Source organism: Lysobacter rhizosphaerae (genome assembly GCF_054779795.1).
In genome coordinates this window covers 741208-796586 of the sequence record NZ_BAAGXO010000007.1, presented here as the reverse complement: position 1 = coordinate 796586, position 55379 = coordinate 741208, and the positions used below count along the sequence as shown (strand labels likewise).

At 67.4% G+C, this 55379-nt stretch carries 54 protein-coding genes (2 of these 54 only partly in view); 26 read left to right on the top strand and 28 right to left on the bottom strand.

The genetic code is table 11. The features are described 5' to 3' along the window. Both ACYVGE_RS12610 and hrpB read right to left on the bottom strand, forming a co-directional pair. Positions 1-311: the 5' end (the start) of a hypothetical protein gene (locus ACYVGE_RS12610; RefSeq protein WP_460730374.1), read on the bottom strand. 718 nt of this gene lie to the left of the window's left edge; 311 of the gene's 1029 nt are visible here — the first part of the coding sequence; its start codon is at positions 309-311; its stop codon lies beyond the left edge, outside the window. A gap of 30 nt (positions 312-341) precedes the next feature. Continuing rightward, positions 342-2879, bottom strand: a complete 2538-nt coding sequence (gene hrpB / locus ACYVGE_RS12605) for an ATP-dependent helicase HrpB (protein WP_460730372.1) — start codon at positions 2877-2879, stop codon at positions 342-344. A gap of 39 nt (positions 2880-2918) precedes the next feature. On the opposite strand from hrpB, the gene ACYVGE_RS12600 reads away from it, so the two are divergent. Continuing rightward, a complete protein-coding gene (locus ACYVGE_RS12600) occupies positions 2919-3722 on the top strand; it encodes a TatD family hydrolase (RefSeq protein ID WP_460730370.1) in 804 nt (267 codons plus the stop codon). 45 nt (positions 3723-3767) lie between these two features. Here ACYVGE_RS12600 and ACYVGE_RS12595 read toward each other — a convergent pair whose 3' ends face one another. From ACYVGE_RS12595 to ACYVGE_RS12575, 5 genes are all read right to left on the bottom strand, one after another. Next, positions 3768-4112 (bottom strand): hypothetical protein, encoded by a 345-nt coding sequence (locus ACYVGE_RS12595; RefSeq protein WP_460730368.1) that lies wholly within the window; start codon positions 4110-4112, stop codon positions 3768-3770. Positions 4113-4219: 107 nt separating this feature from the next. After that, on the bottom strand, positions 4220-4513 hold the full coding sequence (locus ACYVGE_RS12590; RefSeq protein ID WP_460730366.1) for a hypothetical protein: 294 nt from the start codon (positions 4511-4513) through the stop codon (positions 4220-4222). Between the two features lie 163 nt (positions 4514-4676). Continuing rightward, positions 4677-5540: a DUF2167 domain-containing protein gene (locus ACYVGE_RS12585; RefSeq protein ID WP_460730581.1), complete on the bottom strand. Its 864-nt coding sequence runs from the start codon at positions 5538-5540 to the stop codon at positions 4677-4679. 163 nt (positions 5541-5703) lie between these two features. After that, complete coding sequence (locus tag ACYVGE_RS12580; RefSeq protein ID WP_457097107.1) at positions 5704-6510, bottom strand: ABC transporter permease; 807 nt, start codon at positions 6508-6510, stop codon at positions 5704-5706. Further along, positions 6507-7502 (bottom strand): ABC transporter ATP-binding protein, encoded by a 996-nt coding sequence (locus ACYVGE_RS12575; RefSeq protein WP_460730363.1) that lies wholly within the window; start codon positions 7500-7502, stop codon positions 6507-6509. Before ACYVGE_RS12575 ends, ACYVGE_RS12580 begins: the two co-directional genes overlap by 4 nt. Positions 7503-7654: 152 nt before the next feature. On the opposite strand from ACYVGE_RS12575, the gene ACYVGE_RS12570 reads away from it, so the two are divergent. The 4 genes from ACYVGE_RS12570 (at position 7655) to ACYVGE_RS12555 (ending at position 12110) form a co-directional block, all read left to right on the top strand. Then, positions 7655-8422, top strand: a complete 768-nt coding sequence (locus ACYVGE_RS12570) for a ferredoxin--NADP reductase (protein ID WP_460730360.1) — start codon at positions 7655-7657, stop codon at positions 8420-8422. 166 nt (positions 8423-8588) lie between these two features. After that, on the top strand, positions 8589-10124 hold the full coding sequence (locus tag ACYVGE_RS12565; protein WP_460730358.1) for an alpha/beta fold hydrolase: 1536 nt from the start codon (positions 8589-8591) through the stop codon (positions 10122-10124). A gap of 43 nt (positions 10125-10167) precedes the next feature. Next, the gene (locus ACYVGE_RS12560; RefSeq protein ID WP_460730356.1) at positions 10168-10914 is read left to right on the top strand and encodes an ABC transporter ATP-binding protein; all 747 of its coding nucleotides are present in this window, start codon (positions 10168-10170) and stop codon (positions 10912-10914) included. Between the two features lie 23 nt (positions 10915-10937). Beyond that, positions 10938-12110, top strand: coding sequence for an ABC transporter permease (locus tag ACYVGE_RS12555; protein ID WP_460730580.1), 1173 nt, complete (start codon positions 10938-10940; stop codon positions 12108-12110). A 59-nt stretch (positions 12111-12169) separates the two neighbouring features. Here ACYVGE_RS12555 and ACYVGE_RS12550 read toward each other — a convergent pair whose 3' ends face one another. The 6 genes from ACYVGE_RS12550 to rpmH form a co-directional block, all read right to left on the bottom strand. Next, positions 12170-12766, bottom strand: a complete 597-nt coding sequence (locus tag ACYVGE_RS12550; protein ID WP_460730354.1) for a hypothetical protein — start codon at positions 12764-12766, stop codon at positions 12170-12172. A 156-nt stretch (positions 12767-12922) separates the two neighbouring features. After that, the gene (locus ACYVGE_RS12545; protein ID WP_460730579.1) at positions 12923-13930 is read right to left on the bottom strand and encodes an energy transducer TonB; all 1008 of its coding nucleotides are present in this window, start codon (positions 13928-13930) and stop codon (positions 12923-12925) included. A gap of 166 nt (positions 13931-14096) precedes the next feature. Continuing rightward, positions 14097-15440 (bottom strand): tRNA uridine-5-carboxymethylaminomethyl(34) synthesis GTPase MnmE, encoded by a 1344-nt coding sequence (gene mnmE / locus ACYVGE_RS12540; protein ID WP_460730352.1) that lies wholly within the window; start codon positions 15438-15440, stop codon positions 14097-14099. 122 nt (positions 15441-15562) lie between these two features. Continuing rightward, complete coding sequence (gene yidC / locus ACYVGE_RS12535) at positions 15563-17251, bottom strand: membrane protein insertase YidC (RefSeq protein ID WP_460730350.1); 1689 nt, start codon at positions 17249-17251, stop codon at positions 15563-15565. 39 nt (positions 17252-17290) lie between these two features. Continuing rightward, positions 17291-17710 carry a ribonuclease P protein component gene (rnpA, locus tag ACYVGE_RS12530; RefSeq protein ID WP_460730348.1) on the bottom strand — a complete coding sequence of 140 codons (420 nt, stop codon included), beginning with the start codon at positions 17708-17710 and terminating at the stop codon, positions 17291-17293. A 104-nt stretch (positions 17711-17814) separates the two neighbouring features. Continuing rightward, the gene (gene rpmH, locus ACYVGE_RS12525; protein ID WP_031374044.1) at positions 17815-17955 is read right to left on the bottom strand and encodes a 50S ribosomal protein L34; all 141 of its coding nucleotides are present in this window, start codon (positions 17953-17955) and stop codon (positions 17815-17817) included. Positions 17956-18247: 292 nt separating this feature from the next. On the opposite strand from rpmH, the gene dnaA reads away from it, so the two are divergent. The 11 genes from dnaA to ACYVGE_RS12470 all read left to right on the top strand — a co-directional run bounded on the left by dnaA (position 18248) and on the right by ACYVGE_RS12470 (position 30515). Continuing rightward, positions 18248-19588, top strand: coding sequence for a chromosomal replication initiator protein DnaA (gene dnaA / locus ACYVGE_RS12520; protein ID WP_460730346.1), 1341 nt, complete (start codon positions 18248-18250; stop codon positions 19586-19588). Between the two features lie 469 nt (positions 19589-20057). Then, positions 20058-21158 (top strand): DNA polymerase III subunit beta, encoded by a 1101-nt coding sequence (gene dnaN, locus ACYVGE_RS12515; RefSeq protein ID WP_310054896.1) that lies wholly within the window; start codon positions 20058-20060, stop codon positions 21156-21158. Between the two features lie 102 nt (positions 21159-21260). Then, positions 21261-22364 (top strand): DNA replication/repair protein RecF, encoded by a 1104-nt coding sequence (gene recF, locus ACYVGE_RS12510; protein WP_460730343.1) that lies wholly within the window; start codon positions 21261-21263, stop codon positions 22362-22364. Positions 22365-22528: 164 nt separating this feature from the next. After that, positions 22529-24991 carry a DNA topoisomerase (ATP-hydrolyzing) subunit B gene (gene gyrB / locus ACYVGE_RS12505; RefSeq protein WP_457097095.1) on the top strand — a complete coding sequence of 821 codons (2463 nt, stop codon included), beginning with the start codon at positions 22529-22531 and terminating at the stop codon, positions 24989-24991. A 118-nt stretch (positions 24992-25109) separates the two neighbouring features. Then, positions 25110-25916 (top strand): M48 family metallopeptidase, encoded by an 807-nt coding sequence (locus ACYVGE_RS12500; RefSeq protein ID WP_460730341.1) that lies wholly within the window; start codon positions 25110-25112, stop codon positions 25914-25916. A 121-nt stretch (positions 25917-26037) separates the two neighbouring features. Further along, a complete protein-coding gene (locus tag ACYVGE_RS12495; RefSeq protein WP_460730339.1) occupies positions 26038-27255 on the top strand; it encodes a tetratricopeptide repeat protein in 1218 nt (405 codons plus the stop codon). Between the two features lie 165 nt (positions 27256-27420). Then, positions 27421-28089 carry an energy transducer TonB family protein gene (locus ACYVGE_RS12490; RefSeq protein ID WP_310054891.1) on the top strand — a complete coding sequence of 223 codons (669 nt, stop codon included), beginning with the start codon at positions 27421-27423 and terminating at the stop codon, positions 28087-28089. Between the two features lie 80 nt (positions 28090-28169). Then, on the top strand, positions 28170-28943 hold the full coding sequence (locus tag ACYVGE_RS12485) for a MotA/TolQ/ExbB proton channel family protein (RefSeq protein WP_310054890.1): 774 nt from the start codon (positions 28170-28172) through the stop codon (positions 28941-28943). A gap of 35 nt (positions 28944-28978) precedes the next feature. Continuing rightward, positions 28979-29410 (top strand): ExbD/TolR family protein, encoded by a 432-nt coding sequence (locus tag ACYVGE_RS12480; protein WP_460730336.1) that lies wholly within the window; start codon positions 28979-28981, stop codon positions 29408-29410. A 21-nt stretch (positions 29411-29431) separates the two neighbouring features. Further along, entirely contained in the window at positions 29432-29848 is a 417-nt protein-coding gene (locus tag ACYVGE_RS12475; RefSeq protein ID WP_310054888.1) for an ExbD/TolR family protein, read from the top strand. A 313-nt stretch (positions 29849-30161) separates the two neighbouring features. Then, on the top strand, positions 30162-30515 hold the full coding sequence (locus ACYVGE_RS12470; RefSeq protein ID WP_460730334.1) for an ExbD/TolR family protein: 354 nt from the start codon (positions 30162-30164) through the stop codon (positions 30513-30515). A gap of 62 nt (positions 30516-30577) precedes the next feature. On the opposite strand, the gene ACYVGE_RS12465 is transcribed toward ACYVGE_RS12470, so the two are convergent. From ACYVGE_RS12465 to cls, 3 genes are all read right to left on the bottom strand, one after another. Next, positions 30578-31336 carry a pyridoxine 5'-phosphate synthase gene (locus ACYVGE_RS12465; RefSeq protein WP_460730332.1) on the bottom strand — a complete coding sequence of 253 codons (759 nt, stop codon included), beginning with the start codon at positions 31334-31336 and terminating at the stop codon, positions 30578-30580. A gap of 67 nt (positions 31337-31403) precedes the next feature. After that, the gene (locus ACYVGE_RS12460) at positions 31404-31667 is read right to left on the bottom strand and encodes a hypothetical protein (RefSeq protein WP_457097087.1); all 264 of its coding nucleotides are present in this window, start codon (positions 31665-31667) and stop codon (positions 31404-31406) included. A 127-nt stretch (positions 31668-31794) separates the two neighbouring features. Further along, entirely contained in the window at positions 31795-33231 is a 1437-nt protein-coding gene (cls, locus tag ACYVGE_RS12455) for a cardiolipin synthase (RefSeq protein ID WP_460730330.1), read from the bottom strand. A gap of 179 nt (positions 33232-33410) precedes the next feature. Here cls and ACYVGE_RS12450 point away from each other — a divergent pair, with 179 nt between their 5' ends. From ACYVGE_RS12450 to ACYVGE_RS12440, 3 genes are all read left to right on the top strand, one after another. Further along, positions 33411-34499, top strand: a complete 1089-nt coding sequence (locus ACYVGE_RS12450) for a PA0069 family radical SAM protein (RefSeq protein ID WP_460730328.1) — start codon at positions 33411-33413, stop codon at positions 34497-34499. 174 nt (positions 34500-34673) lie between these two features. Further along, entirely contained in the window at positions 34674-35390 is a 717-nt protein-coding gene (locus ACYVGE_RS12445) for a sensor histidine kinase (RefSeq protein ID WP_460730326.1), read from the top strand. Between the two features lie 10 nt (positions 35391-35400). Next, positions 35401-35838, top strand: a complete 438-nt coding sequence (locus tag ACYVGE_RS12440; RefSeq protein WP_460730324.1) for a response regulator — start codon at positions 35401-35403, stop codon at positions 35836-35838. A gap of 9 nt (positions 35839-35847) precedes the next feature. On the opposite strand, the gene ACYVGE_RS12435 is transcribed toward ACYVGE_RS12440, so the two are convergent. From ACYVGE_RS12435 to ACYVGE_RS12425, 3 genes are all read right to left on the bottom strand, one after another. Continuing rightward, positions 35848-36552, bottom strand: a complete 705-nt coding sequence (locus ACYVGE_RS12435) for a 2OG-Fe(II) oxygenase (protein ID WP_460730322.1) — start codon at positions 36550-36552, stop codon at positions 35848-35850. A 53-nt stretch (positions 36553-36605) separates the two neighbouring features. Further along, a complete protein-coding gene (locus ACYVGE_RS12430) occupies positions 36606-37664 on the bottom strand; it encodes a class 1 fructose-bisphosphatase (protein ID WP_460730319.1) in 1059 nt (352 codons plus the stop codon). A 125-nt stretch (positions 37665-37789) separates the two neighbouring features. After that, positions 37790-38116, bottom strand: a complete 327-nt coding sequence (locus tag ACYVGE_RS12425; protein WP_460730317.1) for a hypothetical protein — start codon at positions 38114-38116, stop codon at positions 37790-37792. Between the two features lie 321 nt (positions 38117-38437). Here ACYVGE_RS12425 and ACYVGE_RS12420 point away from each other — a divergent pair, with 321 nt between their 5' ends. From ACYVGE_RS12420 to ACYVGE_RS12410, 3 genes are all read left to right on the top strand, one after another. Then, positions 38438-39673 carry an NIPSNAP family protein gene (locus tag ACYVGE_RS12420; RefSeq protein WP_460730315.1) on the top strand — a complete coding sequence of 412 codons (1236 nt, stop codon included), beginning with the start codon at positions 38438-38440 and terminating at the stop codon, positions 39671-39673. Between the two features lie 64 nt (positions 39674-39737). After that, entirely contained in the window at positions 39738-40421 is a 684-nt protein-coding gene (locus ACYVGE_RS12415) for a helix-turn-helix transcriptional regulator (protein ID WP_460730313.1), read from the top strand. A 90-nt stretch (positions 40422-40511) separates the two neighbouring features. Further along, on the top strand, positions 40512-42419 hold the full coding sequence (locus ACYVGE_RS12410; RefSeq protein ID WP_460730311.1) for a PAS domain-containing hybrid sensor histidine kinase/response regulator: 1908 nt from the start codon (positions 40512-40514) through the stop codon (positions 42417-42419). A gap of 46 nt (positions 42420-42465) precedes the next feature. Here the strand turns inward: ACYVGE_RS12410 and pdxR are convergent, their stop codons facing one another. From pdxR to ligD, 4 genes are all read right to left on the bottom strand, one after another. Further along, the gene (gene pdxR / locus ACYVGE_RS12405) at positions 42466-43959 is read right to left on the bottom strand and encodes a MocR-like pyridoxine biosynthesis transcription factor PdxR (RefSeq protein ID WP_460730309.1); all 1494 of its coding nucleotides are present in this window, start codon (positions 43957-43959) and stop codon (positions 42466-42468) included. A 98-nt stretch (positions 43960-44057) separates the two neighbouring features. Further along, the gene (locus ACYVGE_RS12400) at positions 44058-44897 is read right to left on the bottom strand and encodes a tetratricopeptide repeat protein (RefSeq protein ID WP_460730308.1); all 840 of its coding nucleotides are present in this window, start codon (positions 44895-44897) and stop codon (positions 44058-44060) included. A 12-nt stretch (positions 44898-44909) separates the two neighbouring features. Next, a complete protein-coding gene (gene ku / locus ACYVGE_RS12395; RefSeq protein ID WP_460730306.1) occupies positions 44910-45818 on the bottom strand; it encodes a non-homologous end joining protein Ku in 909 nt (302 codons plus the stop codon). A gap of 18 nt (positions 45819-45836) precedes the next feature. Next, the gene (gene ligD / locus ACYVGE_RS12390) at positions 45837-48617 is read right to left on the bottom strand and encodes a DNA ligase D (RefSeq protein ID WP_460730304.1); all 2781 of its coding nucleotides are present in this window, start codon (positions 48615-48617) and stop codon (positions 45837-45839) included. A 27-nt stretch (positions 48618-48644) separates the two neighbouring features. On the opposite strand from ligD, the gene ACYVGE_RS12385 reads away from it, so the two are divergent. From ACYVGE_RS12385 to ACYVGE_RS12375, 3 genes are read left to right on the top strand one after another with little or no spacing between them, the layout of a single operon-like run. Further along, positions 48645-49370, top strand: coding sequence for a DUF72 domain-containing protein (locus tag ACYVGE_RS12385; RefSeq protein ID WP_460730302.1), 726 nt, complete (start codon positions 48645-48647; stop codon positions 49368-49370). Beyond that, positions 49367-50041 carry an alpha/beta hydrolase family protein gene (locus ACYVGE_RS12380; RefSeq protein ID WP_460730300.1) on the top strand — a complete coding sequence of 225 codons (675 nt, stop codon included), beginning with the start codon at positions 49367-49369 and terminating at the stop codon, positions 50039-50041. The genes ACYVGE_RS12385 and ACYVGE_RS12380 overlap by 4 nt, the downstream gene beginning before the upstream one ends. A 60-nt stretch (positions 50042-50101) precedes the next feature. Then, a complete protein-coding gene (locus ACYVGE_RS12375) occupies positions 50102-50752 on the top strand; it encodes a 2OG-Fe(II) oxygenase (RefSeq protein ID WP_460730298.1) in 651 nt (216 codons plus the stop codon). Between the two features lie 16 nt (positions 50753-50768). Here the strand turns inward: ACYVGE_RS12375 and ACYVGE_RS12370 are convergent, their stop codons facing one another. From ACYVGE_RS12370 to phhA, 3 genes are all read right to left on the bottom strand, one after another. Next, positions 50769-51404 (bottom strand): response regulator transcription factor, encoded by a 636-nt coding sequence (locus tag ACYVGE_RS12370; protein WP_460730296.1) that lies wholly within the window; start codon positions 51402-51404, stop codon positions 50769-50771. A gap of 31 nt (positions 51405-51435) precedes the next feature. Continuing rightward, positions 51436-52545 carry a sensor histidine kinase gene (locus tag ACYVGE_RS12365; protein WP_460730578.1) on the bottom strand — a complete coding sequence of 370 codons (1110 nt, stop codon included), beginning with the start codon at positions 52543-52545 and terminating at the stop codon, positions 51436-51438. A gap of 197 nt (positions 52546-52742) precedes the next feature. Beyond that, the gene (gene phhA / locus ACYVGE_RS12360; protein ID WP_460730294.1) at positions 52743-53633 is read right to left on the bottom strand and encodes a phenylalanine 4-monooxygenase; all 891 of its coding nucleotides are present in this window, start codon (positions 53631-53633) and stop codon (positions 52743-52745) included. Positions 53634-53798: 165 nt separating this feature from the next. On the opposite strand from phhA, the gene ACYVGE_RS12355 reads away from it, so the two are divergent. Next, positions 53799-54278: an Lrp/AsnC family transcriptional regulator gene (locus ACYVGE_RS12355; protein ID WP_460730292.1), complete on the top strand. Its 480-nt coding sequence runs from the start codon at positions 53799-53801 to the stop codon at positions 54276-54278. Here ACYVGE_RS12355 and ACYVGE_RS12350 read toward each other — a convergent pair. Further along, the gene (locus tag ACYVGE_RS12350) at positions 54265-54849 is read right to left on the bottom strand and encodes a hypothetical protein (protein ID WP_460730290.1); all 585 of its coding nucleotides are present in this window, start codon (positions 54847-54849) and stop codon (positions 54265-54267) included. The two genes, ACYVGE_RS12355 and ACYVGE_RS12350, sit on opposite strands and share 14 nt — an antisense overlap. 133 nt (positions 54850-54982) lie before the next feature. Beyond that, positions 54983-55379 carry the 3' portion of a porin family protein gene (locus ACYVGE_RS12345; protein ID WP_460730288.1) on the bottom strand. 152 nt of this gene lie beyond the right edge of the window, so the window shows 397 of its 549 coding nt (coding positions 153-549); the start codon falls outside the window, past its right edge; the stop codon is at positions 54983-54985.

Below are 55379 nucleotides of genomic sequence, written 5' to 3'. Positions count from 1 at the left end.
GTCCGCAACGGCAAGGGCTCGCGCAGGCCCTGCACCTGCGGCCAGCTTTCGAGCAGGCGGCTGAGCAGGGTCGAGCCGCAGTGGCCGATGTGGAAGATGGCATCGGCGCAGGCCGCGGGCGCGGGCGCGGGCGCCTGCGTCAGCAGCGCGTCGAGCGGCACCCAGCCGCCATCGGCGCGTGCTGGCAGCGCGCGTTCGTCGAGGAAAGCGGCGTCATGCCGCTGCGCCGGCGTCAGTCGTACCAGCAGCACGCGGCGCGCGACGAGGTCGAGCTTGAACGGCAGGAATTCAGGGTCGGTGAGCGGCGTCATGCGCGCAGTGTAGACATGCGGTCGATGTAGTCACGTCCCGCGTGGCTTCGCGCGGTGCGTCGCCGTCGCACTCCATGGATCGTCGGGCCACGGATGCCGCGGATAGCGGCCCTTCATTTCCTTCTTCACCTCCGGATAGGTGCGGTCCCAGAAGCTGCGCAGGTCGCGGGTGATCTGTAGCGGCTTGCCGCCGGGCGAGAGCAGGTGCAGCGTCAGCGGCACGCGACCCTCGGCGATGCGTGGCGTATCCGCCAGCCCGAACAGTTCCTGCAGCTTCACCGCGAGCACCGGCGCTTCCGGCGTGCCTTCGCCGTCGGCGCCGCTGGCGTCGAAGCCGTAGCCGATGTGCCGTTCCAGACCGGAGGGCACGACGATCCGCGTCGGCGCGAGCGCATCGATCTTCTGCCGCAGCGCCCACTCGACACCCGACTTCAGCGCCTCACCGAGGGCCTGTTCGTCGAGGGCGTCGAGGCGGGTCTTGCCGCTCAATGCCGGTTTGAGCCAGGCATCGAGCGTCGCCAGCAACGCGGCGTCGGAGAGGTCGGGCAGCGAGTCGGCGAGTTCCGGCATCCACGCCCGCAGGCAGCGCACGCGCGCACGCCATTGCTGCAATGCTTCGGTCCACGGCAATGCCGTAAGGCCGAGCTGGCGCACCGCATCGACCAGTGCGTCGGCATAGCGCGACGGGTCCGGCTTCGCCAGCGCTTTGCTTTCGAGGACGATGCGGTCGAAACGGGTTTCGCGCACGGCCGCTATCCCGCGCAGGCTCGCATCCCAGACCACGCGATCCTCGCGGGTAAAACGCTGCGGGAAATCGCGGTGCAGCCGCGCCTCGTCCAATGGCGCCGCGCGCAGCACGCGCGCGTCGCGGGCCTCGTCGCGCAGTTCGCTGATGACGATCCACGGCTCGCCGTACAGCATGCTGTCGTCGTACAGCCGGGCGCTGCGGCCATTGGCGAGCTGGTAACGGTAGGGTTCGGACGGGTGTTGCCTGGCGATGCGATCGGGGTACGCGTGCAGCAGCACGTCGCCGATCGCGTGCGCGGGCAGGTCCGCCCGCGGCGGGGCGTCGACACGGAGGCGGCGGCGCCACTGCTTCGCCGCCTGGTCGAGCGCGGCCAGCGCCGAACGCGACGCATCGGCCGTCACGCGCCCGTGGCGAAACGCGGCGAGCGCCTGCCAACGTTCGGCCAGCGCATCGCTGCGTCCGCCTCCGCTGCGTGCCAGCAGGGGATCGCGCGCTTCGATCAACGCTGCCAGATCGCAGGCCAGGGCGCGTTCGTTCGTGTCCGTCGGCGCCAGCAGCATCGCGGCCAGGCGCGGATGCGTGCCGAGCGTGAGCATGCGCCGGCCCAGGGGCGTGATCGCGTCGCGATCGAGCGCACCCAGGCGATGCAGCAGTTCGCGCGCGGCCGCCAATGCGCCCGCGGGTGGCGCGTCGACGAAGCGCAGCCCGGCATCGCCCCACGCGGCGAGTTCCAACGCCAGGCCGGCCAGTTCGACGTGGGCGATCTCGGCACGGCGTTGCGCCTCCAGGCGCTGCGATTCGGGCCATAGCCGGTACGCGAATCCCTCGGCGACGCGGCCGGCGCGGCCGGCGCGCTGGTCGGCGGAGGCCTGCGCGATGTTGACGACATCCAGGCGAGCGAAGCCGCTGTTGGGGTCGTAGCGCGGCTCGCGCGCGAGGCCGCTGTCGATCACCACGCGCACGCCCGGCAGGGTGACGCTGGATTCGGCGACGTTGGTCGCGAGCACGACGCGGCGATGGCCGTCGGGATCCGGCTGCAGCACGCGCGACTGCTGCTCGACCGGCAACTCGCCGTGCAGCTGCAGCACGTCGGCACGACGCGCGGTGTCGCCGGCGGCGAGCGCGGCGTCGGTGCGCGCGATCTCGCGCTGCCCCGGCAGGAACGCGAGCACGTCGCCAGGGTGCGCGGCCAGCGCGTGTTCGATCGCGCGCCTGACGTGGTGTTCGAGCTTTTCCTCGCGCCGGGCGGCGAAGTGCGCAACCGTCACCGGATGGCTGCGCCCGGCGCTGCTCAGCCGCGGCGCATCGAGGAAAGCGGCCAGGCGCTCGCCGTCCAGCGTCGCCGACATCACCACGATGCGCAGGTCCTCGCGCAGCGCGGCCTGCACGTCGAGCGCGAGGGCGAGGCCCAGGTCGGCGGACAGATGGCGTTCGTGGAATTCATCGAACAGCAGCGCGCCGATGCCATCCAGGGTCGGATCATCCTGGATCAGGCGGGTGAGGATGCCTTCGGTGACGACCTCGATCCGCGTCGCCGCCGACACCCGGTTCTCGAAGCGGATGCGGTAGCCGACGGTGCCGCCGACGTCCTCGCCGCGCTGTTTCGCCATGAACTGCGCGGCCGCGCGCGCCGCCACCCGGCGCGGCTCGAGCATCACGATCTTCCTGCCTGCGAGCCACGGCGCGTCCAGCAGCGCAGGCGGCACCTGCGTGGTCTTGCCGGCGCCGGGCGGCGCCTCGAGCACCAGGCGCGGATGCGCCGCCAGCGATTCGCGGATCCGCGGCAGCAGTTCGTCGATGGGGAAGGCGGCACGGTTCACCCGCACAGTCTAATCGGCACGCTCCGGTAAACTTCGCCGATGCAACTGATCGACATCGGCGCCAATCTCACCCACGACTCCTTCGATCCCGACCGCGACGCGGTGCTGCAGCGTGCGCGCGACGCCGGCATCGTGCAGATGGTGGTCACCGGCGCCAGCCGCGAGCATTCCCCGCAGGCGCTCAAGCTGGCCCAGCGCCATCCCGGCGAGCTGTTCGCCACCGCCGGCGTGCACCCGCACCACGCCAGCGAATACACCGCCGAATGCGACGCGGAGATGCGCGCGCTGCACGCGCATGCCGAGGTGGTGGCGGTGGGCGAATGCGGGCTCGACTATTTCCGCGACTTCTCGCCGCGCCCGTCGCAGCGGCGCGCGTTCGAACTGCAGCTGCAGATCGCCGTGGAAACAAAGAAGCCGCTGTTCCTGCACCAGCGCGACGCGCACGCCGATTTCATGGCGATGATGCGCAACTTCGAGGGCCGCCTCGGCCCGGCGGTGGTGCATTGCTTCACCGGCACGCGCGCGGAGCTGTTCGACTACCTCGACCAGGACTGGCACATCGGCATCACCGGCTGGCTGTGCGACGAGCGCCGTGGCCAGCACCTGCGCGAGCTGGTGCCGCATATCCCCGCCGACCGCCTGATGATCGAGACCGATGCTCCGTACCTGCTGCCGCGCACGGTGAAGCCGGCGCCGTCGCATCGGCGCAACGAGCCCTTCTATCTCGCTCACATCGTCGAGGAGCTGGCGCGCGACCGCGGCGAAAGCATCGAAGTCACCGCGGCGAATACCACAGCCACTGCGCGCGCGTTCTTCCGCCTGCCGGCCCCGCCGGCGGCGTAGCCTGGCTCGAGCTCGCTGTCCGGAAGCGCCGCCGGGAGCGTTGTGTCAGCGGCCACCCTGTGCGTGCATGGCCGTCACGACCGCCACTCCGGAATCCGGGCGGGTGAACACCACCTGCACCTGGTCGGCTCCGCGACGACAGGCGCGGCTACCCGCGATGACGATGCGGTGCTGCACATGCGCGACAGGGTCGAACACGCTGATGCCGTTGTAATGCGCGACCTCGCGCAGGGTCGGCCACGTCGCGTTCGCACAGTCGACCGTCACCACCGCGTGGGGCTGGGTGGTTTCGACCGGCCCGAGCGTACGCGGTTGCGATGGCGCACGATCCTGCGGTGGTGCCGCAGCGGCCGCCAGCGGTAGCGCCAGAACCAGGGAAAGCATTGCCATTGCGCTGTTCATTGTCTTCTCCCGAACGAACGCCGTGGCCGCCGAGCGGCACGGCGGTAACGCACGAATGGGTTGTCGCCTGACGCCGCTCCCTCAGCGCACGTGCCTCAGCGGATCGCGACGCGGCGATCGAGCGTGGGCGCGGTCGGTTCGATCACCAGCAGCAGCGTTCCACCATTGGCCTGGCAGCTACGCTGGACCCGGACCATGGTGCGGGACCGCATGTTGTAGGCGAGGGTGAAGTTGTCGATCGCGGCGAGGCGGGCGAAGTCCTGCTGGTTTGGCAGGTTGATGTGCGCGCAATCGATCTCGATGACTGCGGGTTTGGCCTCTTCGGCGAAAGCGGTCTGGGCGGCGGCCGCGAGAACCAGCAGCGGCAGGAGGATGGATGTCGTCTTCATTGCGCACTCCCGAATCGGCCTGTGCAATTGGGAATACGGGATTTTCGCGCCCGGATTACGCCGTGGGCCGCGTCGGCGCGGCGTTGGTTGCGCGCGACGCATTCATGCAAATGAAAACGGCCCGCGCAGGGCGGGCCGTTGGTCCATCACCGGGCAACCGGACTCAGCTGACGACGCCGCCACTGCGCTTGTCGCGGCTGAAGAAGCCCAGGACTTTCTTGAAGAACGCACTGACCACCAGCACCAGCGGAATCAGCAGCTTCTTCAGTCCCAGCAGCAGTGCGCCCAGCTTGGCGAACAGCCCCGCCTTCGCGGCGATGCCGCCGCCGATCAGCGCGGCGATGCCATAGGCGGCGACCTTGTCGGACGACTTGTCGTAGTCGGCATAGCGGGAGCCGGCATCGAACTCCACCATCGGCAGCAGCTGCTGCATGCCCGTCTTCACTTCCGCCAGTTCATCCATGCGCGCGACGGCGTTGAGGCTGAGGTAGCCGCGGCGGCCGAGCACGCGGATGTCGTAGTTGACGGTGCGGTGTTCGGACCCCTCGCCCTGCAGCTCCTTCGCCCAGTACAACTTCTTGCTGGCGGCGTCGTAGTGCGGCGGCTCGGCCCAACCAACCAGCGAGATCGCGGAATAGCCGGCTTCCTTGCGCGCTTCGTTCTCTTCCTTGTCCGCGTCCTTGAGGTCCTTCAGCATTTCGGCGTAGTCGATCTTCGCCGCTTCCTCGTCGGACACGTAACCGTCGTCGGAGTACGTCACCACCACCGCCCAGCCGGTGTCGTCGAGTACGCCACGGCCCTTGGGCACGATCATGCCGAGCACGCTGTCATCGGGCGGGTTGCCCCACAGCTGCTCGAGCACCTTGCGCGCGTCGGCGGCGCCGAGGTAATGGAAATTCTGGTCGAGATCGAAACGCGCCTTGGCCTCGTCGACCGCGACCTGGCCGTCGCGCCATTGGAAGCCGGCAACGATGGCGCGCGCTTCCTGTTCCTGTTTCGTTTGCGATTCCTGCGCCTGCGCGCCCATGGCCACGGCCAGCAGGCCGAGCAGCATCCACTTCAGCTTCATTGGTGTCCCTGGAGTTGGGCGTCCCCACGCCCTTGCCGCCAGTCTCGCAATCACGCGCCATGGCCGCAAGGCGTGTTTGTCGTGCACGGGAGGCGTGGCGGCAATGCCGCCACGCGCACGGTCAGCTGCGCAGCCCGACACCGCGCTTGAGCAGCCACAGCGCCAGCGCACTCAATCCCACGATGAAAGCCAGCATCAACACGAACGCCGTCCACATCGATACGTCGCTGATGCCGAGCAGGCCAAAGCGGAAGGCATTGACCATGTAGAACACGGGATTGAGGTGGGTCGCGGCCTCGGCCCAGGCCGGCAGCAGCTTCACCGAATAGAACACGCCGCCCAGGTAGGTCAGCGGCGTGAGGATGAAAGTCGGCACGATCGCGATGTCGTCGAACTTCTTCGCGTACACCGCGTTGACGAAACCGGCGAGCGAGAAGATGGTCGCGCCCATCAGCACCGTGGCGAGGGTGATGAACGGATGCGGCATGCTCACGCGGGTGAACAGCATCGAGATCGCCAGCACGATCGCGCCGACCATCAACCCGCGCAGCACCGCGCCGGTAACGTAGCCGCCGAGGATGACCCAGGTCGGCATCGGGCTGACCAGCAATTCCTCGACGTGGCGGCCGAACTTGGCGCCGAAGAAGCTCGAGGAGATGTTGCCGTAGCTGTTCTGGATCACGCTCATCATCACCAGGCCGGGGACGATGAAGTCCATGTAGCGGATGCCGTCCATTGCCTGGACCTGGCGCCCGATCAGGCCGCCGAAGATCATGAAATACAGGGTCATGGTGATCGCCGGCGGCACCAGGGTCTGGCCCCAGATGCGCAGGATGCGGGTGACCTCGCGGCGCACGATGGTGCCGTACGCGGTGAAGTTGCGCTGGGTCGTGGTGGCTTCGGCGAGCTGGTCGGCGGTCGAGTTCATGCGGACTGCTCCGGTTGCACCTGCACGCCGTTGACCGGCGGGCTCTTGTCCAGGTTCTCGCTGGTCAGGCGCACGAACAGTTCCTCCAGGCGGTTGCTCTTGGTGCGCATCGAGCGCACGCGGATGCCGGCATCGTTCAACGCGGCGAATACGCGGTTGAGGTCCATCGCGCGCGGCATCTCCACGTCGAGGGTGTGGTCATCGGTGGCATGCATGGTGGTGCCGGCGATCGCTGGCAGCGACGCTGGCAGCGTACCGTCGATGTCGAACAGGAAGCCCTCGACGTCGAGCTTGGCGAGCAGTGCCTTCATCGGCCCCTGTTCGACGATGCGGCCCTTGTCGATGATCGCCAGGTTTCGGCACAGGCTCTCGGCTTCCTCGAGATAATGCGTGGTGAGGATGATGGTGGTGCCGGCGGCGTTGATTTCCTTCAGCGTCTTCCACATGCCGCGGCGGATCTCGATGTCGACGCCCGCGGTGGGTTCGTCGAGGATCAGCAGGCGCGGCCGGGTCATCATCGCGCGCGCGATCATCAGGCGCCGCTTCATGCCGCCCGAGAGCGTGCGGCTCATCATCGCCGCCTTCTCCCACAGATGGGCGCGGCGCAGTTCCTCTTCGGCGCGCTCCAGCGCGACCTCGCGCGGCACGCCGAAGAAGCCGGCGTAGTTCACCAGGATGTCTAGCGGCTTCTCGAACATGTTGAAGTTGAGTTCCTGCGGCACCAGGCCGATCAGGCGCATCGCCTCGTCGCGCTGCTTCAGCAGGTCGGTGCCGAAGATCGACACCGAGCCGCTGCTGAGGTTGACCAGCGAGCTGACGATGCCGATCAGCGTCGACTTGCCGGCGCCGTTGGGGCCGAGCAGGGCGAAGAAGTCGCCGGGCTGCACGTCGAGGGAGACGCCCTTGAGGGCCTCGACCTTGGTGTCGTAGGTCTTGCGCAGGTCACGGACCGACAGCGCGGGGGCGGCCGTGGCCGCAAGGGATTCAGTCATGGGGGGCATTCGTGGAAGCGGTCCTGTCTCGTGCCCGGCGCCGCGAGCGGCGTGGCGATCCCCGGTAGTATAGGCGGCCCGGTGGCGGGGCCTTTCGCCACGCAGTGTTCCATTCGACCGGCAGAACCCTGCCCTTACCCAAGTAGCTGCCCGTGGCCATCCAGCATTTCCCGCTCAAGCTCGTCTCGCGCCGCATGCTGGCGCCCACCGTCGGCCACTACACGTTCGTGCGCGGCGATGACCAGCCGTTGGATTTCATCCCCGGCCAGTTCATCCAGGTGCACTTCGCCTACGCCGACGGCACGGCGACCAAGCGCAGCTATTCGCTGGCCACCATCCACGACCACGCGCTGGGTCCGGGCGAAGGCGTGGAGATCGCGGTGAGCTACGTGACCGGCGGCGCGGCGACGGCGCTGTTCGAGGGCCTGGACGAAGGCGCGACCGTCGACGCCAGCGGCCCGTTCGGTCGTTTCTGCCTGATGCCCTCCGACAGCAACAAGCGCTATCTGCTGATCGGCACCGGCACCGGCGTCACCCCCTACCGCGCGATGCTGCCGCAGCTGGAAACGCAGATCCGCCAGCGCGGCGTGCAGGTAGTGCTGCTGTTCGGTGCGCGCACGCCGGTCGAGCTGCTGTACGGCGACGAGTTCCGCGCCTTCGCCGACAAGCATCCGAACAACTTCCGCTTCGTGCCCTGCCTGTCGCGCGAGCTGCCCGCGGCCGATTCGGCGCACGCGCACAGCGACGTGCGCCATGGCTACGTGCAGCAGTTCCTCGCCGAATTCGCCCCGGATGCGGCGCACGACATCGCCTACCTGTGCGGCAACCCGAACATGGTCGATGCCTGCTTCGAGTCGCTCAAGGGCTATGGCCTGCCGGTTCCGCAGATCCGCCGCGAGAAGTACGTCAGCAGCAAGTAAGCGAGAAGTGCGTCCGCAGCAAGTAAGCGGCGGGCCCCTGCTAGAACGACGTCGCTAGCAAGCGGGCTGCGGATCGCGCGGCGCGCCAAACCTGCCATGCGTCACGTTTTCAGTTTCACCGGTCTCTGTCATCCTCGCGCGGTACCAGCGCACACCACAGGGACCCATGCGACTTCGAACAAGGATTCTGCCCGCCGCGCTCGCGGCGGCCACGCTGCTGGCTGGCTGCCAGCCCACCCCACCGGCCAGCGCCGCCGGCGACGCGTCCACCCGTCCGTACGGCCGCATCGCCTTCAGGCCATGCGTGCTCACCAGCGAGCAGGGCCTGCCGCCAGTAGAAGCGCAGTGCGCGAGCTTCCCGGTCGCGGAAAATCCCGCGCAGCCCAGCGGCCGCAGGATCGCGCTCAACATCGCGTGGCTGCCCGCCGACAACAAGGGCGGCGGCACGCCCGATCCGGTGTTCTTCCTCGCCGGCGGCCCCGGCCAGGCGGCGACGGACTATGCCAGCCCGATCGACATGGCGCTGAACGAGGTGCGCAGGCAGCGCGACATCGTGCTGATCGACCAGCGCGGCACCGGCAAGTCCAATCCGCTCGACTGCCGCGATGCCAAGGGTGCGCCGCTACCGCTGGATGACACTGCGGTGCCCGACGCAGCCGCGCTTTCGGCCTATGTCGGCCAATGCCTGAAGTCGTTGCAGGGCCGCGCGGATCCGCGCTTCTACACCACCGGGGAAGCCATCGCCGATCTCGACGCCGTGCGCGCCGCGCTGGGCGTGGAAAAAATCAACGTGATGGGCGGTTCCTACGGCACGCGCGTCGCCCAGCAGTACGCCATGCATTATCCGCAGCACACGCGCAGCGTCGTGCTCGACGGCGTCGCACCCAACCGGCTCGTGGTCGGTGGCGAATTCGCCCAGCGCCTCGACGAGGCACTGCGCAAGCAGGATGCGCAGTGCGCGAAGCTGCCGGCGTGCAAGGCACGCTTTGCCAGCGCCAGCGGTGGCGATCTGATCGCACGCCTGCATGCGCTGAAGGCACGGCTCGCCGCGACGCCGGTACAGGTGAGCTACCACGATCCCGACAGCAACGCGCTCAAGCAGGACACGCTGACCGCCGATACGCTGACCGGACTGGTGCATGGCGTGTCGTACGTGCCGCAGTTGAGTTCGCTGCTGCCGCTGGTGGTGAGCGAGGCCGAACAGGGCCGCTACGAATCACTGATGGCGATCGCCAAGGTGTGGAGCGGCCAGGTCGGCGACCAGCTCAACCGCGGCATGCAGTGGTCGGTGATCTGCGCCGAAGACGCGCCGCGCTACCAGCCTGATCCCGCCGATGCCGACACCGTGCTCGGTCCCGACATGGCGCGCATGTTCTTCGCCGCGTGCCCGCAGTGGCCGCGCGGGAAGGCGGCGGCCGACTTCACCGCGCCCTTCAAGTCCGATCTGCCGGTGCTGGTGATCTCGGGCGAACTCGATCCGGTGACGCCGCCGGTGTACGGCGAAGAAGTAGTGAAGAACCTCCGCCACGGACGCCATCTGGTGTTGCGTGGCCAGGGCCACGGCGGCATGGGCGTGGGCTGCATGCCCAAGCTGCTCGGTCGCTTCTTCGAGACCACCGATGCCAAGGCGCTCGATGCCACCTGCCTCGACAGCCTGAGCTACGTACCGCCGTTCACTTCCTTCAACGGCTGGGAGCCGTGAGCGGCCTGCGCCTGTCGGGCCTGCTCATCCAGGGATTGCCTACATGATCAACGCAAACGATTTGCACAAGAGTTTCAAGACGCGCACCGGCGTGGTGAATGCCGTGGATGGTGTCAGCTTCGCCGCGCGCGATGGCGAGATCACCGGCCTGCTCGGCCCCAATGGCGCCGGCAAGACCACCACGCTGCGCATGCTCTACACGCTGATGACGCCCGACCGCGGCAGCGTCAGCGTCGACGGCATGGACGCGGCGCGCGAACCCGAAGCCGTGCGCCGCGCACTGGGCGTATTGCCGGACGCGCGCGGCGTCTACAAGCGCCTGACCGCGCGCGAGAACATCGCCTACTTCGGCGAACTGCACGGCATGTCGAAGGCGGACATCGCCAGCCGCACGCAGGTGTTGTCGAAGGCGCTCGACATGGGCGACATCCTCGATCGCCAGACCGAGGGTTTCTCGCAAGGCCAGCGCACCAAGACCGCGATCGCGCGCGCCCTGGTGCACGACCCGAAGAACGTGATCCTCGACGAGCCGACCAACGGCCTCGACGTCATGACCACGCGCGCCATGCGTGCGTTCCTGCAACAGCTCAAGGCGGAGGGTCGCTGCGTGATCTTCTCCAGCCACATCATGCAGGAGGTCGCGGCGCTGTGTGACCGCATCGTGATCATCGCCAAGGGCCAGGTCGTCGCCGCGGGCAGCGCCGACGAGCTGCGTGCGAAGTTCGGTGAGAGCAACCTGGAAGACGCCTTCGTCAGGGCCATCGGTTCGGAAGAGGGCCTGCACGCATGAAGACCCAGAAGAAGACCGGCTTCATGACCACCATGGTTGCGGTCATGCGCAAGGAACTGCGCGACATCTCGCGCGACCGTCGCACCCTGATGCTCGCGCTGCTGCTCGGTCCGCTGCTGTATCCGGTGCTGATGCTCGGCGTCGGCAAGATGGCCGAGAGCCGCACCAAGACCGAACTGGACAAGGTGCTGGAAGTTCCGGTGATCGGCGCCGAGCGTGCGCCCAACCTCGTGGCGTTCCTCGCTACGCGCGGGATCAAGGCGGTCGCGCCGCCGCGCGATCTCGATGCGGCGATCTCGAACCAGACGGTCGACGTCGCGTTGAGCATCGATGCCGACTACGCCACGCACTGGCGCGATGGCGGCACGGCCAAGATCGAGATCGTCGCCGACAGCACGCGCAAGGCCGCCGACATCCCGATGGCGCGCCTGCGTTCCGCGCTCGAGTCCTATAGCGGCCAGGTGGGCAGCCTGCGCCTGCTCGCGCGCGGCATCGACCCGGGCATCACCAAGCCGCTGAGCATCGGCAACCGCGATCTCGCCTCGGCCGAGGCCAAGCGCGGCGCGTTTGCCGCCGCGCTGCTGCCGTACCTGCTGATCCTGACCTCGTTCCTTGGAGGCGCTTACCTGATCATGGACGCGACCGCAGGCGAGCGCGAACGGCAATCGCTGGAACCGCTGCTGGCCACGCCCTCGGCGCGCAGCTCGATCGTCAGCGGCAAGATCGCCGCGGCATGCACGATGGGCGTCGCCTCGCTGCTGCTGACGCTGCTGGCATTCAAGCTCAGCGCACAGTTCGCCAGCAATGCCGGGCAGACGATCGATGTCGGCTTCATGGCGATGGGCAAGATGCTGCTGGTGCTGCTGCCGATGCTGTTCATCGGCACCTCGCTGCTCACCTACCTGTCGGCGGCGGCGAAGAGCATGAAGGAAGCGCAGAGCCACATGATGTGGCTGATGCTGATGCCGATGGTCCCGACGATCATGCTGATGGTGAATCCACTGAAGGAGCAGTCGTGGCAGTACACGGTGCCCTTCCTCGCGCAGAACCAGATGCTGCTGAAGGTGATCCGCGCGGAGTTCATCCCGATGCAGGTCTGGGGCATCTACCTAGCCGCCGGCTTCGGGCTGGCGGCGGTGCTGTGGTTCGCGGCGGTACGGCGTTATCACCAGGAGCGGTTGGCTATTTCGGGGTGAGCGTCGCGATGGTCAAACAAAAAAGCCCGGCATCGCGCCGGGCTTTTTTTTCGAGCCGCTTATTCGGTGCAAGCCATGGGCGCACCCGCGGCCAGCAGACGCGCATTGGCCAGCACCAGTTGGAAGATCGGATAAGGCCACATTTCGAAAGAGCCGCCTCCTGCGACCACGGGACAGCTGGACGTCTTGAACAGACTATCGGCGTCCAGCGGCATCATGCCCATGTCGAACTTGAGCGGCCTGGCGAACGGGTTGGTGAGTGACAGCATCATTCCGCCGTTCTGGTCCTGTGTGAGCGTCGCGGTGATGGTCTTGTCCGGATGGGCAATGGCGTCGACCGCCTTCAGCTTGACCAAGCGGTCTCCGGCGACGTCCGCTTCCACGTAGACGGTCTGGCCTGCCACCACGGTTATTCCCATCTCCTGGACGACGCCCGGGAAGACAGCGAACGTCTGGGCGTAGGTTTTTCCGTCCTTCTGCTTCAACACCACATGGAGATTGCGTTGGCACACGGTGTGTTCGCACATCTCCCGTTCGATGTCTTCCTGCGAAGACGATGCTGTGTTGGCTTCGCCTGCATGGGCCGCCATCGCCCACGCCAGCGGCAACGTGGCAAGCGCGATGACCTTCCTATGGGTAGTCTGAAAACCCGTCATGTCACTCCTTTCCCTGGCGTTGGGCCTGATGACAAAAAAGCCCGGCGGAAGCCGGGCTTTTTCGTATTGCTCACTGGTGAGGGCGCTTCCCCGGCCCGGCGCAGCGCGCCGGGCGTTCGCGCAGATGCGCGGCAGTGCCGCGCAAGCAATCTGCGCTCACCCCTGTGGATTGAAGCTGATCTCGCGACGCGTGGTCACCGGCGAGGCCACCGGCTGGAAGCGCCAGCGGCGCACGGCGTTGACCGCTTCGCGATCGAACACGCGGGCCGGATTCGAACGCACCACGCGTGCGGCGGTGACGGTACCGTCGGTACCGACCGTGTACTCGACCAGCACCGAACCGGACTGACCGGCGCGCAGGGCTTCCGGTGGGAACTTCGGCGCCGGCATCGAAATCGGTCGCAGGTCCGACGCGCTCGGTGCCGCGGCCGCGGACGACGCGGCGCGCTGTTCGGCGGCGCGGCGATCGGCGGCGGCCTTTTCGGCAGCAACCTTGTCCGCAGCGGCCTTGTCGGCAGCGGCCTTGTCCGCGGCGGCCTTGTCGGCGGCCTTGTCCGAAGCGGCCTGCTGCGTCGCCAGTTTCTTCGCAGCGTCTTCCTGCTGCTTCTTCTGGTCGGCCAGGCGCTGGTCTTCGAGCGCCTTCTGGCGCTTGGCTTCTTCTTCCGCGGTCAGGGCCTGCGCGCGCTGGGCGGCGGTGGCCTGCTGGGCGGCGATGCTGGCCTTGAGGCGGGCCAGCGCCGGGTGCTGCGGGTCGGCCTTCTCGAGCAGGGCCGACAGGCGGTTGGCTTCGCTGAAGTCGTCGCGGTTGACGCTCTGCTCGATCGCGATGACGGTCATCGGCAACAAGTCGGTCAACGCGCTGGCAACAGCGGCGTCGGCCTGGGTCTTGTCGCGCAGGGCGAGGTAGTACTCGACGGCGTTGTCGCCGGCCGGCGCATACAGGCGGTTCTCCGCATAGGCCTTGCTGGCGGCTTCGCGCAGCTGGTCGGCGGTCATGGCGGCGACCTGCGACGACACCGCGGTGGCCGGTGTCGGCGCCGGGGCGGTGGCTGGCGTGGCGGCGGTGGTGGCGGCCTGTTCGGCGGGCTGGTCCTTGCCGCACGCGGCGAGCACGAGACCGGCGGCGAGCACGGCTATGAACTGGAGCGTGGCGGGCCGGCGCATCGGCCGGGCCTCGGAATGGTTCGAAATCATGTTTTTAAGTCCCCTGGAGTGCGGCGAATCAAGGTGCGCACAGCGCAAGTGACACCCGCCCCGTGACCTTTGTCAAGCGCGTATTGGGTTCAGGTTTGCAAGGGTCGCGGGACCCGGCGAGATTTGCGACGCCGTTTCACTTTCCGATGCAAAAGCTGGAAAAAATGTGACCAAGAAGGTCATCCGCGCGGACATGGCCGGTGATTTCACCGAGCGCGTCATGGGCCTGGCGCAGCGACTCCGCGGCGAGGTCGAGGGCCTCCTGGTCGAGCTGCGCGCGGGCCAGCGCGAATTCGTCCCGGGCCTGGCGCAGGGCGTCGACATGGCGCGCACGGGCGGTGAACGCGCCTTCGCCTGCCGCGCCTTCCCCCTGCGCCAGCGCGCGCAGGCGCGCGTGCAGGGCGTCCAGTCCCTGGCCGGTGCGCGCGGACACCTGCAGGTGCTCGGCATCGTCGCCGGGGCTGGCCGCCGGCAACAGGTCGGCCTTGTTGTGCAGCCACAGGCGCCGCGGAACGCCGGCGATGGCATCGGCGACCGCGCCGCGTCCGGCGTCCACGTCGCGTGCGTCCAGCACCACGATGGCGAGATCGGCGCGTTCGAGCTCGCCGCGCGCGCGCCGCATGCCTTCGCGTTCGATGGCGTCGCCGCCCTCGCGCAGGCCTGCTGTGTCGACCAGGGTGAGTTCGACGCCATCGATGCGCACGACCTCATGGAGCAGGTCGCGCGTGGTGCCGGCGATGTCGGTGACGATGGCGCGATCGCTGCCGGCGAGCGCATTGAGCAGCGAACTCTTGCCGGCATTGGGTGGACCGACGATCACCGCATGCAGTCCATCGCGCAGACGCCGGCCGCGTTCGGCGGCAGCCAGAAGATCGTCGAGCGCCTGCATGGCGGCGGCGCAGCGTGCGCGCAATTGCGCGCCGCCAAGGGTGTCGATGGGCTCGTCGGCGAAATCGATCGCGGCTTCGACGTGCACGCGGATGGCGAGCATGTCCGCGGCGAGGGCATCGACCCGGCGCGAGAACTCGCCTTCGAGCGCGCGCCGGGCCGCACGCGCGGCATTGGCATCGGCGGCGGCGATGAGGTCGGCGACGGCTTCGGCCTGGGCCAGGTCCAGCTTGCCGTTGAGGAAGGCACGCTCGCTGAACTCGCCGGGGCGGGCGCGACGCGCGCCGAGTTCGACGCAGCGTTGCAGCAGCAGTTCCAGCACTACCGGGCTTCCGTGTGCCTGCAGTTCCACCACGTCTTCACCGGTGTAGCTGGCGGGCGCCTCGAAGAACAGGGCGATGCCATCGTCGATGGTGACGCCGTCGGCGCTGCCGAAGCGGGCGTAATGCGCATGACGCGGTTTCAGGTGCAGGCGGCACAGCGCTGCAGCGATCGCATGCGCGCGCGCGCCGGACAGGCGCACGATGCCGACGCCACCCGCGCCGGGCGCGGTGGCGATCGCGGCGATGGTGTCGCGGCTGGCCAGGCTCATGGGCTTATCGTCGCAGATGCGGCGATGACTGCGTGACGCGGCGCGTGGTCGTCCGCGCCACGCCCCAAACAGCAAGCCCGCCGGATGGCGGGCTTGGTTGTGTCATCGGATAACCGCACGACTCAGGCGGTCGCCTTCGCCGGTTCCTCGGCGTAGCGCCGGGTCATCCACCACTGCTGCAGCAGGCTCAAGCCACCGTTGGTGATCCAGTACAGCACCAGGCCGGCCGGCATGAAGGCGAACAGCACGCCGAACACCAGCGGCATGAACTGCATCATCTTCTGCTGCATCGGATCCATGCCCGGCGCCTGCGGCGCGAGCTTCTGCGTGAACCACATCACCGCGAGGTTGATGACCGGCAGGATGAAGTAGGGGTCGCGCGCGGTCAGGTCGGTGATCCAACCCATCCACGGGGCGTGGCGCAGCTCGACCGACTCCGACAGCATCCAGTACAGGCACAGGAACACCGGCATCTGCACCAGGATCGGCAGGCAGCCGCCGACCGGATTGATCTTCTCCTTCTTGTACAGCTCCATCATCGCCATCTGCAGCTTCTGCTTGTCGTCGCCGTAGCGCTCCTGCAGCTGCTTGATGCGCGGCTGGAACTTGCGCATCTTCGCCATCGACTTGTACTGCGCGGACGACAGCGGAAACATCACGGCCTTGATCAGCACGACCAGGCCGACAATCGACCAGCCCCAGTTGCCCAACAGGCCGTGGAGCTTGTCGAGTACCCAGAACAGCCAGCCGGCAAGCGTTGCGGCCCACGCATAGGAAGAGAAGTCGACCGCTCGGTCGAGGCCCTTCACCTGCTGCGCATCGATCTGCTTGACCAGCTTCGGCCCGACCCACAGGCGCGCGGTCGTCACGTCCTTGCCGCCGGCGGCGACGGCGAACGACGGACCCCGGGCCTCGATCGTGTAGCGATTGCCCTGCTGGCCCAGTGCGTACAGCGCCGGCTGGTCCTTCTGCGGGATCCAGGCGGCGAAGAAGTGGTGCTGCAACATGCCGACCCAGCCGCCGGTCACCTGCTCGTCCAGCGCCTCGCCGGCGAACTTGTCGAACTTGCGCTTCTCGTACTCGCTGCCGTTGAACCAGGCGGCGCCCTGGAAGCTGTATTTCTCGGCATTCATCGGACCGCTGCTGGCGATCGCGCGCGGCACGCGGCTGAGCTGGCGATAGATGTAGCCCTGCCACGGCGTGGCGCCGGCGTTGGCGACTTCATCGCGCACCTGCACGACGTAACTGCCGCGCTGGAAGGTGAAGGTGCGGCGGATCGTCACGCCGTTGGACCCGGACCACACGAACGGCACACTGAGTTCCTGCTTGCCGTCGAGCTGGTAATCGCGCGCGCCTTCGGCGCGGAACGTTCCCTCTTGCCCGGGTGCGATCCCGCCGGTGCTGGTCCAGCCGCTGCGCGCGACGAAGTAGTGCGCATCGTCGTTCGCGAACAGGCGCACCGGCTCGCTGTTGGCGGCGGCGAGGGTCGGATACTTCAACAGGTCGGCCTGGCGCAGTTCGCCGCCGTCGAGAACGACGTGCAGCACGTCGGTGGTGATTTCGACCGGTTCACTTCCCGGCGCGACGGCGTTGGCCACGCCCGGCGTGGCCGCGGGGACGCTGCCCGGCGCGGCGGGCACGGCAGTGGCAGCCGCGGGGACCGGTGCGGTGGAGGCCGGGACGCGGGCGTCATTCGCCACCACGGCCGCGGTGTCGGCCGTCGGTGCGGCCTTTTCCTTGCCCCACTCCATCCACAGCAGGGTCGCCACCATCAGCCAGGCGAAGATAAGGAAAAGGCGGGTCTGATTCATGGGGCAGGCAGGCTCGGCCGACACGCAGGGTCGGCACAGTCAGGGGGAATTGGGGTCGGGCTCGTTCGATGCAAGCGCGTCCGGCGCGGGCGGCATTGTGCAGGGCACGGGTGCCACGGGCAACGCGCCATGGCGGCGCAGCAGATCAAGAAAATGACGCTCGAGCTGTTCCCGAGTGGCTGCACGCGCGGCCGGGCGCGCAACGACCACATAGTCGCCCGCGGCGAGGTCCGCGCGGTGCTGGCGGAATACCTCGCGCAAGGCGCGTTTGATGCGGTTGCGGCCGACGGCGTGGGGGTCGACCTTGCGCGACACTGCCAGCCCGAGCCGGGCAGGCACGTCGCTGGCATGCCAATGCACGGCCAGCCGCGGCGTGGCCTGGCGGCGACCCTGTTCGAAGATGCGATCGAAATCCGCACGCGCGCGCACCCGCGCAGTGCGCGGGAAGCGGGAGGTCATCGGAGTCATGCGGCCGCCGCTGTGGCGTCCGTCGACAAGTCAGCTAGAGCGAAACCGGCCAGGCCGAAACTGGCCAGGCCAGAACCGGACGCAGCGGCTTGCGCTCAGGCGCAAAGACGCTTGCGGCCCTTGGCGCGACGACGCGCGAGGATCTTGCGGCCATCGGCCGTCGCCATGCGGGCACGGAAGCCGTGGTCGCGCTTGCGCTTGAGGTTGCTGGGCTGGTAGGTGCGCTTGGTGGCCATGGGCGGCTCGGCGTGAACGGCGGAAAAGACCGCGGATTCTAGCGGGGTCATGGGACCCGGGTCAACCCGGGACTGGGCCGCGGTTTGGGACAGCGCGCTGGGGCAGCGCGCGCGCCGGTCAGGTTTCGCCCAACCCATCCCCCCAACCAAAACGGATGCGACACGCGCCGACGGATGATAGTCTGGCCCGCCCCCGTCCTGTCTGCATCGCGATGTCTTGTCATCGCGTGCGGCAGCGCTTTCCCTGCCTTCTGGGCGAAATTTTATCGACTGCGTGGTCCCCGATCTCAAGATGGAAGCCTGGCCCCGCTGCCTCGAACGCCTGGAAGCCGAATTCCCGGCCGAAGACGTCCACACCTGGCTCAAGCCGTTGCAGGCCACGCGCCGCGACCATGTGACCGTGCTGTACGCGCCCAACGCCTTCGTGGTCGAACACGTGCGTGCGCGCTACCTCGGCCGCATCCGCGAACTGCTCAGCCACTTCGCCGGCAGCGACGAGGTCCAGCTGGAAATCGGCACTCTGCCGCGCGCGTCCGCGCCGGCGCCCCTGACCGAGTCCATCCCGGTCCGCGGCGGCGCCGAACCCATGCGCAGCGAGCCCTTCGAGGGCAACCTCGACGCCCACTACACCTTCGACAATTTCGTCGAGGGGCGGAGCAACCAGCTCGGTCGCGCCGCGGCGCTGCAGGCTGCGGCACGTCCCGGCGACCGCGCCCACAATCCACTGCTGCTGTATGGCGGCACCGGCCTGGGCAAGACCCACCTGATGTTCGCCGCCGGCAACGCGATGCGCGCTGCCAATCCGAACATGCGCGTGTTGTACCTGCGCAGCGAGCAGTTCCTGGCGTCGCTGATGAAGGCGTTGCAGGACCGCACCAATGGCATGGCCGCGTTCAAGCGGCAGTTCCAGCAGGTCGATGCGCTGCTGATCGACGACATCCAGTTCTTCGCCGGCAAGGACCGCACCCAGGAAGAGTTCTTCCACACCTTCAACGCGCTGATCGATGGCAAGCAGCAGATCATCCTGACCTGCGACCGCTTCCCGCGCGAAGTCGAAGGCCTGGAGCCGCGGCTGAAATCGCGCCTGGGTTGGGGCCTGTCAGTGGCGATCGATCCGCCCGACTTCGAGACGCGCGCACAGATCGTGCTGTCCAAGGCACGCGAGCGCGGTGCGCACATCCCCGAGGACGTCGCATTCCTGCTCGCCAAGAAGATGCGCAGCAACGTGCGCGACCTGGAAGGCGCGCTCAATACGCTGGCGGCGCGCGCCAACTTCACCGGCCGCACCATCACCACCGAGTTCGCGCAGGAAACCTTGCGTGACCTGCTGCGCGCGCAGCAACAGGCGATAGGTATCCCCAACATCCAGAAGGTGGTGGCGGATTACTACGGCCTGCAGATCAAGGATCTGCTCGGCAAGCGGCGTACGCGTTCACTGGCGCGTCCGCGTCAGATGGCGATGGCGCTGGCCAAGGAATTGACCGAGCACTCCCTGCCCGAGATCGGCGACGCCTTCGCCGGCCGCGACCACACCACCGTGCTGCATGCCTGCCGCCAGATTCGTGGCCTGCTCGAGACCGACGGCAAGCTGCGCGAGGATTGGGACAAGCTGATCCGCAAGCTCAGCGAGTAGATCCCGGCGCCTCCGGGACGCTGCCGCACCCGGCCCGCATCGCCAGCCCTTGTGCCCGGACCAGCTCCGGGCCGCAATATTTTCCGTTCCCCGCTGCGCTCCATGGCCGCGGCGCGGTATCGTTCACACCACGCGGTCGCGACCTGTGGGCAAACGCCTGCCAGGCGCCCGCGCACGACGCTCCAGACGTTTTCAATCCGGTGGATAAGCGGTGGATGACGCCGCTTGCGCACAGGGTGCTGCGGACGAGTTGCGTACAAGTTGTGGACAAGTCGACCGCGGTACGCCCCGGAGAAAGTTGTCCACAGCTTGTGCCCCGGCTGGCCTGGGGTTTCCACAAGGTTTTAACTTTGTTTTTTCCTAATTAAATCAAAGGCTTGATGCTGTTTTCAGCGTTTTAGCGCTGCTCCATCATCACCATGCTTTTGATTTATTCACTACTTTTGTTTTGGTAAGGGGAGCGTCATCGATGCGTTTCAGCCTGCAACGCGAAGTGTTCCTGAAACCATTGGCGCAAGTCGTCAATGTCGTTGAGCGTCGGCAAACCCTGCCGGTCCTCGCCAACCTGCTGGTCCAGGTCAAAGCCGGACAGCTCTCACTGACGGGTACCGATCTCGAGGTCGAGATGGTGTCGCGGATAGGTGTAGACGACGCGCAGGATGGCGAGACCACGATCCCGGCCCGCAAGCTGTTCGAGATCGTCCGCGCCCTGCCTGATGGCAGCAAGGTCACCGTCTCGCAAGCGGCGGAGAAGATCACGGTGCAGGCGGGTCGCTCCCGCTTCACGCTATCCACCCTGCCCGCCAACGACTTCCCCTCGATCGACGAGGTCGAGGCGACCGAGCGTGTGCGCGTACCCGAAGCGAGCCTGAAGGAGCTAATCGAACGCACGGCGTTCGCCATGGCCCAACAGGACGTGCGCTACTACCTCAACGGCCTGCTCTTCGATTTGCGCGAGACCTCGCTGCGTTGTGTGGCCACCGACGGCCACCGCCTGGCCTTGTGTGAAGCCCCCCTCGATGCCGGCGCCAGTACCAAGCGCCAGATCATCGTGCCGCGCAAGGGCGTGACCGAGCTGCAACGCCTGCTTGAAGGCGGCGAGCGCGAACTGGAACTGGAAATGGGCCGCAGCCATCTGCGGGTGAAACGCGACGATGTCACCTTCACCAGCAAACTGATCGACGGCCGCTTTCCCGATTACGAGGCCGTGATCCCGATCGGTGCGGACAAGGAAGTGCGGATCGACCGCGAGGTGCTGCGCGCATCGCTTCAGCGCGCCGCGATCCTGTCCAACGAGAAGTACCGCGGCGTACGCATCGAAGTGTCGCCGGGCCAGCTCAAGATCAGCGCGCACAACCCCGAGCAGGAAGAGGCGCAGGAAGAGGTAGAAGCCGAAACGCGCGTCAGCGATCTGGCCGTGGGCTTCAACGTCAACTACCTGCTCGATGCCCTGACTGCCTTGCGCGATGAGAACGTGGTGCTGGCCCTGCGCGACGCCAATTCATCGGCGATGGTGCGGGAGGCGTCGAATGAGCGCTGCCGCCATGTCGTGATGCCCTTGCGCCTCTGATCCAGGCCTGAATGTTTCACGTGGAACGCCCAGCCCCGGCTGGGCGTTTTCTTTTGGGGCTCTCCTCCTTGTCCGGTTCCACCTGCACACTAGAGTCCACCCATGCACGTCACCCGCCTCGACCTCCGCAACCTGCGGCGTTTTTCCGACGCCAGCCTGCGACCTGCCGCAGGGGTCAACCTGATCATCGGGGACAACGGCGCCGGCAAGACCAGCATCCTGGAAGGCCTGCACCTGATGGCCTACGGCCGCAGCTTCCGCGGGCGAGTCCGGGACGGCCTTGTGCAGGCCGGCGCGCCGGCGCTGGAGATCTTCGTGGAATGGGAAGAGCGGGCAAGCCGCACCGGCGGGGAGTCGCTTCGTTCCCGCAAGGCCGGGTTGCGCCATAGCGGGCAGGACTGGTCCGGTCGGCTGGACGGCAGTCCGGTCGCACATCTGGGCGAACTCTGCGCCGCGTTGGCCGTGGTCAGCTTCGATCCCGGCAGCCACGTCCTGATCAGTGGCGGTGGCGAGCCGCGCCGACGCTTCCTGGATTGGGGTTTGTTCCACGTGGAACCCGACTTCCTGCCGCTGTGGCGTCGCTACTCTCGGGCGCTGCGCCAACGCAATGCCCTACTGAAGTCGCGCGCGACCAGCGCCCAGCTCGATGCCTGGGACGCTGAACTGGCGGACGCCGGGGAGCCGCTGTCTGTTCACCGACAGAGTTACCTGGAGGCGTTGCAGCCCCACTACGCAACCCTGCTGGCCGACCTGGCCCCACAGGTTGGACATGGCTCGCTGCAGTACCAGCCCGGCTGGCGCCGGGACGACCTGTCCCTACTGGATGCGCTGCTGGTGAATCGCGACCGGGATCAGGCCAGTGGCCATACGTCGGTGGGTCCCCATCGCGCCGACTGGTCCCTGGCGTTCTCCGCTGTACCGGGTCGCGAGGCCCTGTCGCGTGGGCAGGCAAAGCTCACGGCGCTCGCCGCCCTGCTGGCCCAGGCCGGGCACTATGCGGCCCACCGCGGCGAGTGGCCGGTGGTCGCGCTCGACGACCTGGCCTCGGAGCTCGACCGGCATCACCAGCGGCGTGTGCTCGACCGGCTGCTGGCCTGCTCGGCCCAGGTGTTTGTCACCGGAACGGAGCGGCCACCGGGACTGACGGACGTTTCGGCCCCCATCACGGTGTTCCACGTGGAACAGGGCCTGGTCGGTCCGGCCTAAGCCGGCCAGCAAGCTGGCTGCTCGCCAACCCAACGCCCGTGCGCGCCGCCCCGGGACCCCAGAAGCCGCTTGCCCCGGCTATACTCCACACACGTATTTTCATGTGTCTCGGTGTGATGCCTGGCCCCGGCCAGACCACGCACCGCCGGAGCCTGCTGCACCTCATGACCCAGATCGAACACGATCCCGCGAACGTCCCGACTCCCGTCGCCCCCTCCCAGACCTACGACTCCAGCAAGATCACCGTCCTGCGTGGTCTGGAAGCCGTGCGCAAGCGTCCGGGCATGTATATCGGCGATGTGCACGACGGCACCGGCCTGCACCACATGGTCTTCGAGGTCGTGGACAACTCGATCGACGAGGCCCTGGCCGGGCACGCGAACGAAGTCATCGTGACCCTGCACGAGGATGGCTCCTGCTCGGTGTCCGACAACGGTCGCGGCATCCCGGTCGACATCCACAAGGAAGAAGGCGTATCCGCGGCCGAGGTGATCCTCACCGTGCTGCATGCCGGCGGCAAGTTCGACGACAACAGCTACAAGGTTTCCGGCGGCCTGCACGGCGTGGGTGTGTCGGTGGTCAACGCGCTGTCCGAGCACCTGTGGCTGGACATCTGGCGCGACGGCGGCCATCACCGCCAGGAATACGCGCTGGGCGAGCCGCTGTACCCGCTCAAGCGCCTCGAGGATTCGAGCAAGCGCGGCACCCTGCTCCGCTTCAAGCCGTCGGTCGAGATCTTCACCGACGTCGAATTCCATTACGACATCCTGGCCAAGCGCCTGCGCGAACTGAGCTTCCTCAACTCGGGCGTCAAGATCACGCTTATCGACGAGCGCGGTGAAGGCAAGCGCGACGTCTTCCAGTACGAGGGCGGCATCCGCTCCTTCGTCGAGCATCTGGCCCAACTGAAGACCCCGCTGCACCCGAATGTCATCTCAGTGTCTGGTGAGATGAATGGCATCACCGTGGACGTCGCCCTGCAGTGGACCGATGCCTACCAGGAAACGATGTTCTGCTTCACCAACAATATTCCGCAGAAGGACGGCGGTACCCACCTGATCGGCTTCCGTGCCGCGCTCACGCGCACGCTGAGCAATTACATCGAACAGAACGGCATCGCCAAGCAGGCCAAGATCACCCTGTCCGGCGACGACATGCGCGAAGGCATGATTGCGGTGCTGTCGGTCAAGGTGCCGGATCCGAGTTTCTCCTCGCAAACCAAGGAGAAACTGGTCAGTTCCGAGGTCAGGCCGGTCGTTGAAAGCACGTTCGGTGCACGTTTGGAGGAATTCCTCCAGGAACACCCCAACGAAGCCCGCGCCATCGCCGGCAAGATCGTCGACGCCGCCCGCGCCCGCGAGGCTGCACGCAAGGCCCGCGACCTCACGCGTCGCAAGGGCGCGCTGGATATCGCCGGCCTGCCCGGCAAGCTCGCCGACTGCCAGGAGAAGGATCCGGCGCTGTCCGAACTGTTCATCGTCGAGGGTGACTCGGCGGGCGGCTCGGCCAAGCAGGGCCGCAACCGCAAGACCCAGGCGATCCTCCCGCTCAAGGGCAAGATCCTCAACGTCGAGCGCGCGCGCTTCGATCGCATGCTGGGTTCGGCCGAAGTGGGGACGCTGATCACCGCGCTCGGCACCGGCATCGGCAAGGACGAATACAACCCGGACAAGCTGCGCTACCACCGCATCATCCTGATGACCGACGCCGACGTCGACGGTTCGCACATCCGCACACTGCTGCTGACGTTCTTCTACCGGCAGATGCCGGAGCTGCTGGAGCGCGGGCACATCTACATCGGCCTGCCGCCGCTGTACAAGATCAAGCAGGGCAAGACCGAGCTGTATCTCAAGGACGATGCCGCGCTCGATGCCTACCTGGCCGGCAACGCAGTCGAAGGCGCCTCGCTGGTGCCCGCCGATGGCGAGCCGCCAATTACCGGCGAAGCGCTGGAAAAGCTGCTGCTGGCCTATGCCGGCGCTCGCGAAGCGATCGCGCGCAATGCGCATCGCTACGATCCGATCGTGCTTGAGTCGCTGATCGATTTCACTCCGCTCGATGCCGCCACGCTCGCCAGCAATACCGACGAGCGCCACGAACTCGACACGCTGCAGGCGCGCCTCAACCGCACCGGACTGGGCAAGCCGCGCTATCGCCTTGAGTTGCATCCGGCCACGGATGCGCGCCAGGCCGCACTGCTCGTGCATCGCACCCACATGGGTGTGGAGCACACCCAGGTGCTGCCGATGGCGGCATTCGAAGGCGGTGAACTGCGCGCGGTGCGCGAAGCCGCCGCGATGCTGCATGGCCTCGTCCGTGCCGGCGCGAAGATCGTGCGCGGCAATCGCGAACAGCCGGTTCTGAGCTTCGCCGAAGCGCAGGCGTGGCTGCTCGAGGAAGCCAAGAAAGGCCGCCAGATCCAGCGCTTCAAGGGCCTGGGTGAAATGAACCCCGAGCAGCTGTGGGATACCACGGTCAATCCGGAAACGCGCCGCCTGCTGCAGGTACGCATCGAGGACGCCGTGGCCGCCGACCAGATCTTCTCCACGCTGATGGGGGACGTGGTCGAACCGCGCCGCGAGTTCATCGAAGAGAACGCGCTGAAGGTCGCCAACCTGGACGTCTGAAGATCGCGTCGCGGTCGCCCGCGTCGCGGGCGCTGTGGCGCTGCGCGACCCTACAACGTTGACAACGCGTTAATCCCTCGCGGTCTACAACGCGGATTACCCATTCAGGAAGTTGCCGATGAAGCGTCTGTTGCTTGCGGTCGCCGTTTCCACGCTCCTTGCAGGTTGCGCCACCACCACGTCGCCCACCGGCCGAACCCAGGTCGTCGGTGGCGTGTCCGAAGAACAGCTTGCGCAACTCGGCGCGGAAGCCTTCGCCGAAACCAAGGCCAAGACCCCGCAAAGCACCGACAGCCGCCAGAGCGCCTACGTGCGCTGTGTGGTGCAACGCGTGGTGGAGCAGCTACCGCCGGACTGGCAGAACATCGGCTGGGAAACAGCAGTATTCGTCGACGACTCGCCCAACGCATTCGCGTTGCCGGGCGGCAAGGTAGGCGTCAACACCGGGATCTTCACGGTCGCCAAGAACCAGGATCAACTGGCTGCCGTGGTCGCGCATGAAGTAGGCCACGTCTATTCCCATCACCACAACGAACGCATCACCAAGCAGATGGGAACGCAGGGCGCGCTGCAGATGCTGGGCGCGCTCGCGGGCGCACGCTATGGCGAAGGCGCGGCGAACGCGGTCGTGCAGGGCGGCGGCATCGCGGCGCAGGCCGGTTTCCTGCTGCCCAATTCGCGCACGCAGGAAACCGAAGCCGACGTCGTCGGCCAACAGCTCATGGCACGCGCCGGTTTCGATCCGCGCCAGGCGGTCAACCTCTGGCAGAACATGATCGCGGCGAGCCGCAGCCATCCGCCGGAATGGCTGTCGACGCACCCCAATCCCGAAACCCGGATCCAGGAACTCGGCAGCCGCGCCACCAGCCTGGTGCCCGTCTACGAACAGGCCCGCGCCACTGGCCACACCCCCAAGTGCGGCTAAACACGGACACAAAGAGCAAAACTGACCCCATATCGCCGGCACGGGCGTTTCTGTTAGCGTGACGGCCCCCTGACCCGGCGCTTCTCGACCCGGGCCGCACCAACCGCAACATAGGTGACTAATGAAAGCCATCTCTTCTCATCGCACCGTCCTGGCCGCCACCGTCGCAGCCGTGCTCGCCCTGGGTGCGGTTTCCCAGGTCAGTGCGCAGAGCGCCGCCCAGCAGCGTCGTGCCGACCGCGAAGCAGCCAAGGCCAGCAAGCAGGGCAAGGAAGAAAAGGCAACCATCACCTATCCGAACGCGACGCGTCAGGAGCCTGGCGCGAAGGCCTCGGCCAAGGCCTCGCCGAAGCTGCAGAAGATGATGAAGTTGTACGACGACGAGAAGCCGGCCGAAGCGCGTGCGATCGCCGACGAGATCATCGGCACCGAGGCCTTCAATGCCTATGACCATGCCTTCGCCGCACAGATCGCTGCGCAGATCGCGTACGAGGCCGACGACGCCAACGGCGCGATCGCCTACCTGGACAAGGCGATGGCCTTCAACGGCCTGGACAACAACAGCCACTACAACGCCATGCTGATGAAGGCGCAGCTGCAGTTGCAGGAAGACAAGTACGCCGACGGCCTCACCACCATCGATCAGTTCCTCAGCGAAACCAAGAGCCAGCAGCCGGAACATCTGGTGATCAAGGGCAATGCCCTGTACCGGCTCGAGAAGTACCCCGAGGCCGCGGCCGTCCTCAAGCAGGCCATCGACGCCTCGCCCGAACCCCGCGCCGACTGGCAGCAGCTGCTGATGGCGGCCTACGCCGAAAGCGGCCAGGGCGACCAGGCGATCGCCATGGCCGAAAAGGTCGCGGCCAAGAGCCCGACCGACAAGCGTGCGCAGATGAACCTCGTGGCGGTCTACCTGCAGGCCGACAAGTACGACAAGGCGTCCGTGGTCCTGGAAAAGCTCCGCGCCGCCGGTCAGTTCACCGAGGACCGCGACTACCGCCAGCTCTACTCCACCTACCTCAACAGCGAGGGCAAGGAGAAGCAGGCCGCAGGCGTCATCCAGGAGGGTCTCGACAAGGGCATCCTCAAGCCCGACCACCAGTCCTACCTGGCGCTGGCGCAGTCCTACTACTTCTCCGAACAGCCCGGTCCGGCCATCGAGGCCTACAAGAAGGCCGCGCCGCTGGATGACGATGGCGAGACCTATCTCAACCTTGCCCGCCTGCTCTGGCAGGAGGCCCGCATCCCCGAAGCGAAGGAAGCGGCCAAGCAGGCCATCGCCAAGGGCCTGAAGAAGCCCGATGACGCCAAGAAAATTCTGGCGCTGCCGGCGAAATAAGAGCCAATTAAGAGTCGCAGAGCACAAAATACCGCTTCGCGCTTGGAAGCCCGAGCGCGACTTGGTATATGCTAGGTGGTTCCTGCGTTCTCGCCGATGCGAGCGCCGGAATCGAACATCGCCCGAGGCGCCCTGGCGTCCGGAAAACTTCCCGAGCTACGGCGCATGACGCAAGCCTTCGAAATCCATACCCACGACGACGAGCCCGAAGGCCTTAACTGGGCGCGAATCACCGGCATCAGCATGGCGCTGGCCGTCCACGTCGGCGCCCTGCTGCTGCTGCTCGCTCCGCTGGCCGCCCCGCCGAGCGAGAAGGCCAAGGAAGAGACCACGATTGTGAATATCGTGCGTCCGCCGCCGCCGCCCCCGCCGCCGCCGCCGCCGCCGCCGGAAGAGCCCAAGCCGCAGCCGGTCCGCCAGCTGTCGCCGCCGCAGCCCACGCCGTTGCCGCCGCCGCCTGAGCAGCCGCCGATCGAGGTCGAAGACCCGAGCCCGGTCGACCTGCCGCCGGTGCCGCCGTCGCCGCCGGCTCCGCCGCGTCCGAGCGAAACCATCGCCGGTTCGATCGATCCGTCCTCGCAGCGCATGAATCCGCCGGATTACCCGCCGGCCGCGGCTCGCGCCGGCGCCACCGGTACGGTCGTGCTGCTCGTCGACATCGACGCCCAGGGCAATGTCGTCAACGTGCGTGTGGAGAAGTCCAGCCGCAACCGCGACCTCGACCGTGCCGCCCAGGATGCTCCGCGCAAGAAGAAGTGGCGCTTCAACCCGGCCAAGGAAAATGGCCAGCCGGTGCCCAGCACCGTGCGCGTCCCGGTTGTCTTCAACTTCTAAGCTTTCAAACCCCGGCCTCCCGGCCGGGGAGCACTGTTGTAATTAGCAATTCCACCTTCCACGACTAAAAGGTAAGCGTCATGTTGCAGGAAACCACCGCCGCCGCCGCGGCCCAGACCGGGGGCTCCAATGCCGCCGCCCTGTCGCAGATGGGCTTTGGCAATCTGCTCCAGGAAATGGTTAGCAACCCGGGCCACTACGCCGTCTCCTGGGCTGTGCTTCTCACCCTCACCCTGATGTCGGTGCTGTCGATCTACTGGATCGTCACCAACTTCATCAAGAACGTGCGCCTGAAGGGCACCTCGGACCGCGTCATCAGCACGTTCTGGGAAACCCCGAACGCTCAGGACGCGATCCGATTCATGGAAGAGCAGCCGCGCTTCGAGCCGTTCTCCAAGATCGCCCTCGATGCCGCCCAGGCCGCCGCGCACCACCAGCGCCACGAAGGCTCGCGCCTGGTCGAGTCGCTGAACCGCTCCGAGTTCGTCGACCGCGCCCTGCGCCAGGGCGTGACCCGCGAATCCTCGCGCCTTGAGTCCGGCCTGACCGTGCTCGCCACCGTCGGTTCGACCGCGCCGTTCGTCGGCCTGCTCGGTACCGTGTGGGGCATCTACGGCGCGCTGATCCGCATCGGCGCCTCGGGCAACGCCTCGATCGACGCCGTCGCCGGTCCGGTGGGTGAAGCGCTGATCATGACCGCCCTCGGTCTGTTCGTCGCGATCCCGGCCGTGCTTGCGTACAACTTCTTCACCCGCCTGAACCGCGTTACGAACAACAAGTTCGATACGTTTGCCCACGACCTGCACGACTTCTTCGCCACCGGCTCGCGCGTCGGCGAAGTCGCCAAGCGCTGATCCCAGGTCACCAGTAGTCGTTTCGGAGTTCGGACATGGCTTTCAATTCTGGTAGTGGTGGCGGCCGCCCGATGGCGGAAATCAACGTCACGCCGCTCGTCGACGTGATGTTGGTGCTGTTGATCATCTTCATGATCACCGCACCGCTGATGACGCATAAGGTCAAGGTCGATCTGCCTGAGGCGAACCTGAACAAGCGCCAAGATGACATCATCAAGGTCACCCCGATCACCATCGCGGTCGAGGACACCGGTGCGCTGTACTGGAACGACGAACCGGTGACCAAGGGCGTGATCGAGAGCCGCTTCTCGGTCGAGGCGCAGAAGACCCCGCAGCCGCAGGTCAACGTACGTGGCGACAAGACCGCCAAGTACAAGCTGGTTCAGGAGGTCGTCCAGATCGCCCAGAACCAGGGCATGCGCAAGGTCGGTTTCGTGGCGATCAAGGATCGCTCGGGCCAGCCGTAACCGCTAACCGGAGAAATAGACATGGCATTTGCAAGTGGTTCCGGCGGCGGTCCTATGGCCGACATCAACGTCACGCCGCTCGTCGACGTGATGTTGGTGCTGTTGATCATCTTCATGGTCACCGCGCCGATCCTGTCCTATCCGATCGACGTCAACCTGCCGCAGCGTTCGTTGAACCAGCCGCCGCAGACGAAGGTCCCGCCGCCGCCGATCCGTCTGCGCATCGACGCCGCCGGCACGATCTTCTGGAACGATTCGCCGATCGATATGCGCGTGCTGCAGCAGCAGATGAACAATGAGGTCGCCAAGGACCCCACCAATCAGCCGCTGCTCGAAATTGATGTGAACCCGGATGCCGATTACGGCATCCTCGCCAAGGTGCTGGCACGGGCGAAGAATGCCGACATGCAGAAGATCGGCTTCGTCCAGCCGCAGTAAGCCTGGCAAACGTTTCAAGCGCTACCAACAGTCGTGAAACGCCGCCTCCGGGCGGCGTTTTTTTATGCGCGCTTCGCATGCCACCAGGTCCGCCGCGCGGCGCGACGGTCGCGCAACCCCATGCGCCCCTTGTCAACGTTGTGAAAACGGGCGTAGCGTGAAATCCAGGACCCGTCGCCCGGCGCATGCGAGGCCACCGGACGGATGAGTCCGCGCGGCGCTTCATTCGACACGACAGAGGGAGGGCACCATGGCAACTTCCATGTTTGCGGGCGATTCCGGTCGGGGTACGCAAGGCCGAGCGATGGCGGAGATGAACATCACGCCGCTGGTCGATGTGATGCTGGTGCTGCTGATCATCTTCATGGTGGCAGCGCCGATGGTGACGCGCTCGATCGACCTGCGCTTGCCGCAGACGTCGCCGCCGGGACCGCAGTCGATCAAACCGCCGCATCTCAGCCTCGGTGTGCGAGGCAGCGGCCAGTTCGTGCTGGATGGCGTCGCACTGAGCGAACGCGCGCTCGCATCGGCGCTGGGCGAAGCCGCGCGCGCGGCGCCCAATACGGTCGTGGATCTGTCCGTGAGTGGCGACGCCGACTACCAGGCGTTCACCACCGCGCTGGCCGTGGCCCGCAACAACGGCATCAGCAATATCGCGATGCAGTAGGCCTCGCCGACAGAACATCCAGCCATGGCGCGTTGAAAGACGCGCCATGCGCCTGGCGACTTTCACCCCGCCAGGATCGCCAGGTATCGCTTCACCGTCGCCGCGAGCCCGGCGTACAACGCCTCGCCGATCAGCGCATGCCCGATCGACACTTCCTGCACGTTCGGCACCGCGCGCAGGAACGCGCCCAGATTGTCCTGGCTGAGATCGTGCCCGGCATTCACCGCCAGGCCTTCCGCCTGGGCTCGACGCGCGGTCGCGGCAAAGCGCAGCAGCATGTCCCGGGCGTCGCCCGCGGCGTGCGCTTCGGCGTACGGCCCGGTGTACAACTCGACGCGATCCGCGCCGAGCGCCGCGGCCTGGTGCATGTCATCGCCACCTTCGCCGTGCGCGTCGGCGAACAGGCTGACGCGGCAGTGCAGCGCCTTCAGCTGGGCCACCAGCGGACGCAACGCGTCGGCGTCGCGCGCGAAATCAAAACCGTGGTCGGAGGTGAGCTGCGCATCGCCATCGGGCACCAGCGTCGCCTGCGCCGGACGCACCTGCTCGCACAAGGCGATGAAGCCGGGATAGCCGGCGCGTGGCGGCGCGAACGGATTGCCTTCGAGGTTGAACTCGACACCGTATTCGCGCGTGAGCTCGGCGAGCGCGAACACATCGTCCGCGCGGATGTGGCGCGCATCGGGACGCGGGTGCACGGTGATGCCGTGCGCACCGGCATCCAGGCAGGCGCGGGCGGCGCGGACCACGTCCGGTTCGTTGCCGCCGCGCGAATTGCGCAGCACCGCGATCTTGTTGACGTTGACGCTGAGGACGGTCATCGCCCGAAGTGTACCCGGCGATCGCGCACGGCCGCCGGGTACCGTGGCGCCGCGACGTTCCGGCGGATCAACCGCGCGGCGGTTCGTTCTGGGTGGCCGCTGCGAGACGGCGCGCTTCGGCCTGCTCGCGCAGGCGCCGCAGTTCTTCCGGATCCAGTATCAGCTGCTCGTCGCGCGCGCGGCTGCCGATGCGGTCGGACGCGAGCTTGAGGACGAAGGCGGCGAACATCGCCAGCGCCACCAGCAACGCGAACGCCAGGCCACCGGTCGTCGTAGCGGTGAACGCCATCCACAGGGCAGCAAGGGCAAGCACGAGGAACAACCAGGCCATGGGCGAACTCCCGAATACGCTGGGGGGCAGTTTACCGCGCCGGTTTGTTCGCGTTTTGTGCCGGAGCGCGCGGCCTCGGCCCGTCCGTCGCCGCGCCCCTGCCTTGTGGCCAGGCGGGCGGCGGGCGCTACAGCACCGGCGATACCAGCCGCGCCAGCGCTTCCGGCAGGCGCGTGGCGAACAGGGACTGCGAGCGGTCGACCGCCACGCAGCCCGAGGCCGCGCATTCGGTGTCCATCAAGGCCGCCAGGTCGGCGCACAGGGCGGCGTCGCGGAACATCAGCGACACCTCGAAATTGAGGCGGAAGCTGCGATGGTCGAAATTCGCGCTGCCGATTATGGCCAGGTCGTCATCGCACAGCAGCGCCTTGGTGTGCAGCATGCGCGGCCCGTATTCGTACACCCGCACGCCGGCCGCGAGCAGCTCGTCGAAGTAGGACCGCGCCGCCAGCGTGACCAGCCGGCTGTCGCTCCTGCGCGGTACCAGCAGGCGCACATCGAGTCCGCCCAGCGCCGCGGACGTCAGCGCCATGCGCGCGGCTTCGCCCGGTACGAAATAGGGCGTCGCCAGCCACACCCGCCGCTCCGCGGAATGGATCGCACCGACGTGCAGGCGATGGATCGCTTCCCACGACGAGTCCGGTCCCGATACCAGCACCTGCACCGGCACGTGTCCGCGCTGCGGGACGGGCAGGGGCAGGGTAATCGGCGGGTTTCCGGTGGCGTAGGCCCAGTCCTCGACGAAGACCAGCTGCAGCGAACTCACCACGTCGCCTTCGACGCGCACATGCAGGTCGCGGTAGGCGTCCGCGCGCAGGCGCTCGTCTTCCTCGTCGGTGATGTTGATGCCGCCGGTGTAGGCGATGCGGCCGTCGATCACCACGATCTTGCGATGGCTGCGCAGGTTGAGCCACGGCCGTTTCCACACCTGCAGGAAACGCGAGGGGTGGAACCACGCGAGTTCGCCACCCGCGGCGACGAGGTCATGGAAGAAACGCGCCGGCGTCTTGCCCGAACCCACCGCGTCCAGCAACAGCCGCACCTTCACCCCGGCACGCGCGCGCTCGATCAGGGCATCGCGCAATGCCGCGCCGGTTTGGTCCGGATAGAAGATGTAGTACTCCAGGTGCACGTGCTCCTGCGCGGCGGCGACATCGCGCAGCAGGGCGGAATACTTCGCGCCGCCGTCGACCAGCAGGCGCGCGTCGGTGGCGGACGTCGGCGGCAGGCCGGTCGTCGCCTGCCCCAGCCGTGCGAGTTCGATCGCGTCCGCGCTGGGCTTGAAGCCCTCGGGCGGGGGCGGCAGCTTGGCCTTCGCGCGGAAGCGCCGCAGGCGCTGCCGATGGATGCGCTGCGGACCGAGCCAGTAGTAGATGATGAAGCCGACGTACGGCAGGGCGGCGAGGCAGACCAGCCAGCTCAGCGTGGCCACGGGTTCGCGCTTCTGCAGCACGATCCAGCCACCCAGCCCCAACAGGTACACCGCCCACGCCAGGGACAGGTAGAGCTTCAGGTGCGGCACCGCGAGCAGGGCCGTCCACAAGTCGCTCAGGGCGTCGGGCATCGGTTCCGGTCGAGGGGATCGTCGCGGTGCGCGACGCGGAGAGCGTATCCCAAGCCGCGCCACACCCGTTCAGCGCGGCATCCACGCATTCAGAAAGCCGGGTTTGTCAGTTAGTAATATTGCTAATAACCTTGAGCCCCCTGACAGCATTGCCGTACCCGCGCGGCGGCCCAATCGCTATGGAAGACGCCAACAAACCCAGAGCGCCCATCAAAGGCCGCGGCGCGGCTTCGTACGTGCACGGTCGCTATGCCGTCATGACGACCGAGGGTGCCGACGACGGCTGGGGTTCGGTCTACGAAGGTTCGGACGAGGCCCCGCGACCCGCGACCACCGTCACCGAGGAGCGCGCGCGCAGCATCGTCAGCCACAACGATTCGCCCGACATCGGCTTCGCCGCCTCGGTGAACCCGTATCGCGGCTGCGAGCACGGCTGCGTGTACTGCTTCGCGCGGCCGTCGCATGCGTACCTCGACCTGTCGCCGGGACTCGACTTCGAGACCAAACTATTCGCCAAGACCAACGCCGCCGAACGCCTGCGCGCGGAACTGGCGCGGCCGTCGTACCGCTGCACGCCGATCGCGCTGGGCATCAACACCGATGCCTACCAGCCGATCGAACGGCGCTACCGCATCACCCGCCAATGCCTGGAGGTGCTGGCGGAAACAAAGCATCCGCTCAGCTTCATCACCAAGAGCGCGCTGATCGAACGCGATCTCGACCTGCTCGCCGCGATGGCGCGCGAACGCCTGGTCAGCGTGTACTTTTCGATCACCACGCTCGACAACCACCTCGCCGCGAAGATGGAACCGCGTGCCTCCGCACCGCACGCCAAGCTGCGCGCGATGAAGGCACTGTCGGAAGCGGGCGTTCCCGTAGGCGTGATGGCCGCGCCGATGATCCCGATGATCAACGACCGCGAGCTCGAACACATCCTCGAAGCGGCCTACGAACACGGCGCGCGCGCCGCCGGCTACGTGTTGCTGCGCCTGCCGCACGAGCTCAAGCAGATCTGGCGCGAATGGCTGGAACTGCACTACCCCGAACGCGCCGCGCACGTGATGAGCCTGGTGCAGCAGATGCGAGGCGGCAAGGATTACGACAGCGCCTTCGGCAAGCGCATGCGCGGCGAGGGCCCGTTCGCGCAGTTGCTGCAGCAGCGCTTCGCCAAGGCACATGCCCGTCTCGGGTTCGGCCGGCTGCCGCCGCTGGACAGCAGCCGCTTCACGCCGCCGCGACCGTTGTCGCCGCAGCGCGAGTTGTTCTGACGGCTACGAAGCGGCCGCATCGCCGCCGGCGCCTGCACGCGGGCGGTTGCCGCAGGGATGACCCGCGCCTTGGGGCCGCTGCCGGCATCTCGTCCCTGGCCGGCAGCACCTGCGTTTATTCACAACCGCGCCAGTCCTGCGATGATGGACCTTCATCGCACCCTTGCCGGAGCCATGAGCGACGAATTGGAGAATGAACGCAACGAGTTGCAGGCAACGCGCCGCCAACTGCAGTTGCTGACCGACGCGATCACCCACGACCTGCGCGCCCCGCTGCGCACGATCGAAGGGTTTGCCGCGCGCGTGGCCGCCAGCGCCCACGACCGCCTCGAGCCACGTGAACGCGAACAGCTGCAGCGCGTGCATGACGCCGCCACGCGCATGACCTCGCTGCTGGAGCAGCTGGGCGAACTCGCGCGCGCCACCCATGCACCGCTGCAACCGGCCGACGTCGACATCAGCCTGGTGGCCGAATGGATTCTGGCCGACCTGCAGGACGGCGAACCCGAACGCCCTGCCCAGCTCCACGTGCAACCCGGCCTGCGCGCGCACGGCGACGAACGCCTGCTGCGGCTGCTGTTCACGCAGCTGCTGCACAACGCCTGGAAGTTCTCGGCGACGGCCGCCGCCACCCGGATAGAAGTAACCGGCGACAGCGAGGCCGGCCGCCGCCGTTTCGTGATTCGCGATGCAGGCATCGGTTTCGACCCGCTTTACGCGGGCAAGCTGTTCGAGCCGTTGCAGCGGCTGCACGGCGCGGAGCAGGGTGCGGGGCATGGCCTCGGTCTTGCCATCGCGAGGCGCATCGCCGAGCGCCACGGCGGCGGCATCACGGCGGTTTCACAACCCGGTGACGGCGCGGCCTTCACTGTGGACCTGCCGGACGCGTGAGGGAAAGCGAGTGCTGCATCGAGACATCCTGCTGGTCGAGGACAATCCCGACGATGTCGAGTTGACCCGGCTCGCCTTCGAGGAAGCCAGCGTCAGCAACCGCCTGGTGGTGGTAGGGGATGGCGCCGAGGCGCTCGACTATCTGTTTGCCCGCGGCCGCCACGCCGGGCGCAATCCCGCCGAGCTGCCGTCGATCGTGATGCTCGACCTCAACCTGCCCAAGCTCGACGGACGCGAGGTACTGCAGGCGATCCGCGCCGAGCCCGCCACGCGTGAGTTGCCGGTGATCGTGCTGACCACCAGCGCCGAGCCCTTCGATGTCGAGACCAGCTACGCCCTGGGCGTCAACAGCTACATCCAGAAGCCGGTGGATTTCGAGCAGTTCGTCGCGGCGGTGCGACAGGTCGGGCTGTACTGGCTGGTGCTAAACCATCCGCGCGTGGCGTAGCGCCGCGCATCAACCCTGCTTGCCGAACAGCGCTTCCGCGCGCTGGAACAGGATCCAGCTCGTCGCGATGAACTTGTCACCGCCGAGCGGGCGGTTGCCACGATGGGTATGGGTAAAGGCCGCCGGCGCGATCAGCAACGACCCCGTACGCGGTGCGATCCGGCGTTGCTGGTAGAGGAATTCGGTCTCGCCCTCTTTGAAGCCGTCGTTGAGGTAGAGGGTCCACAGCAGGTGGCGGTGCAGCGTCTCGTTCTGCGGATCGCGCGGGTACAGCTCGCAATGCCAGTACGGATAACCACCGCGACCACCGGTGTAGCGCTGCAGGTTGATCGCGCCGGGCCGCAGCACGGTCTGCGCCACCGGCGACAGCGTCGCATCGTCCATCGCCTGCAGGCGTTCGGCGGTGAGGCGATGACGCGCACCGCCCTCGCCCGGCACTTCCAGCATCAGCGGCGCGATCAGCGTGTGCGGATAGCGCCGCAGGTAGGCCAGCAGGCCGCGGAACACGGCCTGGTTGAGCTCCATTTCGGCATCGCGCCATTCCGGCCGGCCGGTGATGGAAATGTCGAGGCTGTCCTTCAGCTCCGGCAGCACGCCGCCACCGACGCGGCCTGGCTGCGCGGCATCGCTGGCGGTAAAACGCGCCACCAGCGCCGCGCACGCTTCGCGCGACAGCGCATCCTCGAATACTTCGATGAAGTCGGCGTGGCTCATGGCGTCACGGTCGGTGCGGGATCCGCAGTAAAGCAGATTCCCCCGACGTGCTCTCAGGCCATCGCCGTTGCGCCGGCCTGCGCCGCGTCGTGCTCGCGGTGGTAACGCGTGGCGGTCTCGACTTCCTGCTTCGAGCCCATGAACACCGGCACGCGCATGTGCAGCCCGGTCGGCTGCACTTCAAGCATGCGCATGCGGCCGGTGGTCGCGGCGCCGCCGGCCTGCTCGACCAGGAAACTCATCGGGTTGGCTTCGTACATCAGGCGCAACTTGCCGCCCTTGTCGCGGCACTTGCTGTCGAGCGGGTAGCTGAAGATACCGCCGCGGGTGAGGATGCGGTGCACGTCGGCCACCATCGAGGCCACCCAGCGCATGTTGAAGTCCTTGCCGCGCGGGCCTTCCTTGCCGGTCAGCATGTCGCCGACGTAGCGCTGCATCGGCGCTTCCCAGAAGCGCTGGTTGGAGACGTTGACCGCGAACTCTTTGGTCTCCTCCGGAATGCGCATGCCACGCGTGGTCAGCACGAACGAACCGACTTCGCGATCCAGGGTGAACGCGTGCGTGCCGTGGCCGACGGTCAGCACCAGCATCGTGCTCGGCCCGTAGGTGCAGTAGCCGGCCGCGACCTGCGCGGTGCCGGGTTGCAGGAAGTGTTCGTCGCCCGGCGTGACCACGCCCTCGGGGCAGCGCAGCACCGAGAAGATCGTGCCGACCGAGATGTTGACGTCGATGTTGGAGGAGCCGTCGAGCGGATCGAACATCAGCAGGTAGTTGCCGCGCGGATACACATCCGGGATCGCCTGGCTGTGGTCCATTTCCTCCGAGGCAAGGCCGGCGAGGTGGCCACCCCAGGCATTGGCCTCGAGCAGGATCTCGTTGCTCAGCACATCGAGCTTCTTCTGCGCCTCGCCCTGGATGTTCATGCTGGCGACGCCCGGCGTGCCCGCATCGCCCAGCACGCCGCCGAGCGCGCCCTTGCCGACCGCGATCGAGATGGTCTTGCAGGCGCGGGCGACGACTTCGATCAGCAGGCGCAGGTCGGCATGGATGTGGCCGGCGCGCTCTTCTTCGATCAGGAAGCGGGTCAGGGAGATGGACGCGGAACTGGACATGGCGGGCGGGCAGGGCGGCAGCGGAGAGGGCCGCCATTGTCGCCGATGCGGGTGGCCGCCGCCCCCTACCTACGCAGCCGGCGCGTCCGGCTCCAGTCAATGACGCGGGCCCAGCCGGGCTGGAATCAGGCCACTTGACGCGTCGCGCGGGCGGCGTGCCGGTGGACCACCGCAGCCAGGGTCTGCCGCGCCATCGTCAGCATCAGCAGCGGTGCGGCCGGCTCGGCCGCGGTCAGCACGCGCCGCGCGGCGTCCAGCACGTCATTGACGACATCGGCGGCGTCGGCGCCGAGCAGCATCCGCAGGCCCCGCGAGGCGCCGTCCAACAGGCGTTCGCATTCCGGTCCGCAGCCTTGGCCAGCGCGCCGCATCACCTGCACCAGGGCTGCGTCGAGGCGTGAAAGGGACAGCAGCAGTTCGTCGGCGGTGGGCGGAGCGTAGGGAGTGTTCATGCGTTCAGTCTCGGCAGGGGGCGTCGCAGCAGCTGAGATACCCGCCAACTGTTACGGATTCGGCCGCGGATAGCGGACTGCGGTCAGAGTGCGGAGCGGGCGGTCAGCGGCCAGTGAAAATGCGGCGACAGAGCGGTGAAGCGTTCAGCTGCTGACAGCAGGGTGGCAGCAGGCCGCGCGCACGCTGCGATTCCACCCGAGGAGCGGCGCCGTGCATCCACCCCGTTCGCTGTTCACGTGTTTGTCCTTCACCCTCGCGTCACCATTGCCTGCTGGCGAGCCCTCCGGAATCCGTCCCATGCACACCCAGCGGAGTGAGCCATGACCGATACGACAACGCGGCCCACGCTGCCACGCGATGGCCGCCACGACTTCGACTTCATCCACGGACGCTGGCGGGTGCAGAACGAGCGCTTGCGCGAACGCCTGGTGGGCTGCACCGACTGGGACGTATTCGACGCCACCGACGAATGTCGGCCGGTGCTCGATGGCGCCGGCAATCTCGAGGAATTCCACACCGCATGGAATGGCGGCTTTGAGGGCATCGCGCTGCGCCTGTACGACGCGGACAGCGCGGAATGGCGCATCCATTGGGCCAGCAATCGCGGCGGCGTACTCGATCCAGCGGTGAGCGGACGCTTCGAGGACGGCGTGGGTACGTTTTACGGCAGCGACCAGCATGCGGGCCGCCCGGTGCGCGTGCGCTTCCTGTGGAGCAGCACCAGCGCCAACAGCGCGCACTGGCAGCAGGCTTTGTCCGCCGACGACGGCGCGAGTTGGGAAACCAACTGGCACATGTGGTTCCGTCGCGTCGACGAGCACGGCCGCCTGCCGCACGACGATGCGGTGCTGGAGCTGCGCCAGTACACGTTGCAGCCCGGCCAGCGCGACGTATTGATCGACCTGTTCGAGCGCGAATTCATCGAGACCCAGGAAGCCGTCGGCATGCACGTCATCGGCCACTTCCGCGACCTCGACGCGCCCGACCGCTACGTGTGGCTGCGCGGCTTCCCGTCGATGGAGGCGCGTCGCGAGGCGTTGCAGGGCTTCTACTTCGGACCGGTGTGGCAGCGCCATCGCGATGCCGCCAACGCGACGATGGTCGACAGCGACAACGTCCTGCTGCTCAGGCCAGCGCATGCGGCATCGGGCCTGGCCCCTGCGTCGACGCCGCGGCCGGCCATCGGCACCCCCATGCCGGCAGGCGCGGTGTGCATCGGCACGTGTGCATTGCGCGCGCCGGCGGCGCAGGGCTTCACCGCGCGCTTCGAGCAGGAGCTGGCGCCGTTGCTGCGCCAGCATGGCGCGGACGTAATCGCCCGGTACGAAACCGATGCCAGCGCGAACACCTTCCCGCGCCTGCCGGTGCGCGAGGGCGAACGCGTGTTCGTCTGGATCGCGCGCTTCGCCGATGTGGCGGCGCTGGATGCGCACCTGGCCACGCTGCAGCGCAGCGCAACGTGGCAGGAGGCGTTGGCGGCGGCGATGCGGGAGGAGCTCCTGCAGGCGCCGGAATTCCTGCGCCTGGCGCCGACGGCGCGCTCGGAACTGCGCTGACGGACTGGCGCGGCTTTAACCGGCACTGTTTTGAATCGACGCCGAGCACACGCCATCATGTCGCATGCGCCGCGCCGACCGCCTGTTCCTGCTGATCAACGCCCTGCGCGGGCGCCGTTCGGCGCTTACCGCGCAGCAGCTCGCGCAGACGCTGCAGGTGTCGGTGCGCACTGTCTACCGTGATGTCGCCGACCTCCAGCTATCGGGCGTGCCCATCGAAGGCGAAGCCGGTGTCGGCTACCTGCTGCGCAAGGGCGCGGATATCCCGCCGCTGATGTTCAACGAAGAGGAAATCGAGGCCCTGGTCGTCGGCACGCGCTTCGTCCGCGCCTTCGGCGGCGAGCGCCTCGGCCGCGGTGCGACCACGGCCTTGCTGAAGATCGAAGCGGTGCTGCCGGAAGCGTTGCGCGAGCGCAGCCGCCGCACCCGCATCTTCGCCCCGCAACTCGACAACCGCATCGAAAGCAGCGGACTGATCGACGCGCTGCACGCCGCGATCGGGCAGGCGCAGGTGCTGCGCCTGGACTACCGCGACGGCAACGGCGAGGTGACCGTGCGCGAGGTGGAGCCGTTGGCACTGGCGTTCTGGGGCGGCACCTGGACGCTGGGAGCGTGGTGCCGCCTGCGCCGCGATTTCCGCAGTTTCCGTCCCGACCGCATCGTCGCGCACGCACTCACCGGAGAGGTGTTCGCGGACGATCCGGCGCGCAACCTGGATGCCTACCTGCGCGTGGTGGCCCCCCGATGATGCCGACCGGCGATGCGCGATGCGGCGTCGGTCGACGCGCGGGCGTCTTCCTTCACCCGGTAATCACCGGCGTCGCGGTCCTGTGAGCGGATGACGTCGGTCGACACCACCTGGGGCGCGGGCATCAGCGATGCCACCTATCGGCTGCTGGTGGAGTCGATGCCCGAGTACGCCATCCTCCTGCTGGATGCCGACGGCCACATCCGCAGCTGGAACAAGGGCGCGCAACGCATCAAGGGATATCGCGCCGAGGAAGTGATCGGCCGCCATTTCTCGATGTTCTATCCGCGCGAGACGATCGAGCAGGGATGGCCCGAGTACGAGCTGGGGGTCGCACGCGCTACCGGCCGCTTCGAGGACGAGGGTTGGCGCGTGCGCAAGGATGGCTCGCGTTTCTGGGCCAACGTCATCCTGACCCGCATCGACAATCCGGACGGCAGCCTGCGCGGGTTCGCCAAGGTCACGCGCGACCTCAGCGAGCGCCGCGAACAGGAAGAACGCCTGCGCCGCAGCGAGGAACGCTTCCGCCTGCTCGTGGATGGCGTGCGCGACTATGCGATTTTCATGCTCGACACGACGGGCCACATCTCCAGCTGGAATCCCGGCGCGCAGGAGATCAAGGGCTACACGGCGGACGAGATCATCGGCCGTCATTTCTCGACCTTCTATACCGAGGAAGCGCTCGCCCGCGGCTGGCCGGCTCGCGAGCTCGAAATCGCGCTCGCCGAGGGCCGGGTCGAGGACGAGGGCTGGCGCGTGCGCAAGGACGGCACGCGCTTCTGGGCCAGCGTGGTGATCACGGCGCTGCACGACAGCGAGGGGCGCCACGTCGGCTTTGCCAAGATTACCCGCGACCTCACCGCGCACCGGCGGGTGCGCGCACTCGAGGACGAAGGCCATCGCCTCACCACCTTCCTGGCGATGCTCGGCCATGAGCTGCGCAACCCGCTGGCGCCGATCACGAATGCCGTCGCCCTGATGCGCGCGGAGCCCATCGCCTCCGAGTCCCTGCGTTACTGCCGTGACGTCATCGGTCGCCAGGTCGCGCAGATGACCCGGCTGGTGGACGACCTGCTCGACGTCAGCCGCATTACCAGCGGCAAGGTCCGCATCAACCCGCAGGTGCTGGACCTGCGCCCGGTACTCACCGAAGCGGTGGAAACCGTCGAAACCGAGGCCCGGCAGCGTGCGCATGCGCTGCAGATCGAGATGCCGGAGGCGCCGGCGTGGGTGGTGGGGGATCGCGCGCGGCTCGTGCAGGTGCTGAGCAACCTGCTCAACAACGCCGTCAAGTTCACGCCACCGGGAGGCAACATCCACGCGCGGCTGCGCATCGTGGGAGGCCACGTGGAAGTGGTGGTCCGCGACAACGGGCCGGGCATCGCGCCCGAGAAGCTGGTCGATATCTTCAACCCCTTCGTCCAGGGAGAGCAGGACGAAGGCCATAGCCAGGGCGGCCTCGGCCTGGGCCTGAGCCTGGTCCAGCAACTGGTCGGGCTGCATGGCGGCGAAGTGAGTGCCTCCAGCAGCGGCCAGCCCGGCGAGGGCGCCGAATTCCTGATCCGGCTGCCGGCGACCATCGCACCCGCCATCGCGGCTGCGTCCGAACCGCCCGCCGCCCCCAAGGCGACGCGCCGGGTGCTGGTCGTGGACGACAACCGCGATGCCGGCGATACCCTGCAGGCGATGCTGCAGTTCGCCGGTTACGAAAGCCACGCCGTCTACGACGGCGCCAGCGCGCTGCAGGCCGTCCGCGACAGCCGCTTCGATGCGGTGATCCTGGACATCGGCTTGCCCGACGTGAGCGGACTGGAGGTCGCCCGGCGCCTGCACGCCTCATCGAATCCACCGCCGCCGTTGATCGCGCTGACCGGTTACGGGCAGGACACCGATCTGGCGGCCACGCGCGAAGCCGGCTTCCATGCGCACCTGACCAAGCCGCTGATGGCCGACAAGATCATGCTCGTGCTGTCGCAGCTGTTCAACGACGCGGCGTAAGGGATCACGCACGTTCTGAGGGGTCGCGCACCGACGCGCAACGGCGTCAGCCCGAACTGCGCGCTAGGTACAGGGCCGGGCGCCCACGCTCGCCCGCGGCACGGCGAGGAAACAGCGCGAGGCACTTGGCGAACAGCGGCACGGCTTCGCGCAGCTCGGCCGGCGACATCGCACTGAAGCCCATGATCAGGCCGGTGCCTTCCGGTGGCTGCAGGTAGCAGGGCGCGATCGAATACAGCGCGAGCTTGCGTTCGTGCGCCGCGCGGATCAGCGCATCGCCTTCCGCCGCCGGCATGTCGTGTATCCACGCCACCAGGTGCATGCCCGAATGCGATTCCATGATCTCCAGGCGGTCGCCGCAGTGTTCCTGCAGCAGTGACCGCACCAGGTTGCGCCGCTCTGCGAGTTTGCGCGTCACCTGGCGCAGATGGCGATCGTAGGCGCCGGAAGCGATGAAGCCCGCCAATGCCGCCTGGTCCATCGACGCGCAGCCGAAATCGTCGGTCCACTTCGCCGCGAGCAGGTCGTCCCTGAGCCCGGGCGGCATGATGATGTAGCCCAGCCGCAGCGCCGGGAACAGCGTCTTGGAGAAGCTGCCCACGTAGAGCACGCGGCCGTCGCGGTCGAGCTGCTGCAGCGCCTGCACCGGCTGCTGGTCGTGGCGGAATTCACCGTCGTAGTCGTCCTCGACGATCCAGCCTGAGCCCAGGCGCGCGTATTCGAGCAGGGCCAGGCGGCGCTCATGCGACAACACGGCGCCGGTGGGGAACTGGTGCGACGGGGTGACGTAGGTCAACTTCACCGCGGGATCGGGCATGTGCTCCACCTGCATGCCATCGTGGTCGACGGGAATACCGACCAGGCGCGCGCCGTGCACCTGCAGGATGGTGCGTGCGGTGAAGTAATGCGGTTCTTCCAGCGCGACTTCGTCGCCGTCCTCCAGCAGTACGCGCGCGATCAGCGACAGCGCCTGCTGGGTGCCGCCGACGATCAGCACGTCATCGGGCGTGCAGGCCACGCCGCGGGTGCGGCTGATGTGGCGCGACACCGCCTCGCGCAGCGCGGGCAGGCCCTGGATGCGGGGATAGTTGGGTTGCACGTAGGGCGCGGCGCGCGTCAGTTCGCGCACCCACTGCGCGGTCAGGGCGGTGTTGACCACGGGCGTGCCGAACTGGAATGCGTAGCGCATGCCCGGCGGACGATGGCCGGGAATGTTGTTCAGCGTGCAGAACTCGCGCGTGCGCCGGCTGAAGGCGGACTGGGCGACGACGGCGCGGCGCGGCGGTGGCGGCCGCACCGGCCCCGCCCAGGGCGAGGTCACGTAGCTGCCCGAGCCCACGCGCCCGGTGATGAAGCCCTCGGCGCGCAGGTGCTCGTAGGCGGCGACCACCGTGGTGCGCGAGAGGTTGAGGTCGTACGCCATCTCGCGGCTCGACGGCAGCCGCGTACCGTTGGCGAGCCGCCCCGCGGCCATCGCCTCCTTGAGGGCGCGGGCCAATTGCAGGTACAGCGGTCCGTTGTCGTCGAGAACCAGGTCCATTTCCTACCTCCCGCGGCCATTGGATCGTGAGGAAGCGTCCATTGGCAGTCCACTTGTGGCTGGAACGCCGGGACCACTGGGGCCTTGCCGTACCAAGGCTACTGCTTGGTCAGGCGCCGGTACTGCGACATGTGGCGCAGCGCCTGTTTCGCCCGGCCCTGCTGTTCGTACAGTAGGGCGAGGTTGTAGTGGCCGTCGGCCAGATCGGGATCGGCACGCAACGCGGCTTCGTATTCGCCCATCGCCTCGTCCGTGCGCTCCAGGTCGTCGAGCAGCACGCCGAGGTTGTAGTGCAGCAGGGCGGCGTCGCCGCGGTCGGAATGGCTGCGCTCGGAGCGCACGATCGCGAAGGCATCGCGATAGACGCTCTCGGCTTCGTCGTAGCGTTCGAGTTCGTGCAGCAGGCGGCCCAGGTTGATGCGGGCGTCGAGGCGCATGGGGTCGGCGGCGATGGCGCGTTCATAGGCCTGCGCCGCGTGTTCGGCGTTGTCGCGCTCGAGGTCGGCGCCACGCATGCTCCAGTCCTCGCCGGCGGCAGGAGCCGGAGCGGGTGCGGGCTCGATCACGCGCAGCGTGCCCTGGGCCGGGTCGCCTTCGAACGCCAGCAGGTACTGTCCCGACTCGGCCATCCAGCGGCTGAGCCCCTCACGCACCACCACGTGGTCGGCGAACGCGCCGATGCTCAGGCCCGACAGCGGCATCTCCTCCGGCAAGCGGCTGCGCAGTTCGCGCAGCGCCCGCAGGATGCGCCGATGCGGAATGTTGGCGACGGACAACGCTCGCGCCGTGCGCAGCACGATCAGGTCGCGGAAGGAAAACAGCAACGCGTTGCGCGGCCCGCGCGCAGGCGTGACGAAACCGGCGGCCACCAGCGAGCGGATGGCGCTGCGCGGCAGGCGCAACAGCTTTTCGACGTCGCCCACGCCGTACTGGTGCATGCGGGATCCTGCTTACTTCGCCCGCTTGGCGGTCTTGCGCTTGGGCGCCGCGTGCGTCTCGGCCTCCAGCGCCTGCACGCGCTTGGCCGGCTTGCGTGCGGTCTTGGCCGCCGCCGCGCCCTTGCGTGCCGGCGCAGCGCCGCCGCCGCCTTTCTTCTCCAGGCTCGCGCGCAGCGCTTCCATCAGGTCGATGATCTGCGCGCCGCCCTCGGGTTCCTCGGCGAGGGTGATCTGCTCGCCCTCGACCTTCTGTTGCACCGCGGCCTCGATGCGTTCGGCGACGTCGTCCTTGTACTGGCTGGGATCGAACGTGTTCGAACTCTGCGAATCGATCAGCTGTTGTGCGAGCTTGAGCTCGGCGGGCTTGACCTCGGTGCGCGGGATGTCGAGGTCGTCGATCGAACGCACCTCGTTGGCGTACAGCAACTGCTGCATCACCAGGCCGTCCTCGACCGGACGGATCATCACGATGTAGCTCTTGCCGCGCGTGGCCCAGTGGCCGATCGCGCAACGCTCGGATTCGCGCAGCGCCTTGGCGAACAACGCATATGGCTTGGCCCCGCCCTTGTCCGGCGCGAGGTAGTAGGCCTTGTCGAAGTACACCGGATCGATCGCGGCGATCGGCACGAACTCGACGATGTCCGCGCTGTGCGTGCCGACTTCCTCCATCGCCTTCAGCTCGTCCGGCGCGAACATAACGTACTGGTCCTTGGCGAACTCGTAGCCCTTCACGATCTCGTCGCGTTCGATCGGGATGTTCTCGCGTGCGCACATGGTCTGGTAACGCACGCGCGAGCCGCACTTCTTGTGCAGCAGGTTGAAGGAGATGCCGCCCTTGGACTCGGTCGCCGTGTACAGCTTCACGGGAATGGCGACGAGGCCGAAGGAAACGGTGAGTGACGCAATCGAACGTGCAGCCATGACTGCTTCTCCGATGGATCAGGCCTTGCCGCTCTTCTTCGGTTTCAGAGCCTGCGCCAGGTCCTGCTTGCGTGTGAGGGCATCGCTCCAGCGATCGCCCGTGCGGGAGAGCCGTTTTATAACATCGGTCAGGCGGAAGTCGAGTGGATGCGCGGACGCCAATTCTTCCCAGGTCAACGGCATCGATACCGGTGCGCCGGCCACCCCGCGCGGCGAGTACGCGACGTTCAGGGTCTTGCCGCGCACGTTCATGTTGTGGTCCATGAAAATCTTTCCACTACGTTTAGTGACGCTCCACTCCATGGTGATGTCCCTGGGGTGCAGGCGCATGAGGTGGCGGCTGACCAGTTCGGACACGTGGCGGGCGGCGTCGAAGTCGATGGTGCGCTTGATCGGTACGAATACGTGCAGGCCGGTCTTGCCCGAAGTCTTAACGATCGGCTCCAGCTGCATGCCCTGCAGCAGCCCGCGCAGGGCGAATGCGATCTCCTTGCCCTTCTCGAAGGCGATGGTGTTGAGCTCGGGCTCGGCGCCCTTGGCTTCCTTGCCCGAGTAGATGTACGGATCAATGTCGAAGACGACGTAGTCGGGATAATTGAGCACCGAGGCTTCCAGCGACTCGAGCGAACTGGCGTAGTCGGTCGACTTCGACTTCGTATCCGCCGCGACTTTCGCGCGCGAATGCCAGACGTGGAATTCGAGCGTGCCCGACTGCGCCAGCCATAGCAGCGTCGGCAGGTTGTTGCACAGCAGGTATTCGTGCTCCTCGTCCTTGCTGCCGGAGAACACGGTGACCGACTCGACGAAGTCGGGGCGCGCCTGTTCCCAGTGCTTCTGGAAGAAGCGCTGGCCGGTGATGCCATCGGGCATGCGGATCATGGTGAGCGGGCGGTCGGCGAGGTGCGGCAGCATCAACGGCGACACCTGGGCGAGATAGCGCAGGAGATCGCGCTTGGTCAGTGCCGGTTGCTGCAACTCCTCGTCTTCGGGCCAGTAGACACGGTCGAGATTGCTGAGGCGGATGTGGTGCGCGCCGACGCTGAGTTCGAGGTTGTTCTTCTTCGGCTCGAGCTGGTCGAGGATCGCGGTGATCTCGGTGGACGGCGTGGCTCTGGCCTTGCTGGCTTTCGTCGCGCGCACCGTCGCCGTCGCGCCGGCGCGCTGGCGCGGAGAGGGCGATCCGGAGCGGGTGGTTTCGGTGCGATGCACGGTTCTGGGATCGATGTCGTCGCGCAGGCGGACGAAGATCGGCGCCCGCAGGTGCGCATCGTTCGTCCATTCCTGGAAATTCACTTCCGCGACCAAGTCTGGCCGCACCCAGGTGACGGGGCCGTTGACCTCGGGGGTTTCGCTGAACGGGTTCGTTTCGCTGTGCAGCGGCTGCAGCCGCGCCAATACGTGCTTGAGTGCGCGTTCGTCGAAGCCGGAACCCACGCCGGAAGCGAAGCGCAGGGCCTTGCCGTCCCAGTAACCCACCAGCAGGGCGCCCAGCGCGCCACGCGAACCCTTGCCGCGCGTATAGCCGCCGATCACGAATTCCGCGCTGTGCGTCGGCTTGACCTTCAGCCATGCCGACGTGCGCTTGCCGGGCAAGTAACTGCTGTCGGTGCGCTTGCCGATCACGCCTTCGAAACCGCTGGCCAGCGCCGCTTCGTGCATGGCCTCGCCATCGGCGGCGGCGTGCACCAGTTGCACCAGCGGCGAGGGCAGCAGGCACTGGGCGAGATAGCGGCGGCGATCGCGGTACGGCCGCTGGCGCAGATCGATGCCGGCGAAGTGCAACAGATCGAAAGCGAAGAACACGGTCGGCACGTTGCGGTCGGCGGCGGCGATGTCGACCGCGCTCTTCAGCTGGAAGCGGTTCTGCAGCGCGTTGAATGACGGCTTGCCCTGCGGATCGAAGGCGACGATCTCGCCATCGAGGAGCATGCGACCGCCGCCCGCCTGCTGGCGCAGTTCCGCCACGAGCCGGGGAAAGGTCGGGGCCAGTTCCAGCCCGCGCCGCGACTTCAGCTGCACCTGGTCGCCGTCGATGAAGGCGAGCACGCGGTAGCCGTCGAGCTTGGGTTCCCACAGCCAGCCGTCGCGGGTGAACGGCGCGTCGCCGACGTCGGCGAGCATCGGCGCCAGCTTCGCCGGCATCGCGTCCGGTTCGCCGGCGGGCACCAGCTGCGACGCGGGAACGCATGGCGGCGGCGGCAGGAACTTCAGGTCCTTCACCCGCAGGCCCGACAGCACCGAGCGATCCTGCGCGGTGATGTCATCGGTGCCGGCGAAGCGATCCTTGTGTTTGATCAGCAGCCAGCTCTTGGCCTCCTTTGTGCGCACCAGCGCGTAGGAGCCTTTCAGCTTCTCGCCGCGCAGCTGCAGGCTGAGCTTGCCGGCGGCCAGGCCTTCGCGCACGCGGCGCTCGGCTTCCGCGCGGTCATGGAACCAGGTGGCGCCATCACCGCGGTCGTTTTCATCCGGACTGTAGACGCCGCAGTCCCACACGATCACCTCGCCGGCGCCGTACTGCCTGGGTGGGATCACGCCCTCGAACGAGGCGTAGTCGTAGGGATGGTTCTCGACGAACACCGCCATGCGCTTGTCGGCGGGATTGGGCGAGGGTCCCTTCGGCACCGCCCACGAGAACAGCACGCCATCGCATTCGATGCGGAAGTCGTAATGCAGGCGGGTGGCCGCATGCTGCTGCACGACGAACAGCAGCGGCCCGCCGGCATGCGGGGGCTCGGCCGGTGCCGGCTCGGGGGTGGCCTCGAAACGGCGCTTGGCGGAATATTCGCTGAGCTTCGCCATCCGGGTGGTTACCTCAGGAGCGCGACCATGGCAGCACGACGCGTATGGGCAGGTGCGAGCGGCTATTCCTTCAAGGAATGGAAGGGCAGCTTCTATCCCGCGAAGATCAAGCCCGAGGACATGCTTGCCTGGTACGCGCAGCGCCTGCCCACGGTCGAGATCAACAATACCTTCTACCAGATGCCCAAGGCGTCGGTGCTGGAGCACTGGGCCGCGTTGGTGCCGACGGATTTCCGCTTCGCGATCAAGGCGCCGCGCAGGATCACCCACGATGCGCGGTTGAAGGCCGACGCGGCGGCCGATTCGGTGGCTTACCTGTACCGCGTGCTGGAGACGCTGGGCGACAAGCGCGGGCCGGTGCTGTTCCAGCTGCCGCCGGTCCTGAAGCAGGACCTGCCGCGGCTTGGCGAATTCCTGCAGCTGCTACCGGCCGGGCACCAGGCCGCGTTCGAGTTCCGCCACGACAGCTGGTTCGACGACGCGGTGTACGCCGCACTGCAGGCCGCGGGCGCGGCGTTGTGCCTGTCCGAGCGTGAAGACGACCGGCCGCCGCCGCTGGTCGAAACCGCACCTTGGGGCTATCTGCGCCTGCGGCTGGAGGACTACGGCGAGGCCGACTTCGCGCAGTGGGCGGAACGGATCCAGGCCACGGCCTGGGCCGACGTGCACGCGTACTTCATGCACGAGCCCACCGCACCGGCCTATGCGCAGGCATTGCTGGACGCGACCTCGATGCAGGCGGCCACGCCATGAGCCAGGCGCAGTCGTTGAGCATCGCCATCGACGCGGGACAGCAGGTGTCGGGCTTGCTGTTGGCGCCCCCGGAAGCACGCGCCTGTTACGTGTTCGCGCACGGCGCCGGCGCCGGGATGACGCACGCGTTCATGGCCGCGATGGCCTCGGGCCTCGCCACCCGCGGCATCGCCACGCTGCGCTACCAGTTCCCGTACATGGAGCGCGGTTCGCGCCGGCCCGATGTGCCGCGCGTTGCGCAGGCGGCCGTGCGGGCCGCGGTCGCCGAGGTCGCGCGGCGCCTCCCCGCCATGCCGCTGTTCGCCGGCGGCAAGTCGTTTGGCGGCCGCATGACTTCGCAGGCGCAGGCCGCGGGATTGCTGCCCGGGGTCCAGGGCCTGGTGTTCGTGGGTTTTCCACTGCATCCGGCCGGCAAGCCTGCGGATGAGCGCGGTGCGCACCTGTTCGAGGTCAGCGTGCCGATGTTGTTCCTGCAGGGCACTCGCGACGAGCTCGCCGACCTCGACCTGCTGCAGCCGCTGGTGGAACGCCTGGGGGCGCGTGCCGAGCTGCGGCTGTTCGAGCATGCCGACCATTCCTTCCACGTTCCCGCGCGCCTGGGACGCGACGCCGAGGTCATGGCGGCCATGCTCGATGCGTTTGCGGCGTGGGTCGCTGCGCAGGGCGCCTGAGTCACGGCCCTTATATGCGCCGTGGACTAAACTGCGATTTCCCCCCGTAGTGCCCGCGACATGCTCCTCGCCGATCACCTGCCCGCTGCCGCGCTGCCGGCACCGTTCCCACTACTGACGGCCGCAGGCATGCTGGATCCCGCTTCTGCGGACCGCCTGCGCGCGGATTTCCCTCGCTATCGCGGCGCCGGTTTCTTCCCCTATGAGGCTCGCGACTGCGGTCCCGCGATCAATGCGCTGGTGGCCGAGCTGACCGCGCCCGCCTTCGCGGACGTCATCGGCGAGCGCCTGGGCGTGGAGCGCCTGTCGCAGTACCCGCCACTGGTCACGCTCTGCCGCTCGCTCAACCTGCGCCACGGCAACATCCACACCGACAGCCAGTCGAAGATCGTGACGGCGCTGGTGTACCTCAACGCGGAGTGGCCGCACGGCGCGGCGGGATCGCTGCGCTTCCTCGCCAACCAGGCGGATATCGAAGACCAGGTCGCGCCGCAGGTGCTGCCGGTGTACGGCAACGTCGTCGCGTTCCGGCGCGCCGACAACTCCTTCCATGGCCACCTTCCGTTCGAGGGAGACCGCTTCACCATCCAGATCGCATGGCTGGCCGATGTCGCGGCGCTCGCGCGCAAGACCCGGCGCGGGCGCACGTCGCGCGTGATCAAGAAGCTGCTGGGCGGACTGGATCGCTGGTGGAAGCCGCGCGCTGCATGACGCAGTACGCGGCCGCTCAGATCACCCGCAGCGTGATCGCCTTCAGCACCGCGCGGGTGCGATCGCGGGTGTCGAGCTTCTCCAGGATCACCGACACGTAGTTCTTCACCGTGCCTTCGGCGAGGAACAGCGAGCGTGCGATCTCCTTGTTGGAATAGCCGCCGGCGAGCAGGCGCAGGATCGCGACCTCACGTTCGCTGAAGCGTTCCTTGGGTGCGTCCTGCGCCTGGAACTGGTAGCGCGTGCGCACCGCCTCGGTGCTGACCGGCTGCAGCAGGGTATCGCCGCGGGCCACGCGTTCGATGGCGTCGCGCAGGTCCTCCGGCGCCGCGTCCTTGAGCAGGAAACCCTGCGCGCCCGCTTCGGTCGCGCGCAACAGCAATTCGCTGTCGTCGAAGGTGGTGAGCAGCAGCACCGGCGTGGTGTCGCCGCGCTCGCGCAGGCGCTGCAGGGCCTCGATGCCGTCCACGCCCGGCATGCGGATGTCGCTGAGTACGACATCGACCGGTTGCGTGGCGAGCAGCTCGAGCAGGTGCGCGCCGTCGTCGGCTTCGAACACGATTTCGATGCCCTGGCGTTCGAGCAGGGCATGCAGGCCCGCGCGCACGAGGGCCTGGTCGTCGGCGAGGGCGATGCGCAGGGGTGCGGTCATGCGATGCCTTGTGCTGAGAGGTACAAAGCGGTCACAGCGGCAGGCTCGCTTCGATGCGCAGCGCGCCGCGTGCCGTGGTCGACAGCGCCAGTGTGCCGCCGGCGGCGGCGAGGCGTTCGCGCATGCCGGACAGACCATTGCCCTCGCGGATCGCGCCGCGCACGTAGCCGTCGTCTTCGACCTTCACGCTGAGCCGGTTGCCTGCACGCGCCAGTGCCACCCACACGATCCCGGCTTCGGCGTGGCGCGCGCTGTTGGTCATCGCTTCCTGCACCAGGCGCAGCACCGCTTCGGCGACGGCGGGGTCGTTGATGTGCACGTCGTCGTCGATGCGCAACTGCAATGCCGGTCGTGGCATCGGTGCGGCCAACGCGCGCAGCGCGGTGCCCAGGTCGAGGCCGCTGGAGTCGCGCAGGGCCTGCACGACGTTGCGGATGTCGCCGAGCAGTTCGGCGGCCATCTTCTGCGCCACGGTCAGTTCGCGTCGGTCGATGAACGCGGGATCGGTGGCGAGGGCGCGCAGGTTGAGGGTGAGCGCGGTGAGCTTGTGTCCGGCAACGTCGTGCAGTTCGCGCGCAACGCGCAGGCGTTCGGCATCGCGTGCGGAATCGGCGAGCAGGGCGCGCGTCGCCAACAGGTCGGCATTGACCAGGGCGAGGCGGTCGCGCGCGGATTCGGCGCTGACCGCGTAGTAGGCGCACAACGCCGCAAAAGCCTGGAAGCCGGCATAGAGGGCCACGACGGTCAGCGGCGAGGAGGAATGTCCGGCGGAACGCAACATCCAGTACACGACCACGTCGGCGGCCACCACGGCGGCGATTGCGCCGCGCGGCGTCCAGTTCGCGGCAATCTGCGCGGTCCATATCACCAGCAGCACCTGGGCCGTGCCCACGCCCGGGTCGAGCCATACCAGCGCCAGCGCGCAGATCGCCTCCAGCCACAACAGGGCATCGGAGGAGCGCCGATGGCGGTCGCGGACCAGGCCATGTGCGAGCAGTGCCAGCAGATAGAGCAGCAACGCGCACCAGGCGATGACCTGCTGTTCCGGTTTGAACCAGCGCAGTGACAGCGCGACCGCGCCCCAGGTGAACAACCCGGCAACCGTGAATGGATGCAGCATCCCGAGCAGGTGCCTGCGCATTCGCGCGCCGCGCGGCGGGTAGGAGAGAGCTGACGGTGGCATGCGCGCATGCTGCGGCGCGGGGGCCGGCGAGGCAATGCCGCCGGAGCAAGTGGTGACTTCCGGCAGGTCGGGCAACGCAGGCTCGCGGCCGGACCGTGCCACTCGCTGGTGGAGTGCGTGCCGGGTGGCGAGTGGTTGTCGGGTGAACGCCGCTGTCAGACGTCGCCGTCGTTCAACCAGCCCTCGCCGGTGCCGCGGTTGTACACCGTGTCGGTGTCGAGCACGGTCCCGGCGGGAATCGAGTCCTGCTGCGCCAGCTTCGCGTAGATCGGGGTGAAGTCCGGCGTCGTCGCTTCCATCAGCTGCTCGTAGCTGTCGATGACGAAATAGGTCTTCTGGTAGGTATCGATGCGGTAGCGCGTGCGCATGATCCGCTCGAGGTCGAAGCCGATGCGGTTGGGCGCGGCCGATTCCAGGCAATGGATCGATTCGCCCTTCGACGACACGATGCCGCTGCCGTAGATGCGCAGGCCATCGGCCTGCTTGATCAGGCCGAATTCCACCGTGTACCAGTACAGGCGCGTCAGGTTGACCAGCGCGTCCGCACCGATCGCATGCGCCTTCACGCCGCCGCGGCCATAGGCCTGCATGTAGTCGGCGAATACCGGGTTCATCAGCAACGGCACGTGGCCGAACAGGTCGTGGAACAGATCCGGCTCGCTCAGGTAATCGAGCTGCTCCGGCTTGCGGATCCACCACGTCACCGGGAAGCGGCGATGGGCGAGATGGTCGAAGAAAGTGAGTTCGGGCAGCAGGCCTTCGACGCCGACCAGCTCCCAGCCGGTGGTGGCGCGCAGCACCCGGTTGAGGTCGTCGAACTTCGGGATGCGGTCGGGGCTCATCCCCATCGCCCGCTGCTGGCGCAGGAACTCGTCGCTGGCGCGACCGACCAGGATCTGCTGCTGGCGCTCGAACAGGGTCGCCCACACGTCGTGGTCGCTGCTGCTGTAGCTCGCCCAGGGCTGCTCGACCACGGCGGTGGTGTAGACCGGCACGTAACCCTTGTCGGTGAGCTGGTGTTCGACGCGATTGGGGGTGGTGTTCACGGCGCGGGTCCTGGGAAAGGGGGCGGACGGATGGGGTTCCGCCGCATCAGGCACTTTAACGGCCGGCGGACGCAACAGGCTTGCGTTGTTGCGCGGGATAACGCCAACGGCGCATGATTCGTGCGCGTTTAACGAAATACTTGCACCAAACAAGCGGGAAACCCCATGACCGCCGTCAATCTCGACCGCACCGACCTGCAGCTGCTGGCCGAACTACAGGGCAACGGCCGCCAGACCAATGCCGAACTGGCCGAGCGCGTGCACCTGTCGGCCTCGGCCTGCCTGCGCCGGGTGCAGCGGCTGGAACGCGAGGGGGTGATCCGTGGCTATCGCGCCGAAACGGATCCGGAGCGGCTGGGGCTCGGCCTGCAGGCCTTCGTCCGCGTGCAGCTGCGCCAGCACGACGCGGCCTCGATCGCCGCCTTCGCCGACTTCGTCAACCAGTGGGACGAGGTCGTCGCCTGCCACGCGCTCACCGGCGACATGGACTACCTGCTGCAGGTCGCGGTGCGCGACCTCGAGCACTTCTCGCGCTTCCTGCTCGACCGCCTGCTCAACCAGGCCGGCGTCGCCGACGTCAATTCCAGTTTCGTGCTGCGTACGGTCAAGGCATTCCGGGGCCTGCCGCTGCCTACTCGGGGCTGAGCCCCATCAGGACGAAGCCCACCAGGACGACGAGCCAGAGCAGGCCGCCCGGCACCATCCATGCCCAATTGGCCCAGGTGAAGTGGCGATTGGATTCTCCATCCGGCTCGTTGCAGGCCAGGTTCGCTGCGGCTTGGATGCGCCACAGGCTGTAGCCGATGGGTAACAGTGACAGTAGGTTGAGGAGGTCGGTTATTGGCGCACCGATGTCGTTGCTGGCAAGGCGGCCGCACACGGAACCAATGACCGCCGCTGCCACGTAGGTCGTGGCGAGGGAGTGAGGTGACCAGGCGATCCTTGCGCCCGCGCCTGACAGCGCCTGTTGGATCCGCTCTGTAAGCGAATGGGCGAAGAAGATCGGGAAGATGGAGCGGCCCGCCGCCGACAGCTTCACCCGGTGGCGTGCGCGATAACGGGACCAATGCTTGTAGAACCAGAACAGCTGGTAAGCGCCGAACGTTAGGACGAACAACACCAGGAACTTGGTCCTGGACACCACGTAGAACTCCGGCGCGCGCGTGACCGCGACGACGACGTTTGACGCCGGTGGCGCGTAGACGTTTCCTTCCATGATTCTTCCTGGGATGACTGGCTGGCTTCGCATCGATCAGGCGCGCAAGCGTGACGCAACGTTGTATGGCGCGCAAAGCATAAAGAAACGGCCACCGAAGTGGCCGTTTCCGCGTCACACAGGCACGCAGCAATCAGAAGCGGTACTCGCCACCGACAGCGAGCGTGTCGGCATCGACATCGACGCCATCGAAGCCGGCCTTGTGGTAGGTGTAGTTCAGGCTCACGCCGAACGATTCGTTGAAGTCGTAACCGCCACCCACGCCGAAGTAGAACTCGGTGGAGTTCTCGCTGCTCGAACCGAAGGCGTCGTCGGCGTCGCCCTGGACGATTTCGAGGCCGGCGCGGCCGTCAATGAAGAAGCCGCTGTCGTTGACACCGAAGTTCTTCTTGCCGAGGACGCCGACGCCAAAGCTGTTGAGCTTGAGCTGGGCGCCGTTGTCCTTCTTGTCGTAGAGGTTGTTGTACGAAGCCTCGACGGCGAAGTTGTTGGTGAAGTAATAGCCGCCACGCACCGTGAACGAGGTATCA

Bases quoted from the DNA above. Each gene is read 5' to 3' on its own strand.
- ACYVGE_RS12600 (WP_460730370.1), top strand. From the start codon at position 2,919: ATGCAACTGATCGACATCGGCGCCAATCTCACCCACGACTCCTTCGAT.
- ACYVGE_RS12595 (WP_460730368.1), bottom strand. From the start codon at position 4,112: ATGGCAATGCTTTCCCTGGTTCTGGCGCTACCGCTGGCGGCCGCTGCG.
- ACYVGE_RS12590 (WP_460730366.1), bottom strand. From the start codon at position 4,513: ATGAAGACGACATCCATCCTCCTGCCGCTGCTGGTTCTCGCGGCCGCC.
- ACYVGE_RS12585 (WP_460730581.1), bottom strand. From the start codon at position 5,540: ATGGGCGCGCAGGCGCAGGAATCGCAAACGAAACAGGAACAGGAAGCG.
- ACYVGE_RS12580 (WP_457097107.1), bottom strand. From the start codon at position 6,510: ATGAACTCGACCGCCGACCAGCTCGCCGAAGCCACCACGACCCAGCGC.
- ACYVGE_RS12575 (WP_460730363.1), bottom strand. From the start codon at position 7,502: ATGACTGAATCCCTTGCGGCCACGGCCGCCCCCGCGCTGTCGGTCCGT.
- ACYVGE_RS12565 (WP_460730358.1), top strand. From the start codon at position 8,589: ATGCGACTTCGAACAAGGATTCTGCCCGCCGCGCTCGCGGCGGCCACG.
- ACYVGE_RS12560 (WP_460730356.1), top strand. From the start codon at position 10,168: ATGATCAACGCAAACGATTTGCACAAGAGTTTCAAGACGCGCACCGGC.
- ACYVGE_RS12555 (WP_460730580.1), top strand. From the start codon at position 10,938: ATGACCACCATGGTTGCGGTCATGCGCAAGGAACTGCGCGACATCTCG.
- ACYVGE_RS12550 (WP_460730354.1), bottom strand. From the start codon at position 12,766: ATGACGGGTTTTCAGACTACCCATAGGAAGGTCATCGCGCTTGCCACG.
- ACYVGE_RS12545 (WP_460730579.1), bottom strand. From the start codon at position 13,930: ATGCGCCGGCCCGCCACGCTCCAGTTCATAGCCGTGCTCGCCGCCGGT.
- mnmE (WP_460730352.1), bottom strand. From the start codon at position 15,440: ATGAGCCTGGCCAGCCGCGACACCATCGCCGCGATCGCCACCGCGCCC.
- yidC (WP_460730350.1), bottom strand. From the start codon at position 17,251: ATGAATCAGACCCGCCTTTTCCTTATCTTCGCCTGGCTGATGGTGGCG.
- rnpA (WP_460730348.1), bottom strand. From the start codon at position 17,710: ATGACCTCCCGCTTCCCGCGCACTGCGCGGGTGCGCGCGCGTGCGGAT.
- rpmH (WP_031374044.1), bottom strand. From the start codon at position 17,955: ATGGCCACCAAGCGCACCTACCAGCCCAGCAACCTCAAGCGCAAGCGC.
- dnaA (WP_460730346.1), top strand. From the start codon at position 18,248: ATGGAAGCCTGGCCCCGCTGCCTCGAACGCCTGGAAGCCGAATTCCCG.
- dnaN (WP_310054896.1), top strand. From the start codon at position 20,058: ATGCGTTTCAGCCTGCAACGCGAAGTGTTCCTGAAACCATTGGCGCAA.
- recF (WP_460730343.1), top strand. From the start codon at position 21,261: ATGCACGTCACCCGCCTCGACCTCCGCAACCTGCGGCGTTTTTCCGAC.
- gyrB (WP_457097095.1), top strand. From the start codon at position 22,529: ATGACCCAGATCGAACACGATCCCGCGAACGTCCCGACTCCCGTCGCC.
- ACYVGE_RS12500 (WP_460730341.1), top strand. From the start codon at position 25,110: ATGAAGCGTCTGTTGCTTGCGGTCGCCGTTTCCACGCTCCTTGCAGGT.
- ACYVGE_RS12495 (WP_460730339.1), top strand. From the start codon at position 26,038: ATGAAAGCCATCTCTTCTCATCGCACCGTCCTGGCCGCCACCGTCGCA.
- ACYVGE_RS12490 (WP_310054891.1), top strand. From the start codon at position 27,421: ATGACGCAAGCCTTCGAAATCCATACCCACGACGACGAGCCCGAAGGC.
- ACYVGE_RS12485 (WP_310054890.1), top strand. From the start codon at position 28,170: ATGTTGCAGGAAACCACCGCCGCCGCCGCGGCCCAGACCGGGGGCTCC.
- ACYVGE_RS12480 (WP_460730336.1), top strand. From the start codon at position 28,979: ATGGCTTTCAATTCTGGTAGTGGTGGCGGCCGCCCGATGGCGGAAATC.
- ACYVGE_RS12475 (WP_310054888.1), top strand. From the start codon at position 29,432: ATGGCATTTGCAAGTGGTTCCGGCGGCGGTCCTATGGCCGACATCAAC.
- ACYVGE_RS12470 (WP_460730334.1), top strand. From the start codon at position 30,162: ATGAACATCACGCCGCTGGTCGATGTGATGCTGGTGCTGCTGATCATC.
- ACYVGE_RS12465 (WP_460730332.1), bottom strand. From the start codon at position 31,336: ATGACCGTCCTCAGCGTCAACGTCAACAAGATCGCGGTGCTGCGCAAT.
- ACYVGE_RS12460 (WP_457097087.1), bottom strand. From the start codon at position 31,667: ATGGCCTGGTTGTTCCTCGTGCTTGCCCTTGCTGCCCTGTGGATGGCG.
- cls (WP_460730330.1), bottom strand. From the start codon at position 33,231: ATGCCCGACGCCCTGAGCGACTTGTGGACGGCCCTGCTCGCGGTGCCG.
- ACYVGE_RS12450 (WP_460730328.1), top strand. From the start codon at position 33,411: ATGGAAGACGCCAACAAACCCAGAGCGCCCATCAAAGGCCGCGGCGCG.
- ACYVGE_RS12445 (WP_460730326.1), top strand. From the start codon at position 34,674: ATGAGCGACGAATTGGAGAATGAACGCAACGAGTTGCAGGCAACGCGC.
- ACYVGE_RS12435 (WP_460730322.1), bottom strand. From the start codon at position 36,552: ATGAGCCACGCCGACTTCATCGAAGTATTCGAGGATGCGCTGTCGCGC.
- ACYVGE_RS12430 (WP_460730319.1), bottom strand. From the start codon at position 37,664: ATGTCCAGTTCCGCGTCCATCTCCCTGACCCGCTTCCTGATCGAAGAA.
- ACYVGE_RS12425 (WP_460730317.1), bottom strand. From the start codon at position 38,116: ATGAACACTCCCTACGCTCCGCCCACCGCCGACGAACTGCTGCTGTCC.
- ACYVGE_RS12420 (WP_460730315.1), top strand. From the start codon at position 38,438: ATGACCGATACGACAACGCGGCCCACGCTGCCACGCGATGGCCGCCAC.
- ACYVGE_RS12415 (WP_460730313.1), top strand. From the start codon at position 39,738: ATGCGCCGCGCCGACCGCCTGTTCCTGCTGATCAACGCCCTGCGCGGG.
- ACYVGE_RS12410 (WP_460730311.1), top strand. From the start codon at position 40,512: ATGACGTCGGTCGACACCACCTGGGGCGCGGGCATCAGCGATGCCACC.
- pdxR (WP_460730309.1), bottom strand. From the start codon at position 43,959: ATGGACCTGGTTCTCGACGACAACGGACCGCTGTACCTGCAATTGGCC.
- ACYVGE_RS12400 (WP_460730308.1), bottom strand. From the start codon at position 44,897: ATGCACCAGTACGGCGTGGGCGACGTCGAAAAGCTGTTGCGCCTGCCG.
- ku (WP_460730306.1), bottom strand. From the start codon at position 45,818: ATGGCTGCACGTTCGATTGCGTCACTCACCGTTTCCTTCGGCCTCGTC.
- ligD (WP_460730304.1), bottom strand. From the start codon at position 48,617: ATGGCGAAGCTCAGCGAATATTCCGCCAAGCGCCGTTTCGAGGCCACC.
- ACYVGE_RS12385 (WP_460730302.1), top strand. From the start codon at position 48,645: ATGGCAGCACGACGCGTATGGGCAGGTGCGAGCGGCTATTCCTTCAAG.
- ACYVGE_RS12380 (WP_460730300.1), top strand. From the start codon at position 49,367: ATGAGCCAGGCGCAGTCGTTGAGCATCGCCATCGACGCGGGACAGCAG.
- ACYVGE_RS12375 (WP_460730298.1), top strand. From the start codon at position 50,102: ATGCTCCTCGCCGATCACCTGCCCGCTGCCGCGCTGCCGGCACCGTTC.
- ACYVGE_RS12370 (WP_460730296.1), bottom strand. From the start codon at position 51,404: ATGACCGCACCCCTGCGCATCGCCCTCGCCGACGACCAGGCCCTCGTG.
- ACYVGE_RS12365 (WP_460730578.1), bottom strand. From the start codon at position 52,545: ATGCGCAGGCACCTGCTCGGGATGCTGCATCCATTCACGGTTGCCGGG.
- ACYVGE_RS12355 (WP_460730292.1), top strand. From the start codon at position 53,799: ATGACCGCCGTCAATCTCGACCGCACCGACCTGCAGCTGCTGGCCGAA.
- ACYVGE_RS12350 (WP_460730290.1), bottom strand. From the start codon at position 54,849: ATGGAAGGAAACGTCTACGCGCCACCGGCGTCAAACGTCGTCGTCGCG.